This window comes from Ewingella sp. S1.OA.A_B6, assembly GCF_049889095.1.
GTDB lineage: Bacteria > Pseudomonadota > Gammaproteobacteria > Enterobacterales > Enterobacteriaceae > Ewingella.
The window spans coordinates 115,344-173,014 of record NZ_JBLJFK010000006.1 but is presented as its reverse complement, the minus strand read 5'-3'; the positions used below and the strand labels follow the sequence as shown (position 1 = coordinate 173,014).

Below are 57,671 nucleotides of genomic sequence, written 5' to 3'. Positions count from 1 at the left end.
TCTCGGCCTGATTTACAACGCCGGTGCGCCTGCGATTGAAGCCTACATCGAGAAAGTCAGCCGCCGCAGTAGCTTTGAATTTGGCCGTGCGCGGATGTTCGGCTGTGTTGGTTGGGCGCTATGTGCGTCAGTGGTTGGCATCATGTTTACCATCAATAACGAGTTTGTGTTCTGGCTCGGCTCGGGTTGTGCGGTGATCCTCGCCATTCTGTTGCTGATTGCCAAACCGGAAGTCACCTCCAGTGCGCGGGTGGCAAACGATCTGGGTGCTAATACCAAACCTTTCAGTCTGAAGATTGCTCTCGAACTGCTCAAAGACCGCAAACAGTGGTTCCTGGCGCTGTACGTGATCGGTGTCTCCTGCACCTATGACGTGTTCGATCAGCAGTTTGCCAACTTCTTCACTTCGTTCTTTGATTCCTCGTCTGAAGGTACGCGCGTATTCGGTTATGTCACCACCATGGGCGAGCTGCTGAACGCCTGTATCATGTTCTTCGCGCCATTGATAGTGAACCGCATCGGCGGGAAAAATGCGCTGCTGTTGGCGGGTGCGATCATGTCCGTTCGCATCATCGGCTCCTCCTTTGCGTCTAGTGTGCTGGAAGTCGTGGTGCTGAAAACGCTGCACATGTTTGAAGTGCCCTTCCTGATTGTCGGCTGCTTCAAATACATTACGTCGGTGTTTGAAGTGCGTTTTTCTGCAACGATATATCTGGTGACGTTCTGCTTTTTCAAGCAGTTGGCCATTATATTTATGTCAGTTTTCGCCGGGAATATGTATGACCGAATTGGTTTTCACAGCACGTATCTGATCCTCGGACTGGTGGCGCTGACCTTCACGGTGATCTCAGCCTTTACGCTGACCGGGCGCGGTCCTTTCCAGGCATTCAAAACGCCTGACAGACTAAAAAGTAGCCGCGTAAATTCCTAATTTACAGCGGTCTTAACGCCGAGGTTGGAACTTCATCGCATTGTTAGTTAACCTTAATACCACTTGCTGCCCGTATATCGGGCAGTTTTGGTTTCTTGCAACCCGTCAGGGTACTATTTTGGGATACTTAAATGGATGATTTGAACGTTGTGGGTAGCATTAACAATGCTGGCAACTGGCTGGTGCGAAATCAAGATCTACTGCTGCATTATGCGGTGAACGTCGTGGCCGCTATTGCCATTTTGATCATCGGTTTGATCATTGCACGCATACTTTCTGGCGCAGTCAGTCGGGTAATGACGCTGCGAGGTATTGATCCGACCGTTTCCAACTTCCTGGCTGCCATGGTGCGTTACGCGATTATCGCTTTTACCCTGATCGCGGTACTGGGACGTATTGGTGTACAAACTACGTCGGTGATTGCCGTTATCGGTGCCGCCGGTTTGGCTATTGGTCTGGCGTTGAAAGGGGCTCTGTCCAACTTTGCCGCAGGTGTGCTACTGGTGATTTTCCGTCCGTTCCGCGCCGGTGAATATGTCGATCTGGGCGGCGTGGCGGGTACTGTGACGCAGGTGCAGATTTTCTCTACCACGCTGCGTACCGTCGACGATAAAGTGATTGTGGTGCCGAACGGTAAGATCCTTGACGGCAATATCATCAATACCTCACGTGAACCGAACCGTCGCACCGAAATCATCGTCGGTGTGGGTTACGACTCTGATATCGACGTGGTGAAAAAGATCCTCGGTGACATTATTGCTGTCGACAAACGTATTCAGCATGAGAAGGGTGTCACCGTCCGGTTGAACGAAATGGCCGCATCAACGCTTAACTTCGTGGTGCGCGTCTGGACGACCAATGGCGATGCGATGGAGGTTAACTGGGATCTGCTCGAAGCCTTCAAACGCGCGCTGGATAAAAACAATATCAACATTCCTTATCCGCAGATGGACGTACATTTGTACCGCGTTGCCGCAGCCGCGACCAGCCAGCAGGAAGCGCAGCGTTCAATCGAACAGAAAGGCGTGGCGGAATAATATCGCCGTTTCTGCATGACCCCTGAAGCGCCTGCGGGCGCTTTTTTTGTGGCTGCATCAGGTGATAATCAAAATTAGAAATTCTAATGGCGGATTAGAATTATCAATTTCCGCTAATGCATGAGCTCACATACACTGCGCGTTATTCACCTTTATAACCGATTAAGGATAACCACGTGCTGGCAATATTCCTGCAGGGATTGGCGATGAGTGCTGCGATGATTTTACCCATTGGGCCGCAAAACGCATTTGTCATGAATCAGGGCATCCGCAAACAGTATCATCTGATGATTGCCACCCTATGTGCCATCAGCGACGCCGTGCTTATTTGTGCCGGAATATTTGGCGGTAGCGCCTTGCTGAGCCAATCGCCGGCACTGTTGGCCGTGGTCAGTTGGGGTGGTGTGGCTTTTTTACTGTGGTACGGCTGGGGCGCATTTCGCACCGCCTTGAGCAAAAAACCCGAACTGGCACAGGCTGAAGTGGTGAAGCAAAGCCGCTGGAAAATCATGATCAGTATGCTGGCTGTCACTTGGCTGAATCCGCATGTCTATCTCGATACCTTCGTGGTGCTGGGCAGCCTGGGCGGTAGCCTCAGCAGCGATGAGCGCTCATGGTTTGCGCTCGGCGCGGTTTCGGCGTCGATGCTGTGGTTCTTCGGTCTGGCGATCCTCGCGGCGATGCTTTCACCCTGGCTTAACACCGGGAAAGTGCAGCGCATTATCAATTTTGTCGTGGGGGCGATCATGTGGGGTATCGCCTTGCAACTTGCCCGGCAAACCGGCCTTTTTTAAGATTTTGTCACTAATCTTAGTTCCTGGTGCCATCGAATATGCTACGGTTTTGCAGTTAACAAACGTAATGCCATATCTGAAATGATTAAAGGAGGCACTGTGAAATTGAAAGCATTGGCTATGGTCGCAATGTTGGGATTAGGAACGTTACCTGCTGCACTTCAGGCTGCTGAAGTCCCTGCGGGTCCACATGTGGTCACTTCAGGGACCTCCAGTGTTGATGCAACGCCGGACATTGCGACGTTGGCGATTGAGGTCAGCGTTTCTGCCAAGGATGCCGCATCGGCCAAAAAACAGGCTGACCAGCGTGTGGCCGAATATTTTGCCTTCCTGCAAAAAAACGGCATTGAAAAGAAAGATATTAACGCCGCTAACTTGCGTACTCAGCCAGAATATAACTACCTGAAAGATGGCAGCAGTGAGCTGAAAGGCTACCGTGCCGTGCGCCAAGTCCAGGTTACGCTGCGTCAACTCGACAAACTGAATGATCTGTTGGACGGCGCATTAAGCTCCGGCCTGAATGAGATCCGCGCCGTTGAACTGGGTGTTGCAAACCCGGACAGCTTCCGCGATCAGGCGCGTCAGAAAGCCATCGATAACGCCACACAGCAGGCAAAATCATTGGCGGAAGGTTTCCACGCCAAACTCGGCCCGGTTTACAGCATCCGTTACCACGTAGCGAACTACCAGCCAATGCCGGTAGCGCGTATGTATAAAACGGCGGAAGCCGCAGGCCAGAGCGATGCCGCTCAGACCTACGAGCAGCAGAGCATTCACTTCGATGATCAGGTTGATGTGGTGTTCGAAATTCAGCGCTGATATCCGTCTGAATGTATGAAAAAACCGCTGCGGCGGTTTTTTTGTTTCCTGCGGACGTCAGTCCCGATCGACTGAAAACGTCACTTCTTTTTGCGCCTCCAGTACGCGTAGCCTTTCCGTCAGCGCCTGGCTGATCGACATGTAAGCCGAACTCCCCAACGCAAGACGGAAAGGGGGTTGCAATGTGTTGGCCGCGGTGATCATCGCATCGACCGTTTTTACCGCATCCCCCTTAATGGAAAAATCGCCGGATGAAAGGGCACGGCGGACATCCCCAGCGGGTGTTTCTTCGTAGCAAGCCATTGGCTGTGCATGGTCCAGCCCATCGGCAAAATTCGTTCCGGTCGGGCCTGGCTCGATAAGCAGGAAATCAATACCGAAAGGTGCAACCTCCTGAGCTATGGATTCCACAAAGCCTTCGATACCCCATTTGGTCGCATGATAAAGGCTGAAGTTTGGATAGGCGATCTGCCCACCCTCTGATGAAACCTGCACAATTCGCCCACCACCCTGCGCACGAAGATGGGGTAACGCGGCGCGAATAAGCTGAATCGACCCCACTAGGTTCGTCGCGATTTGCCTCTCAATTTGCTCGTCGCTGGCTTCTTCACCGGCGCCGAACAGGCCGTACCCTGCATTGTTTACCACAATATCAATGCGTTCCATGCGGGAGAAAGCTTTCGCTAAGGCCGTTCTGATTGCCTGAGTATCGGTCACGTCGAGCATGATGACATGCAAATGATCGCCGTATTTTCTAAGCAGCTGATCCAGCGCGCCTGGTTTGCGCAGCGTAGCTACCACCCGGTCACCATGTTCCAGTAATCGTTCGGTGAGAATGCGGCCAAGACCGGTGGATGTGCCCGTAATAAACCATGTTTTTGTCATGTTACCCATCATCAAATAAGTTAAATGTCCGGCATTGAGGATAGGTCAATGTTATTGTTGCGTTAATACCCAGTAAACTGCATGAATAGATGAAAATAAAACACCAATGAATAAACCTACCTTTGCTGAATTAAGAGCATTCATGGCCGTAGCCGAGCACCGAAGTTTTCGACGTGCGGCCGATCTGCTGGGAGTGACCCGATCCACGCTCAGCCACACGGTGCGTGGGCTTGAGGATCGCCTGAATGCGAGACTGCTTCACCGGACTACGCGTAGCGTGTCGCTCACCGAGGCAGGGGATCGTTTTCTGAAACGCCTTGCTCCTCTGATGGGTGATCTTGATGCGGTGATCGGAGATGTTGCCGGAGAGCAGGGACGACCGATGGGGGAATTACGCATCAACGGCAGCGAAGGGGCTATCCGTTTGCTGTTGCGTAATATCGTGCCCGAATTTATGGTGCGTTACCCCGACGTGTCACTTGATCTCGTGGCTGAAGGGCGGCTGGTGGATATCGTCGAACAGGGATTTGATGCGGGTATAAGGCTGGGGGAGGCAGTGCCGCAGGATATGATAGCGATCCGGATGAGCGCGGATATGCGGTTTCTCGCTGTGGCTTCCCCTGGCTATCTGGCGACTCACCCGGCACCTGAAACGCCTGACGAGCTGGCCACCCATCAGTGTTTAAGACAACGGCTGCCAAGTGGTAAACGCTACCGGTGGGAATTTCGCTATCATGGGCATGAAGTGGCTATCGATGTGCCGGGGATACTGACGCTGGATAATACCCAACTGATGTTGGAAGCGGCTTCAGACGGACTGGGTATTGCTTATTTGCCAGAAACTTATGTGCATACTGCGCTTAATGAAGGACGTCTGGTGGCGGTGCTTGAAGATTGGTGCCCCGTGATCCCGGGGCTGTTTCTTTATTTCTCCGGTAACCGACATGTGCCAGCGAGCCTGAGAGCCTTTATCGATCTGCTCCGTGAGAAGAGTCGGTGAAATGCTTCCATCCTGCCGGACGGTTATTGCGGTAAATCAGTCCTGACGCAACACCTTGTGGCCATGCGCCAGCAATGCGTCGGTCACTTTGCGCATCATGCGGCTTTCCGGCGCAAAGCGGTGCCAGAACAGCATCCGGCGCTGGAACAGGCCCGGCGTGAGGTCGATCAGTTCGCCGCTTTCCAGTTCTCTTTCAATTTGCAGATGAGGGATCATACAGCAGGTGGTGCCCTGACGAGCCAGCTGCACGAAGGCTTCTGACGAGCTAACGATATGGCACGGTACGCTGCCCGGTGACAGATCAAAGTTCTGTTGCAGGAAAGCCTGATGCATATCGTCGAGATGGTCAAAGGCGACTGCGGGCGCTTTCAGCAGCGCACTACGGGTGACACCATTAGGGAAATAGCGCTCGGCAAAGGGTTTCGAGCCGACGAATAAATAGTCCAGCGCGCCCAGTTGATCCACCAAGCAGCTCGGCAGAGGCTGGGGTTGAATACTCACCGCACCAACGACTTCACCACGGCGCAGGCGTTCTTGCGTGCGAGTTTCGTCTTCTACCTGCAAATTGAGGCGAATAGGGGAGTCAACCAATACGGATTTCAGCGCCGGCAGCAGCCAGGTTGCCAGGCTATCGGCATTGACCGCCAGCGACAGCAGCAGAGGCGTGTCATTGCTGTCGGTACCGCTGTCATTACCCAGCCACTCCTCTTCCAGCAGTTCTACCTGATGCAGCAGCGCCAGCAACTTCTGTCCCTGTTCCGTCGGACGGGGCGGCACCGTACGGACCAGCAATGGCTGGCCGAATAAATTTTCGAGCTGCTTAATGCGTTGAGATACCGCCGATTGAGTGATGCAAAGTTTCTGCGCCGCGCGCTCGAAACCGCGCTCGCGGATCACCGCGTCCAGTGCTTGCAGCGTTCTATAGTCTGGGCGTTTCATCGGAGTTCTGTCTCCTGGATTTGATTTATCCAAATACTATGCCATAGATTTGCCGCTTTAGTGGCGGACAAAATCTTCACGGTGATCGGATGAATGAGATGATAAGTGTGATCTGGCGCGGATCCGGATGACCCAATTTTAGAGGACTTGCATTATAATCACTGGCACTGTTACTTCCACGAAACCCTCCGATCACAGAGCAGAGAAGCCATGATGACTCAGGAAGAATTAAAGAAAGCTGTCGGTTGGGCCGCTTTGGATTATGTCACTCCCGGCACTATTGTTGGTGTTGGCACCGGCTCTACGGCAGCTCATTTTATTGATGCACTCGGCTCTATCAAACATCAGATTGAAGGCGCGGTATCAAGTTCAGATGCATCCACCGCCAAACTGAAAAGCCTCGGCATTCACGTTTTTGACAGCAATGAAGTGGACGAGCTCGAGGTGTATGTCGATGGCGCTGACGAAATCAACGGACAGATGCAGATGATAAAAGGCGGCGGTGCCGCGCTGACCCGCGAAAAAATCATTGCAGCCATTAGCAAGAAATTCATCTGTATTATCGACGCCTCCAAGCAGGTAGACGTGTTGGGTAAATTTCCGCTGCCGGTGGAAGTGATCCCGATGGCGCGCTCTTACGTGGCGCGTGAGTTGGTTAAGCTCGGTGGCCTGCCGGAGTATCGCCAGAATGTGCTGACCGACAACGGCAACATCATTCTGGATGTGCATAATCTGTCCATCCTCGACGCCATCGCACTGGAAAATAAGATTAACGGCATTGCCGGCGTGGTGACGGTGGGTCTTTTCGCCAATCGCGGCGCAGATGTCGCGCTGGTGGGCACTGCTGAAGGCGTAAAAACCGTCACTTTGAAATAATTGATGCCCAGGCGGTTTTTAGCCTGATACTTGATAAGCAGAAGATCTGGCTGCGTGGTTTCTGACGCAGCCAGTCTGTATGCGGTTATAACTCAATGTTATGAATATGATAATTTTCCGGTTGAATCATCTTTTCTTCAAAAGCCTAAATTTGGTGACTTATGTCACGTTTCTCTTTCATACCTCGGTATCATCCGGCCCCGTTTTTCTTACCCAGCATTAAATTCTAAAAAGCCCTGCGCTGGCTGTGCCTTCTGCTGGGCAACAGGCAATCGTTTGTATTGATGATGGCGAATTTTTTGTTATGTTGGCTGTGTTACAGCCTTAAGGTCGCCACGTCAGAAGTAATAAATCGTCGGTCGCAAACATCGTCAGTCAGAAAAATAGGGTCGGGAAATGGCAAAAGTATCACTCGAGAAAGACAAGATTAAATTTTTGTTAGTGGAAGGCGTCCACCAAAGTGCGGTTGATTCACTCCGCGCAGCGGGTTACACCAATATTGAATTTCACAAAGGTGCTTTGGATGTCGAATCGCTGAAAGAATCGATTCGTGATGCACACTTTGTTGGACTCCGATCGCGTACCCAGTTGACTGAAGATGTTTTTGCCGTGGCTGAAAAGTTGATTGCCGTGGGTTGTTTCTGTATCGGTACTAACCAGGTTGCTCTGGATTCCGCTACCCGCCGCGGGATCCCGGTATTCAATGCGCCGTTCTCCAATACCCGTTCCGTGGCCGAAATGGTGCTCGGCGAAATGTTGCTGATGATACGTGGCATTCCCTCAGCCAACGCCAAAGCCCACCGTGGCGTGTGGCATAAACTGGCGGTTGGCTCGTTCGAAGCACGTGGCAAACGTCTTGGGATCATTGGCTACGGCCATATCGGTACACAGCTCGGTATTCTGGCGGAAGGCCTGGGCATGCAGGTGTTCTACTACGACATTGAAAGCAAGTTGCCGCTCGGCAATGCGCAGCCGATTGCGAGTTTGAATGAACTGCTGAAAACCAGCGATGTGATCACGCTGCACGTACCTGAAACGGCAAATACCAAAGACATGATTGGCGCTGACCAGTTAGCGCAGATGAAGCCTGGCGCATTGCTGATTAACGCCTCGCGCGGCACGGTGATTGATATTCCTGCTCTGTGCGATGCGCTGCGCAGCAAGCATATTTCCGGCGCGGCTATCGACGTATTCCCTGAGGAACCGGCCACCAATAGCGACCCGTTCCTGTCGCCGTTGTGCGAGTTTGATAACGTGATCCTGACGCCGCATATCGGTGGTTCCACTATGGAAGCGCAGGAAGGGATCGGTCTGGAAGTGGCAGGCAAACTGGCGAAGTACTCTGACAACGGTTCAACATTGTCAGCGGTTAACTTCCCGGAAGCGTCGCTGCCAGCGCATGGCGCCAGCGCCAGCCGTCTGCTGCATATTCACGAAAACCGCCCAGGCGTGCTGACCAGCATCAACCAGATTTTCGCCGAGAAGGGCATCAATATCTCCGCCCAGTATCTGCAGACCAGCCCACAAATTGGTTATGTGGTCATCGACGCCGAGACAGACGTTGCTACACTGACCGACGCACTGCAATTGATGAAGGCAATACCGGGAACCATCCGCGCACGTCTTCTGTACTAATATGCTGGTCATACTTCGAGCTATAGCGGCGTTGGCTGCCACTCGAAGGATTTATAGAACATCAACATCGATAGATTTTTTCAAGGCGCCTGCGGGCGCCTTTTTGCTGGTCTTTATTCACCACTTCCACACTCTGCCAGGGGTAATAACCTCGGGCAGAGGCACGTCCCACTTCTCCACCGGTAAGTCACTGACCTGCTGACAATCATGCGCCAGTCCAATTGGATAGGGTCCGCCATGCTGCCAGTGCTCAAGCGTGCGGTCATAGAAGCCGCCGCCCATGCCCAAGCGTTGGCCATGCTGATCAAAAGCCACCAGCGGCGTCAGAATAATATCCAGTTGCGAAAGTGGGACGACCTGTGTGACGTCTAACTGCGGCTCGAGTATCTTCAGCCGGTTGCGGATGAGCCGCGTTTCTGGCGTGTAGCGGAGAAACAGTAGATTACCGGGGCTGAAAGGATGTAATACCGGCAGACAAAGCTGCTTGCCGTCCTGCCACAGACGTAAGGCCAGCGGTGCGGTATCGAGTTCGCCATCAAAAGAGAGAAACACTGCGATCGTTGAGGCTACATTAATGCGCGGGTGTGAGGCAACGCGTTGAGCGGCCTGATGCGAAAAATGGGATTGTTGTTCGGGGGTAAGACTTTTTCTGCGTTGGCGGATTTCAGTTCGAAGCGTTTGTCTGGTTAAAGCATGCTGAGGAGTGTGCGACATAGATACAAGAACCAAAAGGATTGTACCGGGAAGAAAGAGGGGATCTCCGAGATGCCGTCGCAGGCTGTAACCCTTGAACCCATGGTTCAAGGTGAACGCGCTGTCGCAGTCTTTAGGCTTCTCGGACGGGCCGAGCATGCGCACCGATTACGGATCATCACATTCTGTTGGTACTAATTATCGGCTCAGGGGACGGGCCCGCTGGCGAACATCTCAGAGAATTCTTTTACTCGTTGCTGACTGCCTGTGACAAGCGAATCAACCCCTTAAGTTATTCGTAAATTGCAGTTATTCGAAAGGTGCCCCTTCACGTTCAGAGATCTTACCTTGTTCGAGCAATGCCTGCTCTATGGTCTGTTGCAGCATCCGAATACGTTGTTCCATATTGGAGGCATAATCACGGGTTTTCAACCGTTCCTGAGCAAGTTCGTGACACACATTCAGTGCCGCGATAAAAACTAATTGCTCTGTATTGGTGACTCTAGTGCGAACTTTAAGATCTTGCAACCGCTGATTAAGATCTTCAGCAGCCATGTTCAATGCTTCTTGTTGTTCTGGCGGACAATTCACTCGTAACGAGCGGCCAAAAATTTGAATATCTACTGGTTGTGCAGACATGCCACCTTCCTGCCTTCTTTGAACGCCGCCCCAACCTGAGCACTGTGTCTCGACACAGGATGTTGGAAGCGACTTCACTATAACTATCTCAATACCAGGTTACAACCCTATAACGAACTAAGTGCTGGATATTTGTCCAGTGCATTTGCCGGCCAAAGTAAGGCTTAACAACTGCCGTTCGCTGGTCTGCTAATCTGGTACTACGACTGACCTTGGTGGTAGCATAACACGAACTTAACCGGCCAACGATGGCGAATACGCATGTCTATTGATAATACTTATCCTACTTATGATTCGTTGGAAAGCGCACTGAAACAACAATCAGTCGCCCTGACGGCAGCAGAAATGCACGGGCTGATCAGCGGCCTACTGTGCGGTGGCAACCGTGACGGCAGTTGGCTGACGCTGGTCCATGATCTGACCAATGAAGGTATGGCGTTCCCGCATACGCTGGCTGACTTACTGCAACAACTGCGAAAAATCACCGCAGATACGCTGGAAGATGACAGCTTTGAATTCAAAATGCTGATGCCTGATGACGAAAAACCAATCTTTGAACGCGCTGATGCGCTTGCCGGATGGGTTAACCATTACCTGCTCGGCTTAGGCATGATGCAACCGAAACTTGCCAAAGTGAAAGGCGAAGTCGGTGAAGCGATTGACGACCTGCGCAGCATCGCGCAGCTTGGCTATGAAGAAGATGAAGATCAGGAGCAACTGGCCGCGTCTCTCGAAGAGGTGGTCGAATACGTCCGCGTTGCCGCGATTCTGTGCTTTGGCGAATTCAGCCACAGCCATCCGCTGGCACCGGAAAGTCCACGCACATTGCATTAAGTTCTTCATGAATGGCTTTATAACCATGAACTAAAACGGTTTCAGGAGAAGGTGAGATGACTTTGCACGAATACCAGAATCGTCGTCAGGCGCTATTAGCCAAGATGGCGCCGGGCAGCGCCGCCATTATTTTCGCCGCGCTAGAAGCAACACGTAATGCCGATAGTGAATATCCTTTCCGTCAAAGCAGCGATTTCTGGTATCTGACGGGTTTTAACGAACCAGAAGCGGTGCTGATCCTGGTGAAGAGTGATGAAAACCATAATCACAGCGTCCTTTTCAATCGCGTACGCGATCTGACGGCGGAGATCTGGTTTGGTCGCCGTCTTGGTCAGGATGCGGCACCGGTAAAGCTGGGCGTCGATAAAGCCCTGCCGTTTGACGACATCAACGATCACTTGCACCTTCTGCTGAACGGCCTTGACGTGGTGTACCACGCACAAGGTTATTACGCCTATGCGGACGAGATAGTCAACCGCGCGCTGGACACCCTACGCAACGGTTTCCGTAAGAACCTGGCCGCGCCAGACACCGTCATTGACTGGCGTCCCATCGTGCATGAAATGCGGCTGTTCAAGTCGCCTGCCGAGATTGCCATCATGCGTCGCGCCGGTGAAATCACCGCCCAGGCCCATACCCGTGCGATGGAAAAATGCCGCGCAGGTCTGTTTGAATACCATCTTGAAGGCGAAATTCATCACGAATTCACCCGTCACGGCGCGCGTTATCCTTCCTATAACACCATCGTCGGCAGCGGTGAAAACGGCTGCATTTTGCATTACACCGAAAATGAATCTGAACTGCGCAGTGGCGACTTAGTACTGATTGATGCCGGTTGTGAATATAAGGGCTATGCCGGTGATATCACCCGCACTTTCCCGGTCAGTGGCAAATTCAGTAAAGAGCAGCGTGAAATCTATGACATTGTGCTGGCGTCTGAATATAAAGCGCTGGACGTTCTGCGTCCGGGGAGCAGTATTCAGGAAGCCACCGAAGCTGCGGTCCGCGTGATGATCGCAGGGCTGGTGAAGCTGGGGATCCTCTGCGGCGACGTCGAGACACTGTTCATCGAGCAGGCGCACCGCCCGTTCTTTATGCATGGTTTATCGCACTGGCTGGGGATGGATGTGCACGATGTTGGCCATTATGGCAGCGTCGATCGCAGCCGTACGCTGGAACCCGGCATGGTATTGACCGTTGAGCCGGGCCTGTATATCGCGCCAGATGCCGATGTACCAGAAGCCTATCGCGGCATTGGTATCCGCATCGAGGACGACATTCTGATCACCGCCACGGGCATTGAGATTTTCACTGGCGACGTCGTTAAAGAAGCCGATGACATTGAAGCGCTGATGGCGGCGGCACGGAAATAATATGAGCATCATTATTGTTGGCGGCGGAATGGCCGGTGCCACGTTGGCGCTGGCGGTTTCTGCTCTGACCGCAGGTCGTCTGCCGGTACATCTGATTGAAGCCTCGGCGCCTGCCAGCGGGACACATCCAGGTTTTGATGCCCGTTCGATAGCTCTGGCACAAGGCACCTGCCGACAGCTGGCGCGCATCGGGTTATGGTCCGCGCTGGCGGATATTGCCACGCCTATCAGCGACATTCATGTCAGCGATCGCGGCCACGCTGCTTTCGTCAATCTCAACGCCGCGCATTATGGCGTTGAGGCACTGGGGCAGGTGGTTGAACTGCATGACGTCGGCCAGCGCCTGTTTGCCCGGCTGAAAGAAGCGCCGGGCGTAACGGTGCATTGCCCAGCGAAAGTGGTTGAAGTCAGCCGTGCGCAAGATTCTGCGACGGTTACTCTGGACAACGGCCAACAGCTTATAGCGCAGGTACTGGTGGCGGCCGACGGTACTCATTCTCAACTGGCGAAAGCCTGTAATATTTCCTGGCAGCAGGAGGATTATGCTCAGGTGGCGGTGATCGCTAATATTGCCACCAGTGAACCGCACCGTGGTCGCGCGTTTGAGCGCTTTACGGCGCACGGCCCGCTGGCGCTATTGCCTATGTCCAAAGGGCGAAGCTCGCTGGTGTGGTGTCATCCGCGCGAAGCCAAAGCTGAGATCGACGGCTGGAGCGAAGCGCAGTTCCTCGCCGAACTACAGAAAGCCTTTGGCTGGCGGTTGGGGAAAATGCAGCAGGCCGGTGCGCGCTTTAGTTACCCGTTACAGTTAAAAACGGCTAACAATCACATTAGTCATCGTCTGGCTTTGGTCGGCAATGCCGCGCAAACGTTGCATCCCATTGCCGGGCAGGGTTTCAACCTTGGTTTACGCGACGTGATGACGCTGGCTGAAACGCTGGCTGACGCGCATCGTGCGGGACAGGACGTCGGCAGTTATCGCGTGCTGAGCGGTTATCAACAGCGCCGTCAGCCAGACCAGCAGGCTACGGTTGGCGTGACTGACGGTCTGATCCATCTTTTTGCCAACCGTTACGCGCCTTTGATGGTGGGCCGCAACCTTGGCCTGATGGCGATGGAGGGCATCGCGCCATTGCGTGATGCTTTTACCCGACGGACGCTCGGCTGGGTTAGCCGTTAAGACAGGCTTTGAGCCTCACAGGAAAAATTATGCAATCTTTTGATGTGGTTATTGCCGGTGGTGGCATGGTTGGCTTAGCGTTGGCCTGCGGATTACAAGGCAGCGGGCTGCGGGTTGCGGTGCTGGAGAGCCAGCAGCCGGATCTCAACTCGGCCTTACCTGAACAGCCTGGCCTGCGCGTATCGGCGATCAACGCCGCCAGCGAACGTTTGCTTAAGCACGTCGGCGCATGGGGAAATATCATGGCGCAACGTGCTAATGCTTATCAGGGCATGGAAGTCTGGGACCGCGACAGTTTCGGAAAAATCGCCTTCCGCAGCGAAGAGTATGGCTTCAGCCATCTCGGCCATATCATTGAAAATCAGGTGATTCATCGCGCTCTGTGGCAGAAAGCGGCGCAGTCGTCAGACATTACTTTGCTGGCTCCCGCGACGCTGAAAAACGTCGCCTGGGGCGAGAACGAGGCTTTTATCACGTTGACTGATGATCGCCAGCTTAGTGCCCGTTTGGTGGTGGGAGCGGATGGTGCTCAGTCATGGTTGCGTCAGCATGCCGACATCCCGCTAACCTTCTGGGATTACCGCCATCATGCGCTGGTAGCGACTATCCGCACCGCTGAGCCGCATCAATCGGTGGCGCGTCAGGTATTTCATGGCAAGGGTATTCTGGCGTTTCTGCCACTGGCCGATGCGCATCTGTCGTCTATCGTCTGGTCAGTCTCACCGGATGAAGCGCAGCGTCTGGCCGGGTTGCCGGATGAAGCGTTCAACAAAATACTCGCCGCCACTTTTGACCTGCGCCTCGGCGTTTGTCAGGTTGAGAGCGAGCGTCAGACTTTCCCACTGACGGGCCGCTATGCGCGCAGTTTTGCAGCCCAGCGTCTGGCGTTGGTGGGCGACGCCGCGCATACCGTGCATCCGCTGGCAGGTCAGGGCGTCAATCTTGGCTTTATGGATGCCGCCGAACTGGCTTCTGAAATCAAGCGCCTGCAACGCGAAGGCAAGGATTTCGGCCAGCATATGTATTTGCGCCGCTACGAGCGCCGCCGCAAACACAGCGCCGCGCTGATGTTGGCGGGTATGCAGGGCTTCCGTGAGCTATTCAATGGTGAGCATCCGGCCAAAAAATTGCTGCGCGATATCGGTCTGACGCTGGCCGATTCCCTGCCGGGCGTTAAGCCAAAACTGGTTCGTCAGGCGATGGGCCTGAATGATTTACCAGAATGGTTGCAGGAAGATTCGCTTCGATTGAAATAATCTAATTCCAGATACATTTTTGCATTACATTTTTTAATGCGAGGCCAGAGTTCTCATTCTGCAAATGGTGAGAAATCTTGCCTTCACGTTATATAACATCGATATTTTGGTGGTTCATTTGTAGGTTTTGCGCCACAAACCCCATTTTTCCAGTCAAAAACTCTGCACAATCCCCCTAAGACGTTCCTGACTTTTACTCACTCTGCATATTTTATCTTATGGTTAGCGGACGTCTTCAGTGATAAGTTCAGATAAAAGGTATCGTTTGCGCTTCCTGTCATCAGGCAGCCTTTTCGTCATGAGGGATAAGATGGTTAAGCAGACTCAGCTCTATGAACAACACGTTGCGTGCGGTGCGCGTATGGTCGATTTCCACGGCTGGATGATGCCGTTGCACTACGGTTCACAACTGGATGAGCATCATAATGTGCGTCAGGACGCCGGTATGTTTGACGTCTCGCACATGACCATCGTCGATTTGCACGGTGCCCGTACCCGTGAATTTCTGCGTTATCTGGTGGCCAACGATGTTGCCAAACTGACCGTTCCTGGCAAAGCGCTTTACACCGGCATGCTCAATGCCTCCGGTGGCGTGATTGATGACCTGATCATCTACTTCCTGACTGAAGACTATTTCCGCCTGGTAGTGAACTCCGCCACCCGCGAGAAAGATCTGGCATGGATTTCGCAACATGCCAAGACCTACCACATCGAATTGACCGTCCGTGACGATCTGGCGCTGATCGCCGTTCAGGGACCGCAGGCCAAAAAGAAAGCTGAAACCCTGTTTACCGACGCACAAAAAACGGCTGTTGCGGGTATGAAGCCGTTCTTCGGCGTGCAGGCGGGTGACTTATTTATCGCCACCACCGGTTATACCGGCGAAGCGGGCTACGAAATTGCCTTACCGCAGGAACAGGCGGCGGATTTCTGGCAAAAACTGCTGGCGGCGGGCGTGAAACCTGCCGGTCTGGGCGCACGCGACACGTTGCGTCTCGAAGCAGGCATGAACCTTTACGGTCAGGAGATGGACGAAAGCATTTCCCCACTGTCGGCCAATATGGGCTGGACCATCGCCTGGACACCGGAAGACCGTGATTTTATTGGCCGTGCTGCGTTGGAAAGACAGCGAGAGCAAGGCACAGAACAGCTGGTTGGCTTGATCATGACCGAAAAAGGCGTATTACGTAATGAGCTGCCGGTGCATTTCACTGATGCAGCAGGTAACGCGCAGGAAGGCATTATTACCAGCGGATCATTCTCGCCGACGCTGGGCTATAGCATTGCACTGGCCCGGGTTCCGGCCGGTATCGGCGAACACGCCGTGGTGCAAATCCGTAACCGTGAGATGCCGGTGAAAGTGACCAAACCCGGTTTTGTGCGTAACGGAAAACCGCTGGCACAATAACAAATTTGTCATCGTCAGTTAGCCAACAAACACTTATTTCAATACCCGGAGTCATTCGAACGAAGGATGAAGGGGATTTAGGAGAAAATTATGAGCAACGTTCCAGCAGAACTGAAATACGCCGCATCACACGAATGGGTACGTTCAGAAGGCAACGGCGTTTACACCGTTGGTATTACCGAACATGCACAAGAACTACTGGGCGACATGGTGTTTGTTGACCTGCCAGAAGTCGGCCGTGAAGTGACCGCCGGTGAAGATTGCGCCGTGGCTGAATCCGTCAAAGCGGCTTCTGACATTTACTCGCCAATCAGCGGTGAAATCATTGCCATTAACAGCGAGCTGGAAGGTTCCCCAGAGCTGGTAAACAGCGCGCCTTACGGCGACGGTTTCCTGTTCCAGATTAAAGCCTCCGACGAAACAGAGATCGCCAAACTGCTTGATGCAGGGGCGTATGCCGCTTCTGTAGACGAATAAGTAGAACCGCCCCGCAACCCGTTCGTGGGGCGTATTCAAGACCCGTAGCTTTTGTCAGTATCCCAAGACACCTCCAGCAGATTTCAGGAATGCGTAGCAAATGACTCAGACTCTCAGCCAACTCGAACACAGCGAAGCGTTTATCGGCCGTCACATCGGTCCGTCTTCCCAGCAGCAACAGCAAATGCTGGAGGCGGTCGGTGCAGACTCGTTAAATGCCCTGATCCAGCAAATTGTGCCGGTCGATATCCAGTTGCCGGGGCCACCCGCAGTGGGTGATGCGGTAACAGAACATCAGGCGCTGGCTGAGCTGAAAGCCATTGCCAGTCAGAACCAACGCTATAAATCCTATATCGGTATGGGATATACCGCCGTGTTGATGCCACCGGTTATCCAGCGCAATATGCTGGAAAATCCGGGCTGGTACACCGCATATACCCCGTATCAACCCGAAGTGTCACAGGGTCGTCTGGAATCTTTGCTGAACTTCCAGCAACTGACGCTCGACCTGACCGGCCTGGATCTGGCTTCTGCCTCTTTGCTCGACGAAGCGACTGCGGCTGCCGAAGCCATGGCACTGGCAAAACGCGCCAGTAAACTGAAGAATGCCAACCGCTTCTTCGTGGCTGACGACGTGCATCCGCAAACGCTGGACGTGGTGCGAACCCGCGCCGAGACTTTCGGTTTCGACATCATTGTTGATAAAGCAGAAAAGGTACTCGAGCTGGAAGGTGTGTTCGGCGTGCTATTGCAGCAGGTCGGTACCACCGGTGAAGTTCACGACTACCGCGCCCTGCTGGCGGAGCTGAAATCCCGCAAAATTATTACCAGCGTTGCTGCCGACATGATGGCATTAGTGCTGCTGGCCGCTCCCGGAACTCAGGGTGCTGACGTGGTGTTTGGTTCTGCACAACGTTTCGGCGTGCCGATGGGCTACGGCGGCCCGCACGCGGCCTTCTTCGCCTGCATTGACGAATTCAAACGCTCTATGCCGGGCCGTATCATTGGGGTTTCCCGTGATGCCGCCGGTAACACGGCCCTGCGCATGGCGATGCAGACCCGCGAACAGCATATCCGCCGCGAGAAAGCCAACTCCAACATCTGTACTTCTCAGGTACTGCTGGCTAATATTGCCAGCCTGTATGCGGTATTCCACGGTCCTGAAGGCCTGAAACGCATTGCATCACGCATTCACCGTCTGACCGACATTCTGGCCACTGGCCTGAAACAGGGCGGTTTGACCCTGCGTCACAGTACCTGGTTTGATACGCTGACCGTGGAAGTGAAAGACAAAGCCGCCGTGCTGGAACGCGCGCTGAGCTTCGGCCTGAATCTGCGGACTGACATTCACGGGGCAGTCGGTATCACGCTCGACGAAGCCACCTCGCGTGAAGACGTACAGGTTCTGTTTGCTGCTCTGCTGGGTGATGACAACGGTCTGGGCATCGACACGCTGGACAAAATCGCGTCGACTGACAGCAATGCCATTCCTGCGGCGATGCTGCGTATCGAGCCGATCCTCACCCATCCGGTGTTCAATCAATACCACAGTGAAACCGAGATGATGCGTTACATGCACCGTCTGGAAAAAAAGGATCTGGCGCTGAATCAGGCCATGATCCCGCTGGGTTCCTGCACCATGAAACTGAACGCTGCCGCCGAGATGATGCCAATCACCTGGCCAGAATTCGCTGACCTGCACCCGTTCTGCCCGACTGAACAGGCAGGCGGCTATCAGCAAATGATCGGCCAGCTGTCACAGTGGCTGGTGCAGCTGACCGGTTATGACGCCGTTTGTATGCAGCCGAACTCCGGCGCGCAGGGCGAATATGCGGGCCTGCTGGCGATCCGTCGTTACCACGAAAGCCGTAACGAAAGCAGTCGCCACATCTGCCTGATCCCAAGTTCTGCGCACGGTACCAACCCGGCATCTGCCCAGATGGCGAGCATGAGCGTGGTGGTGGTGGCCTGTGACAAACAGGGCAACATTGATCTGAACGATCTGCGTGAAAAAGCGGCACAGGCGGGAGATGAACTCTCTTGCATCATGGTGACCTACCCGTCAACGCACGGCGTTTACGAAGAAACCATCCGCGAAGTCTGCCAGATTGTTCATCAGTACGGCGGTCAGGTTTACCTTGATGGCGCGAACATGAATGCCCAGGTCGGCATTACTACGCCGGGCTACATCGGTGCGGACGTTTCGCACCTTAACTTGCATAAAACGTTCTGTATCCCACACGGCGGCGGCGGTCCGGGCATGGGCCCTATCGGCGTAAAAGCGCATCTGGCTCCGTTTGTTCCGGGCCACAGCGTAGTGCAGATTGACGGTGTGCTGACGCAAAATGGTGCAGTTTCTGCGGCACCGTTCGGCAGCGCATCGATTCTGCCCATCAGCTGGATGTACATTCGCATGATGGGGGCTGAAGGTCTGAAGCAGGCGAGCCAGGTGGCGATTCTGAATGCCAACTACATTGCGACTCGTTTGAAAGACGCTTTTCCGGTGCTGTACACCGGTCGCGATGGCCGCGTGGCGCATGAATGTATTCTGGACATCCGTCCGCTGAAAGAAGCCACCGGCATCACCGAAATGGACATCGCCAAACGCCTGATCGATTTCGGTTTCCACGCGCCAACCATGTCATTCCCGGTGGCGGGTACGCTGATGGTTGAACCGACAGAGTCTGAGAGCAAAGTAGAAATCGACCGCTTTGTCGATGCGTTGCTGGCAATCCGCGCTGAAATCGACCGCGTTGCCAAAGGTGAATGGCCACTGGAAGACAACCCGCTGGTCAACGCGCCACACGTACAGGCAGAACTGGTCAGCGAGTGGTCACACCCGTACAGTCGTGAACTGGCAGTATTCCCGGCTGGCAGTGATAACAAATACTGGCCGGCGGTGAAGCGTCTCGATGACGTTTACGGCGACAGAAACCTGTTCTGTTCATGTGTACCGATCGGGGATTACGAGTAAGACTCGTTGTTTAGCTGAGGCCGCAGCTAATGGCGGCTTTTGCTAATCACGTCACAACCAACGTCAAAACCGTGGGCGTCGGCCCACACCGACCAGAGACCCGCTATCGCGCGGGCCTCTGGACTCCGCGCTCTATTCACGGCGTGCTACCGCTTGCTGGCAATGTTTCAGCTACACCCGTTATTGCCGCGAAAGCTTGCCGCGGCGCGGTTCCCTCTCTCGGTCTTCGAGCCTCTGGTCTCGAAGCCGCTCCGTTCGGCAAGCTTTCTGAAAGCGGCCACTGGCTTTTAATTCCCAACCTCGCTATCTCTGATTAAAACAAACCAAAACACGCACTAAGAATTCAAAGGTAATCTGTTTCTGCTTTTCAAAAAGGTGAGATGGCGCGCTCAAAAATCTTGCTGAACGGAGCGGGCTGGAGACCCAAGGCTCCAGCACCGAGTGAAGGCACCGCGCAGCGGCAGGGTTTTGCGCCACCCGCCGGAGTACCAGAATACGTCCATCGTTCCAGCGGTAGCGCTTGTTTTAAAAAACGCGGGAGTCCAGAGGGAGAAGATTTATTCTCCCTCTGGTCGGTGTGGGCCGACGCCCACGACCTTGACCTTAAGGCCGGTTTGGGTGGCAACCCAAGGTCTTGATGTTGAATTTAAACTACAATTTGCTCACTTTCCCGAAAGGAGTCCCCTATGAAAATAGCACTCGTCACCGGCGCAAGCCGCGGCATCGGTCGTGCCACGGCGATATTACTCGCCGAACAAGGTTACGCCGTCGGTGTCAACTATGTCAGTAATCAAGCCGCCGCGCAGGCCGTTGTCGAAGAAATCACTGCCAATGGCGGCACCGCCATCGCTCTCCAGGCCGATATCGCCGATGAGGCGCAGGTGGTGGCGATGTTCAAACGCTTGGGCGAAGAACTCGGTCCGCTTACCGCGCTGGTCAATAATGCCGGGATCTTATTCCAGCAATCGACGATCGAAAATCTGACTGCCGATCGCATCAATAAAACGCTTTCCACTAATGTCACTGGCTATTTTCTGTGTTGCCGAGAAGCGGTGAAAATCATGTCGCATCGCCATGGCGGAAAGGGCGGAGCGATTGTGAATGTTTCCTCGGCGGCCTCCCGTCTGGGGGCGCCGGGTGAATATGTGGATTACGCGGCATCGAAAGGCGCGGTTGATACTCTTACCACCGGTCTGGCACTGGAAGTGGCGGCCTACGGTATACGTGTTAACTGCGTGCGCCCCGGTTTAATCTACACCGACATCCACGCCAGCGGCGGTGAGCCTGGGCGGGTGGATCGTCTGAAGGCCAATCTGCCGATGCAGCGCGGCGGCCAGCCAGAGGAAGTGGCGCAGGCCATTGCCTGGCTGCTGTCAGAGTCAGCCTCTTACGTCACCGGCAGTTTTATTGAGCTGGCGGGCGGCAAGTAAACTCCGTCTCCTTTCTTTTCAAAGCGCCTGCGGGCGCTTTTTTATGTCAAAACGGTCACATACACATAAACGGTCATTTTCGGGCAATCTTCGAATCGTGGATTTGTGACCGTTTGCTGAAATCCCACGGTGCGTTTGCACATCAAATGACGATTTAATGCCGTTCCCGCCACAGATCCAAACTTTAACATTTCATCTTCTCTCATATTTTCGTGACAACTATCACATGACCAGCGCAACGCCAAGAGTGCGCGGTCGCCTTTGAGGCACCCCGCATTCCGCTTGCTGCGGTCTGCGTATCCTATTGAATACCGGGAAGAGGAAAAATCATGCTGCCTGTAGAACGTCATCGCTATATCACCGAAGTCCTTGCTCAGAGAGGGCGCGTGCTGGTGCAGGAAGTGGCTGCTCTATGCAATATCTCTCTGGAAACGGCGCGGCGGGATTTAGCGCTGCTGGAAAAGCGCGGAATGTTATTACGCAGTCACGGCGGAGCGGTATTTGTTGAACATCAACTGGCCGAGAAGCACTACGTTCCCTCGCAAATTGAGCAGGGGGAATCTTTCCGCGATCGCAGCAACCAATCGCCGGACAGCAAAACCCGCATTGCTAAACGCGCTTTACAGCTGATCAACGCCGGAGATTGTCTGCTGCTCGACAGCAGTTCCAGCAGTTGGTTTCTGGCCCGACAGTTGCCAGATATTCCGCTGGTGGTGCTGACCAACTCGTTACACATCATCCAGACGCTTGCGGTGAAAGCCAACGTCAGGACCATCGGCCTCGGTGGGGAGTACTCGGCCAAGTACGAAGATTTTATCGGTATTTATGCCGAACAGATGTTGAAAGAGTTCGTCATCAACAAAGTGTTTTTTTCCTGTCACGGCATCAGCCACGAAGGGGGAATACGAGAAAGTAACGAGCATCATGCACGGCTGAAGCAACAAATGTTGCTCTCCTCAGAACATAAAATTTTGTTGGCGGATGCCAGCAAATTCGGACGCCGCTCCTTTGCGCGCATCTGCCACTACCGGGAAATAGACACACTGATCACTGACTATCTGGATGATGAGGAATTTAGGCAGGAACTGGCCTGGAGCAACGTCAACGTGATTGAAGTTGCCCCTTTACCCCTACAAAAGAAAACCAAAAACAGCCGCGGCGCAGCCTCATAACCGACCGCGAAAAAATTGAACATCTGTGGAGAAATACCATGAAAAAGTCTGTACTCGCCTGCTTGTTCGCTTCCGCTCTGTTATCCGTATCGGCGACGCATGCTGCTGACAAAATCCGCATGGGCGTGGTGGTGAAAGTGGGCGGCAACGCCTGGTTCAACGCCATGGAAGTCGGCATCAAAAACGAAGCAGCGAAACGCGGCATTGATGCCTGGCAGGTCGGCCCTACCAGTGCAGACCCGGCTTTGCAGGTTCGCGCTATTGAGGATTTGATCGCCCAGAAAGTGGACGTCATCGGCGTGGTGCCAAACGATGCACAAGTGCTGGAACCGGTGCTTAAGCGCGCCCGCGACGCGGGGATTAAAGTCATCGTGCATGAATCGCCGAATCAGAAATACGCCAACTGGGATTTCGAAATGGTCGACGCCACTCAGCTCGGTATCAACCACATGATTGCTCTGGCCAAATGTATGAAGGAGCAGGGGGGTTATGCCGTATATGTCGGCAGTCTGACGGTGCCTTTGCATCAGAAATGGGCTGACGCGGCGGTTAATTATCAGAAAGAACACTATCCGAATATGCATCAGGTGGGTGACAAATTTGGCGTGGGTGAATCTCTCGATGACACCATTCGTACGACCAATGACCTGATGTCAAAAGACCCGAACCTCAAAGGCATTCTGGCGATTGGTTCTCAAGGTCCGATCGGTGCCGGACGCGCGGTGCAGAACCGTGGCAAAAATGGCGAGATCTGCGTCTTCGGATCATTCAGTCCTGGCCAGGGCGCGTCGCTGGTGAAAAGCGGTGCCATTAACGGCGGCTACATCTGGAACCCGATGGTGGCTGGTGAAGTCTTCGTGCGAATCGCTGACATGATGGAAAAGGGCACACCGATCACCGATGGCATGGACATAGAAGGCATGGGCAAGGTGAAAGTTGACGACGCGACGCACACCATCCTTGGCAATAAAACCGAAAGTCTCGACAAGGCTAACCTGCCGAAACTGATCAAAATGGGGCTGTGATCATGGCGATCTCCGAGGTTATCCAGACCACCCACTCACCGCTGATTGATGTGCAAAACCTGTCGGTCACCTTTGGCGGCCAGCGTGCACTCAATGCTATCTCCCTGCGGCTGATGCCCGGGGAAGTTCATTGCCTGGCGGGGACCAACGGCTGCGGAAAAAGCACGTTGATCAAGGTGATCTCGGGGGTCTATCAGCCGGATAACGGCTGCCAGATCACGCTGGGCGGGCAGACTTTCAGTAAGCTCAGCCCGGATCAGGCGCGTCAGTTTGGCATTCAGGTGATCTATCAGGATCTGGCGTTGTTCCCCAACCTTAGCGTGGCTGAAAATATTGCCTTCGACCATAACCTGCACGGGCTGATGGGCTGGTATCGGCCATCACGCCTGCGCGACACCGCCGAACACATTCTCAACGAACTGAATTATCAACTGGATCTCGACGCCAAGGTGGCGTCGTTACCCATCGCTCAGCGTCAGCAGGTCGCGATTTGCCGCGCGCTGGTGGCCGATGCCCGTCTGGTCATCATGGATGAACCCACCGCCTCGCTCACTCGCACCGAAGTCAATCAGCTGCTGCGCACCGTGCATTATCTGAAAAATAAAGGCATCAGTGTGGTGTTCGTCAGCCACCGTCTGGATGAAGTCCTGGAGATTTCCGACAGGGTGACGGTTATCCGTGACGGCAAAAAAGTCGGTACTTTCCCAGCGGCTGAAATCAGCAGCGAACGCCTTACCGAACTGATGACGCGTCTGAAACTCGATTACCACCTCAAAGCCGCCAACATGAATGACGAACGCATCATGCTGGAGGCCGACAAGCTCAGCCGCGCCGGTCAGTACCAGGACGTCAGCTTCAAGCTGCACGCCGGTGAAGTGCTTGGCCTGTGCGGCCTTCTTGGCTCGGGTCGCACTGAACTGGCGCTAAGCCTGTTTGGCATGACCAAACCCGACAGCGGCAAAATTTACCTCGACAGCAAGCCGGTGCGCTTTCGCGGGCATGAAGATGCGATCAAATCCGGTATCGGTTATGTCTCGGAAGATCGCCTGACGCTGGGGCTTATCCAGCAGCAGTCGGTGGGTGACAACACGGTACTGGCGATCATGGATCAGCTGCGCAGCCGTTTTCATCTGATCGACGAATACCGTAAGAACAAGATCATCCAGCAGTGGATCGAAAAACTGGGCGTCAAAGTGGCTAACCCCGATCAGGCGATCTCCACACTTTCCGGCGGTAACCAGCAAAAGATCGTGCTGGCGAAATGGGTGCTGACTCAGCCGAAGATCCTGATCCTTGATTCGCCGACCGTTGGCGTAGATGTCGGCGCTAAAGCCAGTATTTATCAGTTGATCCACCAACTGGCTGAAGAGGGTATTTCGATCCTGCTAATCTCCGACGAAGTACCGGAAGTCTACTTCAACTGCGACCGCGTTTTACACTTCAGCGAAGGCACCGTTAAAGGTGAATACCTGCCCGCCAACATCACTCAACAACAACTTGCGGAGGCGGTGAATGCTTAATCTGAATGGGTTACGTCCGGCCAGCACCGAAGGTTACTTAGCCTGGGTTTTGGTGGTGGTGATCGTCACCTTTACGCTGCTCAGCGACCAGTTCCTGACCCTACAAAACCTACTGGACCTGTCAGAAAGTTACGCGGTCAGCGGCATCTTTGCGCTCGGTCTGTTCGTGGTGCTGGTCACCGGCGGCATTGATATCTCTTTTGCCGCCGTTGCGTCGGTAGTGCAATACGCCATCGCCACACTGGCCATCCAATACGGCCTCTCAAGCCCTGGCGGCACTATTTTGCTGGCCATCCTCATCGGTTCACTGTTCGGCGTGATCAACGCCATTCTGATCTACTGCCTGCGTATTGTGTCGATCATCGTCACCATCAGTATGCAGTCGTTGCTGTTCGGCATGCTGATGTGGCTGACCAACGGCACCAGCTTGTATGACCTGCCGGAGTGGCTGGTGACACCGTTGCAGGTACTGCCATTTAACGTCGGCACCCAGCACTATCAGATTGGTTTACCGCTGGTGGTGATGCTTGGGGTCGCCGGACTGACCTGGTTGCTTCTGAATAAAACCCATCTTGGCCGTCAGCTGTTTGCGGTAGGGGGTGATCAGGAATCAGCGCGGCGCATTGGGATACGCGTTGGCGTGTTGCATCTGTTTGCCTACGGTTATCTCGGTGCCATGGCGGCCATTGGCGGGTTGGTGCAGGTTTATCGCGTCGGTGAAGTGGTGCCTAACGCGCTGGTCGGCGGTGAGCTGGATGTATTGGCCGCCGCAGTGCTCGGCGGTGCCAGTCTGAACGGTGGCAAAGGCAGCGTTGGAGGCACACTGATGGGCGTATTTCTGATTGGCCTGCTCAAGAACGGCCTGAACCTGATTGGCGTTTCCAACTACTTCATGAACATCGTGATCGGCGTGGTGATCATGGTTGCTATCACCGTGACCCACTACAAAAAACGCAAAGAAACCGATGTCGGTTTCGCCTGAGGAACCTTGTCATGTTAACTAAAACCAAACGTCTGAAGACGAAACCGCTGACGATAAAGACCGATAGCAACGGCCTGCGTTTCACGTTTAGCAATATGAAAATCGACCGCACCACGCTGAGCTTAAGCCTGCTGCTGGTGGTGGTGATCGCCGGTTTCAGTCTGGCGATGCCGGGGCGTTTTTTCAGTCACTCTACTTTTATGAGCGTCGCTTTCCAACTGCCAGAACTTGGCCTCCTGACACTGGCGATGTTTATTCCGATCCTCAGCGGTGGGCTGAATCTGTGCATTATCGCCACCTCTAATCTGACCAGCCTGCTGATGGCTTGGGTATTTCTCACCTGGTTGCCGCCGGAGGCCAGTCTGGCGCTTCAGGCTGTGTGGCTGACGGTGGCACTGATCGGTGCAATGATCCTGGCGATCGCCATCGGTATGCTGACTGGTGCGCTGGTGGCCTATGTTGGTGCGCATCCGATTCTGGTGACGCTGGCGACCATGACCACGGTAAACGGCATCGGCATCTACCTGTCACGCGGTGCGGCTATCAGTGGGATGCCTGACATCGTGCGTTACATCGGCGCAGATACTCTGCTGGGCATTCCGGTACCGCTGATCGTTTTCCTTTTCACGGCAGTACTGATTGCGGTGTTTTTAGAGCGTACCCGCCTTGGGAAATACATCTACATGAGCGGCAGCAACATTAATGCCACCCATTTTAGCGGCGTGAATACCCATCGTGTGCTGATCGCCATCTATGTACTTTCAAGCATGCTGTGCGTCATTGCCGGACTGGTGATGATGGCACGCTTTAACTCGGCGCGAATGGGTTATGGCGACTCCTACCTGTTGTTGACCGTGTTGGCGATCATTTTAGGTGGCACCGACCCGTTCGGCGGCTTTGGGCGCGTAACTGGGGTGGTGCTGTCGCTGATTGTTTTACAGGTGATATCAACCGGCCTGAACCTGCTCAACGTCAGCCCGCACTTTAGCCTGGCGATGTGGGGCGCAGTGCTGATTTTGGTGCTGGCACTGAAGTTCTTCCGCAATCGCTTCATACAAAAACGGGCAGGGCGCATGAGCGCTGCCAAAGCGCGGGCCGCACAACCCTGAGCCTTATCTGGCTAAGCCAATTTCTCCTACTCTCTGAAACCCAGGAACAGATCATGGAATACAAAATTTCTCCGTCGCTGATGTGCATGAGCCTGATCGACATCAAACATCAACTGGCGGTGCTTAATCGCCGGGCTGACATGTTGCACATCGACATCATGGATGGTCACTACGTCAAAAATATCACTCTGTCACCGTTCTTCATCGAACAGATCCGGCCGCATACGCCGCTGGTGCTTGACGTGCATATGATGGTGGAAAACCCGACCGACTTTATCGAACCGATTGCCAAAGCGGGTGCCGACTACATCTGCCCTCACGCCGAAACCATCAACCGCGATGCATTCCGGGTGATCAATCTGATCCGCTCGCTCGGTAAGAAAGTCGGTGTGGTGTTGAACCCGGCAACGCCGGTGGAGTTCATCCAGCATTACATTCATCTGCTGGATAAAATCACCGTGATGACGGTCGATCCGGGCTACGCCGGGCAGCCGTTTATCCCGGAGATGCTGCATAAAATTGCTCAGTTGCGTGACCTCAAACAGCAGAAAGATTATCGCTACCTGATCGAGATCGACGGCTCCTGCAATATCAATACTTATCAGAATTTGGTGGAAGCAGGCGCAGAAGTGTTGATCGTCGGCAGTTCCGGTTTATTCAACCTGGATAAAGATTTGGACAGCGCCTGGGACAAAATGCTCGACCAGATGCGTCAGGCGCGTCAGGCAGCCTGAGGACAGGAGAAGCTATGCAGCATTTTCTCGGCGTGGACATCGGCGGTACCAATACGCGGCTGATACTGATGAATGACCAGCAGGAATTTCACTACTACCAGAAGGTGGCGACCGCATCATGGGCCCGACTGGACGATCCGTTGGGTGGTCTGGAACAGGTGATTGCTGCTTATTTGCAGGGAAGTGAGGTTGAAGTCGCGGGGGGGATGTTGGGGCTGCCGGGGATCCTTTCCCGCGACCGCAACACCGTGCTGTCGCTGCCGTTTATTCCGGCGCTGGACAATCAGCCGGTCACCCAGCAACTCTCCGCCAGACTTGGGTTGCCGGTGAACATGGATAAAGACGTTAACCATTTGATGTGGTGGGATTTAACTCGCCTCGACGTGCTGCCTGACGTGGCGGTCGGCGTTTACCTCGGCACCGGTTTTGGCAACAGTCTGTGGTTGAATAACGATTTTTACCACGGCGCGCACGGTGGTGCCGGAGAGATCGGCCATATTCCGCTCAAAGACAATCTGTTGCTTTGCCCCTGCGGTAAAACCGGCTGTGTGGAAACGCTGACATCCGGCAATTGGCTGACCGGTTGGGCAAAGCAGCATGTGCCGCAGACCGCGCTGGCCGACCTGTTCGTCAGCCATGTGACACATCCGGATCTGCTGGAGTTTGTCGAACGTCTGGCGCGAACCATCGCCAGTGAAATGAACATTCTTGACCCTCAATATCTGGTGCTGGGTGGCGGCGTACTGGCGATGCAGGGCTTTCCGTTGGCACAACTGGAGCGACTTATCCGCTCACATTTACGCAGTCCACATCCGGCTAATGGGCTGACTATTGTCATCAGCAGCATCTCTGATGAGACCGGTTGTCGCGGGGCCTGTTTGGCGGCGCAGCGATGTTTTCAACAGGATCCTTCGATGCAGCCACCATCAATACCAGCACGGCATTTATCTTTCAGGAGAAAGGCATGAACAAGGGCAAAGTGTGTGTGTTTGGATCGTTCAACCTGGATATTGTCGCCGGAATGAGCCGTTTCCCACAGCCGGGTGAATCGCTTATTGCCCGAAACAGCATGATGGGCGCGGGCGGCAAAGGGGCCAATCAGGCCGTTGCCGCTCTGCGTGCCGGAGCACGAGTGCATTACATCGGTAAAGTGGGCCGCGATGACTTCGGCATGTTCGCCCGCCGCCATCTTGACAGCGCCGGTTTTGACGCAGTGACGCTTTTTTCCACTGCCGAATACCCGACCGGCAACGCACTGATCTATGTCGCCGGTGCGGATGCTGAAAATATGATTGCTGTTGATCCGGGTGCCAATCTGACCGTGACCGATGATGAAGTCGAGCAGTGTCGGCCAGCGATTGCCGCGGCGGATATTCTGCTGACCCAGCTGGAAAATAATCTGCCAGCGATTGAAAAGCTGATTGGTATCGCCAAAGAGAATGGGACTTACATTATTCTCAATCCCGCGCCGTTCCAGCCGGTGTCTGACAGCCTGCTGGCGCAGGTTGATTTACTCACGCCGAATGCTACCGAGTGCACACTGCTGACCGGCATCCAGGTTAATGATGTCCCTTCGGCCCAACGGGCCGCCCACGCGCTGCATGCCAAAGGCATTCAGGCTTTGATCATCACACTCGGTACGCAGGGCGCATTACTTTCAGTAAAGGGTAAAACGCAGTTGATTGCCGTCTGTCCGGCGGTGCCAGTTGATACCACCGGCGCCGGCGATGCCTTCAACGGCGCACTGGCCGCTCAACTCGCCGCTGGTGTTACCCTCAGTGATGCAGCACAGTTTGCTTCAGCCTATGCCTCTGTTTGTGTAGAACGTGCGGGTGCCGCGGCGTCAATGCCGACCTACGAGGAGGCGAGGGAAAGGATGAAGGTGGCGGTGGCGTGAATCAATGTTGGGTTTGCTCCCTCCCCCTGGAAAGGGGAGGGAGCAAACCCAACTCACACTTTGTTCAGTAACATTCGCCTTGTTTTCATACAAAAAACATCACCGGACTGCCACCGAACTGACATAAAAAACGCTTAGGGTAAGCGACTGGTTTGACTGACCGGAAAGAAAAGATGCGCCGTTCGCTGTTCCCTTATTTTGTTCTGCTGCCCACCCTGATTTTTTTGTTTTTATTCACCTATTACCCACTATTTCAGTCGGCGATGGACAGTCTGTACGACAGCCGTCTGAACTCTGATGCGCCGCCGTTTGCCGGTTTACAGAATTATGTCCGGCTGCTGCAGGACAACGTATTCTGGCGCGCGCTGCTGAATAACCTCGCTTATATCCTGATGACGGTGATCCCCGGCATTGTGCTGGCGTTACTGCTGGCGGTGGCGCTGTGGGAAAACACCTCACTCAATCGCTGGCTGCGTACCGCGTTCTTCTTCCCGATGATTATCCCACTGGTCAGTGCTGCCACGCTGTGGCTGTTCATATTTATGCCGGGTATGGGCCTGCTGGATTATTACCTGGCGAAAATCTTCGGGCCGATGAACAACAACTATCTCGGGATGAGTGACAGCGCGCTGATTGCGCTGAGCGTGATTGGCGTGTGGAAATTCGCTGGTTATTACATGCTGTTTTTCCTCGCCGGATTACAGTCGATTCCTGCATCTGCGCGAGAAGCCGCCATCATGGAAGGCGCATCGCCCATGCAGACTTTTTTCTACGTCACGCTGTCGCTGCTGCGCCCGACCATCAGTTTTGTCGTCACCATCGCGCTGATTTACGCCATTACCCAAATTGACCACGTGCCGGTGATGACGCAAGGCGGACCTAACAATGCCACCACCGTGATGTTGTATTACATCCAGAGTCTCGCCAACGACACCCATGATTTAGGCAAAGCCTCGGCGGCAACCTTTCTGACGCTGGTGCTGCTGTTTGGGTTCTCGGTGATGAACCTGCGAGTGCTGGAAAGAGGGGCGCACTATGAGCGTTGAAACGTCGGAAAATCTGCGGGTAACGGCGGCAAAATCGCGCAGTCGTGCGCCCTCTTTGTTATTACGGGGCGCACGCCGCTCTACGCTGCCGGTATTGCTGATATGCGCCGCATTGCTGTGGATCGCCCCTTTTATCTGGATGATTTCAGCCGCCTTTAGTGCAAGCAGTTTTGGGCCGGGGATGGCCTCTGTATTGCCTCGTTTTCCGCTGACCTTGCAAAACTTCCGCGATGCCTGGGAGAGCGCCGACTGGCTGCGGCTTTACGCGAATACTATTTTCTTCTCTTTCGGCACCTTTCTGGTTCAGTTGGTGACTATCACGACTGCTGGCTATGTCTTCGCCTATCACGAATTTCGCGGCAAACAGACGTTGTTCTACCTGCTGCTGATCCAGCTCATGATCATGCCGGTCATCATGATGGTGCCGAACATGATGATCCTCAAACAGTTCGGCCTGCTCAATACCCTTACCGGCGTGATGATGCCTTACTTTGCCTCGGCGTTTGGCGTGTTTCTGATGCGTCAGGCGTTCCTCAGTATCCCACGTGAAATAGAAGAAGCCGCATTGATGGAGGGTTGCCGTTGGTGGCAGGTGGTGTTCCGCGTGTTAATTCCGATGTCGTGGCCGGCGATTCTGGCTTTCGCCACAGTCAGTATTACCTACCACTGGAACGAATATCTTTGGCCGCTGATGGTGCTTAACGACCCGGATAAACAGGTGCTGACCGTCGGGCTGGTGTCGTTTGCGATGGGTGCGGAGTCTGGCGGGCAGTGGGGACTTATCACCGCCGGTACATTAATGGTCTGTCTGCCGCTAATGCTGGCGTTCATTATTTTTCAGAAACAGTTTCTTAAAAGCTTCGGTTTTTCAGGCATTAAATAAACCGTCATTGAATAAAGAGGTTACCGATGTTTCTCGCACAAATTTCCGATATGCATTTTCGCAGTGAAGGCCGCAAGTTGTATGACTTTATCGACGTCAACGCCTGTAATGCGGAGGTGGTCAATCAGCTGAATGCGCTGGAAGAGCAACCTGATGCCGTGGTGATCACCGGTGACATCGTGAACTGCGGGTTGGCTCAGGAGTATCGGGTGGCGCGCCGCATTTTGCAGAACCTGCACTACCCGCTATACGTCATTCCCGGTAATCACGATAACAAGGCTCAGTTTCTGGAAGCGTTGTATCCATTGTGCCCACATCTCGGTAAGGACCCGAAAAATATGCACTATGCGGTGGATGATTTCGACATGCGATTGCTGTTTATCGACAGCAGTCTGGCGGGGGAATCGAAAGGGTTCCTGACACCTGAAACGCTTTCCTGGCTGGAAGCGCAGCTTGAGGAGGGCGGAGACAAACCGACGGCCGTATTTATGCATCATCCGCCGGTGAAGGTCGGTTCGGCGCAGATGGACGCGATCTCTTGCGAGAACGGTGACGAACTGCTGGCGCTGATTGACCGTTTCCCGGCGCTGTGCCGTGTTTTCTGTGGACATACCCATCGGCTGATTTTCACCCAATATAAGCAGGCGATCATCACGACCATTCCAGGGACTGTCCATCAGGTCCCTTACTATCATCACAATCCCGCACCGTTTTATAATCTTGAACCCGCTGCCTGCGTGATGCACCGGCTGGTGGAGAAAACCGGCCTGGTCAGTTATTTGCATCCGTTGTCACAATATCCCGGGCCGTATCTCTACGACGCCGCCATTAGCTGCCCGGTGGATGACTAACTATGTCGGCCATTCGTCTGGAAAATATCAGCAAGCAGTTTGAGGGCAGCACGGCGGTGAATAACCTGTCGCTGGAGATTGCTAATGGTGAGTTTTTGGTGCTGGTCGGGCCATCGGGCTGCGGAAAAAGTACCTTGCTGCGCCTGCTGGCGGGGCTGGAGCAGGTCAGCGATGGCAGAATTTTGCAGGATGGCGAAGATATCACCACGCTTGAGCCACGTGAGCGTAACTTCTCCATGATCTTTCAGAACTACGCGCTGTTCCCGCACATGACCGTCGAGCAGAACATCACCTTTGGCATGCGGATGCGGAATGAGCCGAAGGCGCTGCACCGTTCGCGGGTTGATCGGGTCGCGGGGTTGTTGCAACTGGAGCCGCTGCTGAACAGAAAACCGGGGAAACTCTCCGGCGGCCAGCGCCAGCGTGTGGCGATGGCGCGTGCCATCGTGCGTGACCCTAAGCTGTTCCTGATGGACGAACCGCTGTCAAATCTGGATGCGCGTCTGCGCACGGAAGTACGCGACGCTATCATGGCCCTGCATAAACAACTGAAAACCAGCACGGTTTACGTTACCCATGACCAGATGGAAGCCATGACTATGGCGGACAGGATTGCGGTGCTGGATCATGGGCATCTGCAACAGATTGGCGCGCCAGAAACGCTCTATGCCCACCCAGCGAATCTGTTTGTGGCCGGTTTTATTGGTACGCCGTCGATGAATCTCTTCAAACTACCTTGCGCGCAAGGCACTTTGGTATTGGAAAATCAACGGATTAACTTACCGGACAGTGACCACGCGCGTGACCTGAGCGATGTCTATTTGGGCATCAGACCTGAGCACCTTAGCGACCAGCCAGACCCGCAGCGCACGCTGAAAATCGACATCACGCTGACACACCGTGAGCTGCTCGGGGCAGAGTATCTGTGCCATGCCCAGAGCAGCATGGGCAACATCCGTTACATCAGGAAAAACCATTTACGTGAAAACAGCCAGGAGATCCCACAACCTGGCGATCGCGTCATCCTGTACTTCTCTTTGTACGACCTTCATCTCTTTTCAGGCCAAACCCGGCTGAATTTGAAACACAGTCACCAGGAGATCCACCATGCGTTCGACCCTGCATAAACTTCATGTATTAACACTGACACTCGGGCTGCTGTCCGCAGGCACGGCGGCGGCTAAACAGAATATCGATTTCATGTTCCCTGCGCCGGTTGACGGCAAACTGACCATGGAAATGACCCGGGTTATTAAAGAGTTCAATGAATCGCAAAGTGATATCGAAGTGCGCGGTATTTTTACCGGTAACTACGACACCACCAAAGTAAAAGCCGAAGCCGCCGCCAAATCGGGCGCGCCACCGGCGCTGGTGATCATGTCAGCTAACTTCACGACAGACCTGGCGATTAAGGATGAGATCCTGCCGATGGACGATCTGTTCAAATATGGCGACCAGAAAGCGACGCCATTTTTGACCGAAAACTTCTGGCCAGCCATGCGCCAGAATGCCCAACTTAATGGCGTGACTTACGCTATTCCATTCCATAATTCGACGCCAATTCTCTATTACAACAAAGACTTGTTTACCAAAGCGGGCATTTCAGCCCCGCCGAAAAACTGGGATGAACTGCAGGAAGATGCTAAAAAGCTGACCGACCAGGCTAAAGGGCAGTGGGGCATCATGCTGCCATCAACCAATGATGATTACGGTGCCTGGATTTTATCAGCGCTGACCCGCGCCAACGGTGGCCAGTATTCCAATGCCGACTATCCGGGCGAAGTGTATTACAACAAGGCATCAACGGTGGGTGCATTGCAGTTCTGGCAGAATTTGGTTTATCGCGACAAGGTGATGCCTGCCGGGGTGCTTAACTCCAAGCAGATCAGTGCCGCGTTCTTTTCTGGCAAACTAGGTATGACGATGCTCAGCACCGGCGCGCTGGGCTTTATGCGGGAAAATACCAAGGACTTTGAACTGGGCGTAGCGATGATGCCGCAAAAAATACGCAATGGCGTAAGCATCGGCGGCGCGAGTCTGGTGAGTTTTAAAGGTATCTCGGAAGATCAGAAAAAGGCGGCGTATACCTTCCTGCAATATCTGGTCAGCCCAAAAGTGAACGGAGCATGGAGCCGCTTTACCGGGTATTTTTCACCGCGTATGGCGTCTTATGACACGCCAGAAATGAAAGAGTATTTGGCAAAGGATCCGCGTGCCAGCATCGCGCTGGAACAGCTGAAATATGCCTATCCGTGGTATTCGACTTATGAAACCGTTGCAGTGCGTCAGGCGATGGAAAACCAGTTGGGTGCGCTGGTCAATGATCCTAAATTGACACCGCAAGATGCCGCCGCCGCTGCGCAGCAGAAAGCCGATGCCATCATGAAACCTTACGTTGACTCCACCGCATTGAGGGTAACGAAGTAAGCTAACAAACAGCCTGCAAAAAAGCCCCGGGCTAAAAGCTGCGGGGCTTTTTTTGGTATTTTGACGCTAAACGTCAGGCGTTACTTCAACCAGCCTTGTGCATGGGCGTTGTCCAGATGGCCGCGGATGTGCTGCCACAGCTCAGGGTTGATGTCGCCAATAAATGAATTGCGCGTCAGAACCTGCTCCAGACGAATATTATTTTCCACCCAGCTCTGGCCCTGATTATTCAGATTCATCACCACGGGCAGAATGCGATCAAGCACCAGCGCAAAGCGGGCCTCTGGCGTCACACCTTCTTCATACTCATTCCATAAATCCAGAAACTGTTGGTTCAGCGGAGCAGGTAGCATGCCAAACAAACGCCTGGCGGCCAGCACTTCCTGATCGTGTACGGCTGCGCGTGCAGCGAGGTCATACACCAGTACGTCGCCAGCGTCGATTTCCACGATGTCGTGGATTAAGGCGATGCGAATGACTTTCTGAATATCAACACCCACTGGCGCGAAAGGAGCCAGTGACATTGCTGCAACGGCAAAATGCCAGCTGTGTTCTGCCGAATTCTCCTGACGCTCAGTGCCTAATACCTTGGTGCGGCGTTGCACGCTTTTCAGTTTGTCGATTTCCATCAGAAATTGAAAAACTTCGGTCATCGTGCCGAAATCCAGCGGGGAAGAAACTTCAGACATATTCAAACCTCAATCATTGTTGACATCATTTTCGGATTATTGAGCTATACGATAATCCGATGATGCCCAAAAATCATGTTTATGCATGGCTGATTGAAAAATTGACGAATAAGCTATATATCGGATTTATCAATCAAGTGAACACTTATTAGTCAGTCAGTCAATGAATGTGAGGCCATTAAATGAATATCGAGGAAAGCGGTTGTTACATCCGTTAATACTAATTTTAGCGTACACGTGTACACTGGAATGATTCTCAGTTAACCTGCTTTGCAGGTATGTTTTTTGACCGTTTTAATCCTGTGTCTTTCTCCATCACTACCTCGGGAATTGTGAATTTATGAGTAAAACAGTGCGTCAGGATTATCCCTGGGCTGAAGAGATCGCTAACAGCCTGAGCCATGGCGTCGGGTTAGTGTTAGGTATCGTAGGATTAGTGTTGTTGCTGGTACAGGCAACGGACGAAAACGCCGGTATGATGGCGATAACCAGTTACAGCCTGTACGGCGGCAGTATGATTTTGCTGTTTCTTGCCTCAACGCTCTATCACGCGATCCCTCATGAGAAAGCCAAATACTGGTTAAAAAAACTCGACCACTGTGCCATTTATATTTTGATCGCCGGGACTTACACACCATTCTTGCTGGTCGGGCTGAACTCGCCGCTGGCGAAAGGGCTGATGGCCGTGATTTGGGGGCTGGCGCTGTTTGGGGTGATCTTCAAAATGGCCTTTGCTCATCGCTTTGAAGTGCTGTCACTGGTGACTTACCTGACCATGGGCTGGCTGTCGCTGATTGTTATTTATCAACTGGCGGTACGTTTGTCGGCGGGCGGCGTTACGTTACTGGCGGCAGGAGGGTTGCTCTATACTTTGGGGGTAATTTTCTACGCCTCGAAGCGAATTCCCTTCGGCCATGCTATCTGGCACGGGTTCGTACTGGGCGGATGTGCGTGCCACTTCTTTGCCGTGTATTTCTATCTGTAATAGGCGCGTCATCTTTCACGTCGCCTCTGACTGGACTGCTGTCACTACCCGGCCCGTTGATGAGCCAAACCCCGGTGACTTATTAATGCACGCTCCCGGGGTTTGGTAATGCGTTACTCGGCCTGAGTTAAAAATGGGTAACCTGGGATATCCATTCGCATATCACTTCTCTTCAACCAACGAATACGGCAACGGCTGAATGCTTAGCTGGCTGGTGGCATCATCACGCACGCGCAGTTTTGCGTCGGCGTCGAGATCGTTATTCAGTACAGCCTGCACCCATACACTGCCATCGTTAAGCTGACTTGCAGCCAGAATGGTGCCGGTGCGACGCCAATTCTCCCCCAGCTGTAACTCCAGATCATCACCGGCGGCAGGTACTTTGCTGGCATTACCGGCTAACCAGTAGAGCGCACGCTTATTAGCACCGCGGTATTTGGCACGGGCGACCATTTCCTGACCGGCGTAACAGCCCTTGGTGAAACTGATGCCGTCCAGTGCCTGGATATTGGTGGCCTGCGGAATAAACTGCACGCTGTTGACGGTGTCGATCACCGGATAACCGGCCTCAATCTCCAGCGCCAGCCATTGCTGGCTGTCATTGAGTTTGGCTTGATCGCCCAACTCTTCCACCATCTGTTGTGCTTTTTCGGGGCTGGTGACAATGAGGTAGCGTTCAGCGGGCAACGACAGATACAGAAGTGTGCTTTCATCTTGCTGCAAGACCGGTTGCTCTGCGCTTGGCAGCGTCGAGAACAGCTCGCTCAGCGCGGTACTGGCATTGAAACCGGCGACGCCCAGCAGCACCACGTCATCATCCTCAGTAAAGGTCACTTTTGAGAACACGGCGTACTTCTTCATTTCGGTCATCTGTTGGTTGCGCAGTTCACGGCGTTCTATAAATGCCATGCCGTCACCGCGTTTAAACAGACGCATGTTGCTCCACATTTTGCCTTTGGCATCACAGTGGGCGCAAAGAATATGCTGGTCTGGCGCGAGGGCATCGATATCAGCAGTCACCTGACCCTGTAAGTATTTCATCGTATCGGCGCCGGTCATGGAGACCATCGCCCAGTCTTCCAGTGAAATTAAGGTCAGCGGCAGATGGGAAGAGGCCGAAGGTTTTTGCGGTGGAAACGGAAACGTGTACGCCATGATGCGATCCTAGTCTGAGAGACATGAACAGTTAACCTCATGGTAAAAGAGCCCGTCCGCTTTGCAAACTCAATTTATGCCATTTACGGGATGCCTCGCAGCCAATCACTTTGATACATGAAAATACCCTGACATTTTGAGATACGTGATGGAGAAGTGAACATCGGGGCATGTAAAGGTTACGCGCAGGACTCGTGGGCTGCTAGAATCCTCCCCAACCGATAAAAAACATTATCAATGTACCTAAAAAAGAGTCAGTTTATGGAAAGCAAAACCCAACTGGACATTCATAACAGATCCCGTATTCACTGGGCATGCCGTCGCGGTATGCGTGAGCTGGATATCTCCATCATGCCGTTTTTCGAACACGAATATGACAGCCTTGATGACACTGACAAGGCACTGTTTGCGCGTCTGCTTACCTGCGACGATCCGGATTTATTTAACTGGTTGATGAATCACGGCGAACCTCAGGACGTCGAATTACAGCGCATGGTGGCTCTCATTCAGAAGCGAAATAAAGACCGTGGCCCTGTGGCAATGTGATTTACGGGTTTCATGGCGCAGTCAGCTCATATCGCTGGGTATTCACGGCGGAATAATGCTGACGATTCTGCTCGCGCCATGGCCCGCAGGCTATTGGCCAGTATGGATGACGCTGCTGCTGCTGGTTATATTCGAGTGCATCCGCAGCCAACGGCGGATCACCTCGCGGCACGGCGAGATAAGTCTGATCGACTGCAATAGACTGATTTGGCAGCAACAAGAGTGGGTGATCAAAAAGCCGGTCTGGATGATCGACAGCGGGATATTACTGTCTTTGCAACGCGAGAAGCGCAAAGGTGGACTACGTCAGGTGATGCGCAGCTCGCGAAAGAAGTTATGGCTGGCATCCGACAGTATGAATCAAGACGAGTGGCGGCGGTTGCGCCAGCTATTACTGAATGCGCAACCCGAGAAAGAGATCCACTGACGTCGTTTTAGCCCAGTAAAGCGTCCATCTCCAGCAGGATTTGGTCGCACCACGCTTGCAGGCGTTCTTCGCTGAGATCGTATTGGTTAACCTCATCGAGCGCGAGCCCGACAAAGTGTTTGCCATCCGGACTCAGTGGTTTAGGGCTGGTGAATTCGAAGCCTTCGATGGGCCAAAAACCGATGAACTGTACGCCAAGCGGCATTAATCGGTCATATAACATGCCAAGTGCATCGAGGAACCATTCACCGTAACCCAGTTGATCGCCCATGCCATACATGGCGATGATTTTATCGTGCAAATTCAGAGTCGGGAGCTTATCCCACACCGCTTCCCAATCTTCTTGAATTTCGCCGAAATCCCAGGTGGGAATGCCGAGGATCAGAATGTCATACTCTTCCATTTTGACCGGATCGACATCTTTTAAATTGTGTAAATCGACCAGCTCTTCACCGAGGATCTCGCGGATTTTTTCCGCTGCCATTTCGGTATAACAGGTGCTTGAGCCGTAAAAAAGACCAATTTTCATGCTTATTGCCGTAATGTCATAATAATGTGAATGGGGTGCATTCTATACCTAATGAAACAGCGTTTGAATGAAATAAGGAATCCACGTGCCTGATGCCGATGATGATAAAGCTCTCTGTGAGCAGTTTCTGGATACGCTATGGATCGAGCGTAACCTCGCCGAAAACACGCTGGCGTCCTACCGTCAGGATTTAAAATCGCTGCTGGGATGGCTGCACCATCATGAAACTGACTTGCTGCATGTCCAGGCCGATGGCCTGCAATCTTTCCTCGCAGAAAGAGTAGAAGGCGGTTACAAAGCCACCAGTTCAGCCCGTCTGCTCAGCGCGATGCGTCGTCTTTTTCAGTATATGAATCGTGAATCTTTGCGCCACGATGATCCGACCGCGTTGTTATCTTCACCGAAACTGCCGCAGCGTTTACCCAAAGATCTTAGTGAGGCGCAGGTCGATGCGCTTTTGGCGTCACCCAGCATAGATATCCCCCTTGAACTGCGCGACAAAGCGATGCTTGAGCTGCTGTATGCCACCGGATTGCGCGTATCTGAACTGGTCGGGCTGACGCTCAGCGATCTTAGCTTGCGCCAGGGTGTAGTGCGGGTTATCGGTAAAGGCGATAAAGAACGGCTGGTGCCGCTCGGCGAAGAAGCCGTGTATTGGATCGAGTATTATTTTGAGCACGGACGCCCATGGCTGCTTAACGGTGCGTCGCTGGATATCGTGTTTCCCAGCAGTCGCGTGCAGAAAATGACCCGGCAGACTTTCTGGCATCGCATCAAACACTATGCGATCCTTGCCAATATTGATGCTGAACGGCTGTCTCCCCACGTGTTACGCCACGCTTTTGCCACCCATTTACTGAACCATGGGGCAGACCTGCGTGTTGTACAAATGTTATTGGGTCACAGTGATTTATCGACCACTCAAATTTATACCCATGTAGCGACTGAAAGGCTCAGGCTGCTGCATCAACAACATCATCCCCGTGCCTAAGTGCGGAGAGATAAAGGACGCAATGATGAAAAAAGGTTTAATGCTGTTAACGTTACTGGCCGCGTGTATTAGCTCCACTGCTCAGGCTGACGATACGGCGCTCCAGGGAACCCTAGACAAGCTGGGCATGAAAAATGCCGAGGTTCATACGTCTCCCGTTGCTGGCCTCAAAGCGGTGACGACGGAGAGCGGTGTGGTTTACATCACCGACGATGGTAAACACGTGTTGCAAGGCCCGATGTATGACGTCAGCGGCGCGCAGCCAGTAAACGTGACGAATAAAACGTTGATCACTAAGCTTGATGCGCTAAAAAGCGAGATGATCATCTACAAAGCTAAAAACGAAAAGCACGTGATCACCGTGTTCACTGATATCACCTGCGGCTATTGCCACAAACTGCATCAACAGATGCAGGATTATAACGATCTCGGTATTACCGTGCGTTATCTGGCGTTCCCGCGTCAGGGTCTGAACTCTAAAACAGAAAAAGACATGCAGTCCATCTGGTGCACCGGCAACCGTAAGCAGTCTCTCGATGCCGCCATGCGTGGTGATGACATATCGCCTGCCAGCTGCAAAACCAATATTGCCAAACATTTTGAACTGGGCGTGCAATTTGGCGTGTCCGGGACCCCGGCTATCGTGCTGGAAAATGGCACGATGATACCGGGCTATCAGCCGCCGAAAGAGATGGCGGCGATGCTCGATGCTCAGGATGTTTCAAACAAAACCGGTGGTTGATTTTACGTGACTTTGCTGACTCAACTTCGCCGCCGTAAGGCTGCTGACGGCGCTTCCCTTCCGGCCGAACTCTCTCCTTTGTTGCGACGGTTATATGCCGCGCGTGGTGTGCAGGGCCCGCAAGAGCTGGAACGCAGCGTGCGTGGGCTGCTCGGTTATGAGCTGCTCGATGGTATGAATACTGCCGTGGACCTGCTGAAAAAAGCCCTGCGCGATCGTCTGCGTATTATCGTGGTAGGAGATTTCGATGCTGACGGCGCGACCAGTACCGCGCTGACTGTACTCTCCCTGCGTAGCATGGGGTGCAGCGAAGTTAATTACCTGGTGCCCAACCGTTTTGACGACGGTTATGGTCTCAGCCCGCAAGTCGTCGAACAGGCTGCTGCGCGGGGCGCTGAACTGATCCTGACGGTTGATAACGGCATTTCTTCGCACGCTGGTGTGGACCTCGCGCACGAGATGGGTATTCAGGTGCTGGTCACTGACCACCACTTACCGGGCGATACGCTGCCAGCCGCCGAAGCCATCATCAACCCTAACCTGCACGGCTGCCAGTTCCCTTCCAAGTCACTGGCGGGGGTCGGAGTGGCGTTCTACTTAATGCTGGCACTGCGTGCCGCGCTGCATAAAAGTGGCTGGTTCGAAGAGAAAGGACTGCCGATCCCCAACCTGGCCGAATGGCTAGATTTAGTGGCACTCGGCACCGTAGCTGACGTCGTGCCGCTCGATGCCAACAACCGTATTCTGGTCTATCAGGGATTGAACCGCATTCGTGCGGGAAAATGCCGTCCGGGTATTCGCGCATTGCTGGAAGTCGCCAACCGCGAGGCGCGCACACTTGGTGCCAGCGATTTAGGCTTTGCGCTTGGCCCGCGTTTGAATGCTGCCGGGCGTCTGGATGATATGTCGATCGGCGTGGCGCTGCTGCTCAGTGAGGACATCGCGCAGGCCCGCGCTCTGGCCAGCGATCTGGATGCGCTGAATCAGACCCGCCGTGAAATCGAGCAGGGAATGCAGGTTGAGGCGCTGGCTTTGTGTGACAAGCTGGAAAGCAGCAGTGACGAACTGCCTTACGGACTGGCGATGTATCACCCTGAGTGGCACCAGGGCGTGGTCGGTATTCTGGCCTCCCGCCTGAAAGAACGCTTCAACCGACCGGTGATTGCTTTTGCCCCAGCCGGTGAGGGTATTCTTAAGGGGTCGGGCCGTTCGATTGCTGGTTTACATATGCGCGACGCGCTGGAGCGTATCGATACGCTCAATCCTGGGTTGATGATGAAATTTGGCGGGCATGCCATGGCGGCGGGGTTGTCGCTTGAAGAGGCCAAATTTGATGAATTCCGCGCCCGCTTTGCTGAGCTGGTGGGCGAATGGCTGGATCCTTCGCATCTGGAGGGGATCGTCTGGTCTGACGGTGAACTGGCCGGTAAAGAGCTGACAGTAGAGACTGCAGAAATGCTGCGTGACGGTGGCCCTTGGGGGCAAGCTTTCCCTGAGCCGACCTTTGATGGCCGGTTTCGTATTCTGCAGCAGAAACTGCTCAAAGAACGTCATTTGAAGCTGATGATTGAACCTATTGATGGTGGGCCGCTGCTTGACGGTATTGCGTTTAACATCGATCCGACCTTCTGGCCGGACAGCAGCGTGCGTGAAGTTGAACTGGCTTACCGTTTGGATATTAACGAATATCGCGGTAACCGCAGCGTTCAGTTAATCATTCAGCATTTATGGCCGAAATAAGCCTCTTGATCTCTGGTGGCAAAGATAAATAAACGGCGCTAAAAAAACGGCAACTTGCTATAAACCCACCGCTAATTCCGTTAGAATTAGCGGTTCGAATGGCATTGGGCCAGCTCCGAATCAACGTAAGACGCGAAAAAATATGTTTGAAATTAATCCGGTAAAAAACCGCATTCAGGACCTGACCGAGCGGACTGACGTCCTCAGGGGGTATCTTTGACTATGATGCCAAGAAAGAACGTCTCGAAGAAGTAAACGCCGAGCTCGAACAGCCGGATGTCTGGAATGAACCTGAACGCGCACAGGCGCTGGGTAAAGAGCGTTCCACGCTGGAAGCTATCGTCGAAACCATCGACCAACTGACCCAGGGCCGCGATGATGTATCCGGTCTGCTGGAACTGGCGATTGAAGCTGACGACGAAGAGACTTTCAATGAAGCCCTTGAAGAACTCGATGTTCTGACGGCCAAACTTGAACAGCTTGAATTCCGCCGTATGTTCTCCGGCGAATATGACAGCGCCAGTTGCTATCTGGATATTCAGGCCGGTTCAGGCGGGACAGAAGCACAGGACTGGGCCAGCATGTTGCTGCGTATGTACCTGCGCTGGGCTGAAGCTAAAGGCTTCAAAACGGAAGTGATTGAAGAGTCTGACGGCGAAGTCGCAGGCCTGAAATCTGCCACTATCAAAATCATTGGTGACTATGCCTTCGGCTGGCTGCGTACGGAAACCGGCGTTCACCGTCTGGTGCGTAAGAGCCCGTTCGACTCCGGCGGTCGTCGCCATACTTCGTTCAGTTCCGCGTTTGTGTACCCTGAAGTGGACGACGACATTGCGATTGAAATCAACCCTGCCGATCTGCGAATCGACGTCTACCGCGCGTCAGGTGCGGGCGGTCAGCACGTCAACAAAACGGAATCTGCGGTGCGTATTACCCACCTTCCAACCAACATTGTGACCCAGTGCCAGAACGACCGCTCACAGCATAAGAACAAAGATCAGGCCATGAAGCAGATGAAAGCCAAGCTTTATGAGTATGAGATGCAAAAGAAAAATGCTGATAAGCAACAACTGGAAGACAATAAGTCTGATATCGGCTGGGGCAGTCAGATCCGTTCATACGTGCTCGATGATGCGCGTATTAAAGATCTGCGCACCGGTGTTGAGACACGAAATACGCAGGCCGTTTTGGATGGCGACCTGGATAAATTCATCGAAGCCAGTTTGAAAGCCGGGTTATAAGGAACCAAAATGTCTGAACAGCAACCAAAAGTGCAGGGCGCAGAACATGTGCCGGATCTTAACAACGAGCTGAAAGCCCGTCGTGAGAAGCTGGCCGCCTTGCGCGAAACCGGCAACGCTTTTCCTAATGATTTCCGTCGTGACAGTATTTCTGACGAAATTCATGCCAAATATGACAGCAAAGAGAACGAAGAGCTGGAAGATTTAGGCATTGAAGTCACCGTCGGTGGCCGAATGATGACCCGCCGTATCATGGGTAAAGCTTCTTTCGTGACCTTGCAGGACATGGGTGGACGTATCCAGCTTTACGTTTCCCGTGACGATCTGGCCGAAGGCGTTTACAACGAACAGTTCAAGAAGTGGGATCTGGGTGACATCCTGGGCGCACGCGGCAAATTGTTTAAAACCAAGACCGGCGAACTGTCGATCCACTGTTCTGAACTGCGTCTGCTGACCAAAGCGCTGCGTCCGTTGCCGGATAAGTTCCACGGCCTGGCCGATCAGGAAACCCGCTATCGCCAGCGTTATCTTGATCTGATCGCCAACGATGAATCACGCAAGACGTTCAAAATTCGTTCACAAATCATGGCCGGTATTCGCAGCTTCATGGTGGAAAACGGCTTCATGGAAGTCGAAACCCCAATGATGCAGGTGATCCCAGGCGGTGCTGCGGCGCGTCCGTTCATCACGCATCACAACGCGCTCGATATCGACATGTACTTGCGTATCGCGCCGGAACTGTATCTGAAGCGTCTGGTGGTGGGTGGTTTTGATCGCGTATTCGAGATCAACCGTAACTTCCGTAACGAAGGCGTTTCTCCGCGGCATAACCCAGAGTTCACGATGATGGAACTCTATATGGCGTATGCGGATTACAAAGACCTCATCGTACTGACCGAAACGCTGTTCCGCACGCTGACAGAAAACGTTCTGGGCAGCAGCATTGTGCAGTACGGCGAGCAGACGTTTGATTTCGGCAAACCGTTCGCCAAGTTAACGATGCGTGACGCGATTTGCAAATACCGTCCAGAAACTAACGTGGCCGATCTCGACGACCTGGCGAAAGCGACGGCGATTGCAGAATCCATCGGCATTAAAATCGAAAAGAGCTGGGGCCTGGGTCGTATCGTGACGGAGATCTTCGAAGAAACCGCCGAAGCGCAACTGATTCAGCCTACTTTCATCACCGAATACCCGGCAGAAGTTTCACCGCTGGCACGTCGTAATGATGAAAATCCAGAAATCACAGACCGCTTCGAGTTCTTCATCGGCGGCCGTGAAATCGGTAACGGTTTCTCCGAGCTGAACGACGCAGAAGATCAGGCACAGCGCTTTGCCGATCAGGTTTCTGCGAAAGATGCAGGCGACGACGAAGCGATGTTCTATGACGAAGACTACGTGACGGCGCTGGAACACGGCCTGCCACCGACCGCGGGTCTCGGTATTGGTATCGACCGTATGGTTATGCTGTTCACCAACAGCCACACCATCCGCGACGTTATCCTGTTCCCGGCGATGCGTCCGCAGACACAGAAATAAGCCTCAATAAAAATCATAAAAGGGCGCTTAGGCGCCCTTTTTCATGTTCAGGATCACGTCACATGCTAACTGCTTAAAACTCCAGCGCTTATCCACAATCACGCCTTGCTCAGCGGTCGTAACCCGTTATAATGCACCTCGCACACCGATGCGGGTGTAGTTCAATGGTAGAACGGCAGCTTCCCAAGCTGCATACGAGGGTTCGATTCCCTTCACCCGCTCCAAATGAGCCTGTCTCAAGTTCACCGACCCCTCCTAAAGCCTGATTCTACCAGCCTTACACGCTATTTCTCTTATCTCAAGCGCTACATGGTTCTGGTTAAATCTACACACTCAGCTGTATAGTAATGCGTATATCAAGGGGACATGGACACTTGGTTAAGCGCCTGATCGAGTACAAGCTGTGCAGCTTCGAGGCGAAACTCGGGGCTAAAATTGCGTCTGTTACGTCCGGTCATCATGTCACCTGTTTTGACTATGAGGCGATGATATCACCTCTATTCAGGTGGCCAAATTCAGTGTGCCACTTCGCATCAACCCGGCAGCAAAGGACGTTGCCAGATCGTTCTTAGACGGTTTTGCCTGAATGAATGGCTAAGCGATGAAACTTAGATCCACGCGATGGGAATGATCCGAGCATTAGACAAAATGATGCGGGCAGGTACGCGAGAAAGTATGCAGATTGCCTGATGAGGCGTATTTTTACAGCTGTCGATGTCGTCATGGTTAACTTCCGTAAATAAGCTGTACCGATCCCCATACGTGAATGATGCCTGATGCAGGAAATCCCTTGGCCTGTTAGACAAAGAATTAAGCGTCTATCGTGCCATTAGTGAGTCCAGAGGAATGTCTGAATTCAACATTAATGGTGCATTGCGGGCGCTGCCCGATGATTGATGCCGCAAGCGCAGCGTCGCTGATGGTTTTTCATTGAATAACAATTGATAATCGGTGGCGAACTGGCTTAAATGCCAGAATCCCCAGTACATGGCGGCATCCGTGACGTTGCGGCAGCGGGAAAAAGGGCTAATGAGTTCGCGATGTACTGCATTAAGGCGGATCATTTTCAACCAAGAGTTCGGGCCGACGCCTACCACCTCGCAAAAAGCGTTCTGTAAGGTCCGGCGACTGACGTACAGTTCCCGGCACAAATCAAGGACCGTCACCGGCTCTGAGGTTCGATCGAGCACGTATTCTCGAGCGCGAGTCACCAACCGTCGGTAGCTGATTTTTCTACCCGGAATTTGGGAAGGTAGCGGATGCGCATTTTCCAGCACTGCCAGCAGCGTCATCAGCAGGTTGTGTTTGATGAATTTGCCGGTGTTGCCGCACTGTATTCGTTTTGGATCGGCACTTCCATGCCAAAGTATTTGCTGCACCAAATGGCATAAGGCCGCTTTTTTGTGCGGCTCCACCATCAGTGCCGACTGCTGACTCAATAACTGGAGGATCTGCTCCTGATCCACCAGCATATCGGTATTCTGAAACAGGGTGTCATACGAAATCACCATACCCATGATCTCGTATTCGTCAGGCGTATTCAGTTCAAATTCTTCACCGCCGGCGCTTACGGCGAGACAGTTTTCGTCTATGGGCTCCGAACCGATAAACCCTATGGCGCGATGCGGGGCGGGAATACCTAACCAAAACGACTCTGGCTGCACCATACAAGACTGTCGTAACGCCAGGCTAGTGTATTCAGAGCATAACTGAACACCGTCGAAGAGGATCTCCGTTAATTCACCCTGAAAGTTTCCGGGATGAATTTGATCGTAAAGTTGTTGCCAAGCCGTAATGGCACAGGATTGTGCATAGACATCTTGAGTAAAATAGTGATGTATATTTTCATCTTCTTCGAGCAAAAACATTCGTTTTACCTCGCAGGGGGACGTTTTGGCTTGTCATTTATATAACTGTGCGGCGACAGCCCTGACGATAGACAACACCCGATTGTGGCCGAAGGGCGCAATACCCAGACTCTATATCATGTGACGGAAAATTGACGTGATTTCGATGATACTTATCATCAATACCACGTCGTCAGTGCCAGATCCCTCTACATAATATAGCGGTATTTTTTTCCCACCCCTATCAGGTGTCTGCCACGGTCAATGTGTCCAGTATCCCATTACACGATTCGGAACATACCGACCATGACACAGCGACGCAGGCGGACAAACGTACGTGCCGAGGTTACCCCTTCGCCTGTCGGCGTCGAGATGGTCATCGACGTCCAGCCTTCACCGCCTAGTCCAAGACCGGCGATACACGGACCATTTTTTACGAAGATGCTGGTATCAACGGCGTTTGCCATTTGATTCATGTTGTTGATATTAGTGGAGTGAAGCGCGGCGGTATGATGACGGCCGCCTTCTAGTTTCACCGCCAGCTCAATGGCCTTGTTCACGTCCTTGACCCGCACCACTGCTAATACGGGCATCATCATCTCGGTAACGGCAAATGGATGTGCCCCGTCGGTTTCAGCGAGTAATAAACGGGTATCGACGTCAACGTTGAGGCCTATGGTCGCTGCAATTTTCGCCGCATCGCGGCCAACCCAATTACGGCTGACATTACCTTTCCCATTAGCGTCAATATCCGACAATAACACTGGCAACAGTTGGCGCGTTTGCTCGTCGTTGAGTAAAACGGCGCCCGCGCGCTGCATTTCCGCTAACAGCTCATCTGCCACGCTATCAACCACAATCAACACCTTTTCATCGGCGCAGATGATGTTGTTATCAAAAGACGCGCCTTTCACGATGTCGCGCGCGGCACGCCAGATATCTGCCGTTTCATCCACGACTACCGGCGGATTACCTGAGCCTGCCGCGATGAGTCGCTTATCAGTGTGCTTACGCGCTGCTTCCACTACTGCTTCACCGCCGGTTACCACTAACAGACCGATACCGGGGTATTTAAACAGCCGCTGTGCCGTTTCAATGTCGGGATTTTCCACGGTTACCAACAGGTTCCTCGGTCCACCTATCGCCACAATGGCGGTATTTAGCAAACTGATAGTATGCAGAGACACTTTTTTGGCTGACGGGTGTGGCGCAAAAACTACGCTATTACCGGCGGCAATCATACTGATTGCATTATTGATAATGGTTGCCGCAGGATTAGTGGAAGGCGTTACTGATGCCACTACGCCCCAGGGGGCGTTCTCAATCAGAGTCAGTCCATTGTCACCGGTCAGCACTTCGGCCGACAGGCATTCCATGCCCGGTGTACCGCGCGCCTGCGACACATTCTTGGCGTATTTGTCGGCTACGCGCCCCATGCCTGTTTCGGCAACCGCCATCTCCGCAAGCACCTGCGCATACCGTTCTCCGGCCTGGCGGATAGCACCGATCACCTTTTGACGCATGGCTATGCTGCTCAGCATCTTTTGTGCTTGTTTCGCTCCAGAAACCGCATCGTCCAGCGAGGCGAACACGCCGGCTTGCGGCACCTGAACGACTTGTTCAGTTATTAGCTGTTCCATATTCACGAGCCCTCTTGTGGGATTATACAAACCTGACAAACCCCATTGCCTTCAAAGGCATGGTTTGTCGCTGGTTATTCTGAAAGGTGGAATGCTTTACAACGCGTTAACCAGGCCAGCCACTCTGCTTACCCAGAGAGGCTTTAAATAACCTGATCTATTGCCATTTCACCGCTTCTATCGTTTCGCAGACTATTCTGGCAATGAGTTGTAAAAGGAAATAACAATTTTCGGCAACGTAAATGAAAGAGTGAAATAGATCACTTAAATATGCTATTTAAATGTCAAACACTCATACATGAGTAAGTTAATGTTTTATAAATACAACCGTTAATTTAACTTAAATATGCATGAGGTTTTGTTGAATACATCGGCTTGAGATAATAATTTCCTTTAAGCACCTTCTTTAGGCAAGCCGCACGCTTTTTTACTTGCCTTAAAGTCGGAGGAAATCAAAAATATCTATTTTCCATAATAGCTTTGCTGATAAAGAGCTTTAATGCTCGCTACGTCGGGATGACCGGGATTCGTTAACGTACAAGGGTCTGCCCACGCGTTTTCACTCATTCTTTCCAGCACGGCATTGAATTTCCACTCCTCAATGAACACTTCCTCACATTCCTTTAAGATTGAGGGGATATTTAACCGCTTATTAAGGTCTTTTATTGTGTCCATCAGATCGTTGATTCTCAGGGTTTTTTCTAACAGGCAATATTTAGTGGTGAACTGGCGATTATATTGAATAACATAGGGCAACATAATCGCATTGGCCAATCCGTGGGTAATATCGAACTCACCGCCGATTTTATGCGCCATGGAATGGACCAGACCCAGTGAAGCATTGGTAAAGGCGATGCCAGCCAGGGCGGAGGCATTATGCATATGATAGCGGGCAACAATATTATCCGGTTGTAGATAGGCGGTTTCAAGATTTTCGAATACCAAACGAATTGCTTCAATGGCATAGGGATCGGTAAAAGATGTCGCGGCAGTGGAAACGTAGGCCTCGATGGCATGGGTGAGTACATCCATGCCGGTATTGGCTGTAATGCCCGGTGGCATTTTTGCTGGAATACGCGGGTCAAGAATAGCGATATCTGGCACCATATCCGCCGCGACGATGGGGTATTTAATATGGTTTTCCGTGTCGGTAATGACCGAAAAAGAGGTGATTTCAGAGCCGCTGCCGCTGGTGGAGGGAATTGCCACGAAGCGTGCCTTAGTACGCAACCGCGGCATTGAGCCTACGGGGATAATATCCTCGAAGCTCAAGTGTGGATGCTCATAAAAACACCACATCACTTTGGCGGCATCCAGTGCCGATCCCCCGCCAATAGCCACAATCCAGTCCGGTTGGAAGGCCAGCATCGCTTCGGCACCTTTGCGTACGGTTTCAACCGAGGGGTTCGGCTCGACATTATCAATAATGATGCATTCGAAATTTGCCTGTTTTAACAGGTCCTCGGCACGCTTTAAAAATCCCAGGCGCTTCATCGAACTTCCGCCGGTCACCAGTGCGGCTCTTTTACCGATTAATGTCGATAAATGATCCAACGCATTTTCCCCATAAATAATATTACGGGGCAGGGAAAAAGTTGAAATTGTCATGATAAATCCTTAACTTTTTAAGTAAATGAAAAAAGGTTATCTGTGTCCTCCCATCGACCAATATACTCAACCTGATAATATCCGCCGGTGGTTTTTTAGGCGAAAGCGGCTAATGCAGGTGCAAGGTATTAACCCAACCGGGTGGAGAGGGTTTTAATACATCCAGTCATCACAGAATAAATAAAATATTCAAATGTTATATTAGGTAATGGAGCGTATTAATTTACACTCTGGGTCCTATATGAATTTTGCGCTGCCTGGATCGCTGTCAGTGCAATAGTATAAACAATGTCGTCCACCAATGCCCCGCGCGATAAATCATTCACTGGCCGACGAATACCCTGCAGCATCGGCCCAATAGATACTAAATTGGCTGAGCGTTGCACGGCTTTATAGGTTGTATTGCCGGTATTTAAATCTGGAAAGATAAATACGGTAGCTTTACCGGCCACCGGTGAATTAGGTGCTTTCGACCGGGCCACATCGGCCATGATGGCGGCATCGTATTGCAACGGGCCGTCGACCAGCAAATCAGGCCGTTTTTCCTGAACCAGACGAGTGGCTTCGCGCACCTTATCCACATCGATGCCGATACCCGACGTGCCGGTAGAGTAGGAGAGCATCGCCAAACGGGGTTCAATGCCGAACGCTGCCGCCGAATCCGCGGATTGAATCGCAATTTCCGCCAACTGTTCGGCAGTCGGATCCGGATTGATGGCGCAGTCGCCATACACCAATACCTGATCCGGCAGCAGCATAAAAAACACCGATGAGATCAGGGAACACCCTGGCGCGGTCTTAATCAGTTGGAGTGCTGGGCGAAGAGTATTGGCCGTCGTATGTACGGCACCGGAGACCAGGCCGTCAACGGTTTCTTCCGCCAACATTAATGTTCCCAGCATCACATTGTCTTCCAACTGCTCCCGTGCCACGACATCAGTCATGCCTTTGTTCTTGCGCAATGCCACCAGTTGTGCCACGTATTTCTCACGTTCCAGCGCAGGATCGATAATGTCGATGCCGTTACCTAGTACCACGCCTTGTGCAGCGGCAATACGCTTGATCTCAATTGGATCACCCAGCAACACACATCGTGCAATACCGCGCTCAGCACAGATGGCCGCCGCTTTGATCGTACGTGGCTCCTCTCCTTCGGGCATCACGATACGTTTATTGGCCTGCCGGGCCCGTTCAGTCAACTGATAACGAAACGCCGGCGGAGACAGGCGGCGCGAATTCCCGGAACCGGTGGTCAATGAATCGATCCAGCGGGTACTGATATGACCGGCAATGTAGTCCTGTATTTGTTCCACCCGCTGATAATCGTCCACAGGGACTTCCAGACTGAAACGTTGCAGGGTAAGTGAAGTCTGCCAGGTCTGGGTGTCGACCATAAATAGCGGTAGCCCGGTTTGGAAGGCGCTCTTGCATAGTGCGGCAACGCTTGGGGTTATTTCCTTACCGCCGGTCAGCAAAATGGCACCGATCTCGACGCCACTCATCGCGGCTAAACAGACGGCAATCAACACTTCTGGGCGATCGGCCGAGGTGACCAGCAATGAACCGGGGAGAAAGTGTTTTAATAACTGCGGAAGATTCGCCGCGCAGAAAGTGATGGAAGTGATTCGGCGTGTTCGTATCTCACCTTCATTGATAATGCGAGCGTTCAGGTGTCGTGCCATATCGATAGCGCGCGTAGCAATAAGCCTAATGTTCCAGGGTATGCGTCCCAATATAGGCAGTGGGCTATCGAGGAATCCCGCATTACCATCGGCATTGGGTGTATCGTCCTTGCCAATGCGCTCAAACAGTTCAGACAAATCAGGACGGATACGACCCTGATCGTCAACCGGCGCGTTCAGCTTGTTAATAATGACACCGATGATATTTTTGTTCTTACTGCCACCAAAGCCGATGCGCGCCACCTCAATATGCTCTTTAAATCGCGCCGATAAATCGTCGCCCGGCGATAACACAAAAACAATTTCCGCATTCAGTGCTTTCGCTATTTGGTTGTTCAACGCATGGGTGAACTGATGGCGACCGGTTGATACGACACCTTCCACCAGTACCACTTGCGCATCTTGGGTCTGTGCATAAAAGCCAGCGACAATCTCTTCGAGTAGCCGATCTTGCTGATTGGTGCCTAGCAGTGTCTCGACATGCTGGACAGTGAGCGGTTTCGCGGTGAGAAGACCCGCATTGGCCTGAAGATCTTCTGGGACTCCATCGTCTCGCTGTTGGGCAATGGGTTTATACACGCTCAGACGCAGGCCTTTACGTTCGATGGCGTGAATTATTCCCAGACTGACACTGGTTAATCCGACACTTGGGCCGATAGGAACTAACATTATAATACGGGACATGATTAAACCCCTTTTATATCAATCTATTGCCTATCAGTGCTGTATAAGAGGAGATATATTTCGCCAGACGATGACAATCAATATCCAGCGCACATTTGTTTCTCCGGTTTAACTGGCGTAATAGTCCATATAAAAAATTAACAGCGCCTTATTACCGGTGATGCCGAAATCACCGGTAATGTTAACGGTATTTTAAAGGTGCTTGAGGATCGCCTCCACGCTGGCTTTGGCGTCACCGAACAGCATTTGCGTATTCTCTTTGAAGAACAGCGGGTTTTGCACGCCGGCATAACCGGTATTCATTGAGCGTTTGAAGGCAATTACGTTCTGGGCTTTCCAGACTTCCAGTACCGGCATGCCGGCAATCGGACTCTGCGGATCTTCCTGAGCAGCCGGGTTCACCGTATCATTTGCCCCGATGACCAGCACCGTATCGGTATCGGCGAAATCATCATTGATTTCATCCAATTCCAGGACGATATCGTAAGGAACCTTGGCTTCTGCCAGCAGCACGTTCATGTGCCCCGGTAAGCGTCCGGCGACCGGATGAATACCGAAGCGGACTTTGATGCCGCGTTCCCGTAATTTTTTGGTCATATCCGCTACCGGATATTGGGCCTGCGCCACCGCCATACCGTAGCCAGGAGTGATGATCACCGAAGCTGAGTTTTTCAGCAGTTCGGCCGTTTCCCCGGCGGTAATTTCACTGTATTCGCCGGTTTCCTCCTCCGAGTTGGACGCCACGCCGTCAGAACCGAATCCTCCGGCTATCACGCTGATAAACGAACGGTTCATGGCTTTACACATGATATAGGAGAGAATGGCACCAGATGAGCCTACCAACGCGCCGGTCACGATCAACAGATCGTTATTGAGCATAAAACCGGCCGCCGCCGCCGCCCAGCCCGAGTAGGAATTAAGCATGGATATCACCACCGGCATATCCGCCCCGCCGATGGACGCCACCAGATGCCAGCCGAACGCTAGCGCAATCAGAGTCATCACCAGCAACGCCAAAAACTGCGGCCCGATTGCCGTCACGACGCTCTCCGGCAGGTTAAGCATGTCCGGTTTGACAAATACCCCAAGTAGCAGCAAAGAAAACAGCAGCGCCAGCCCATTCAGCTTGTGTCGCTGCGGCAATTTCAGCGCTTTGGACGAAAAGATGCCGCGCAGTTTGCCGAAGGCAACGATCGAGCCCGTAAAGGTGATCGCGCCGATAAAGATGCCGAGAAACACTTCGGTTAAATGAATGTTGACCATGACTGCATCAACGCCGGCTTCATGGTGGAGATAGCTGTTATAACCCACTAATACCGCCGCCAGACCGACAAAGCTGTGCAACATCGCCACCAGTTCAGGCATGCCGGTCATCTCAACTTTTTTGGCCAGGTAAACGCCAATCGTCCCGCCGATCGCCATTGCCACCACGATCCGGGCCATCGTACCCGCGTCGGCACCCAATCCGGCCACCGTGGCCAACAAGGCTAGCGCCATGCCGGTAATGCCGAAAAAGTTTCCCCGCACGGATGTCTCGTGCTGCGACAGTCCAGCCAGGCTGAAGATAAACAGGATGGCCGCCACGATATAAGCCGCTGTGACTAATCCCTCCGAAATATGGACCATGATTTTCCCTTAGCCTTTACGGAACATTTTCAGCATGCGCTGAGTGACGGTGAATCCGCCGAAAATATTGATGCTGGCAATCAGCACCGCGATAAACGACAGCGTACCGACCCAACCGCCGGCCCCAATCTGCAGTAGTGCACCGACCACGATAATTCCTGAAATAGCGTTGGTGACTGACATTAAGGGGGTGTGCAGTGCGTGGCTGACGTTCCAAACCACGTAATTACCCACCACGCAGGCCAGCGCGAAAACGGTAAAATGCGATAGAAACGCCTGTGGCGCGACATTGGCTAACCGGCCAAATAGTGCCATTACCACCACCAGCAGCAGGTATTTCTTCCAGGGTGCGCTCGGTTTGGCTGGCAATTTAGGTAGGGAGACAACTGGAGCCTGCGCTGATACCTTGATAGGGGGAGCCGGCCAGGTCACTTCGCCGAGTTTTACCACCGTAACACCCCGAATCACCGCATCATCAAAATCGATCATGATGTCGCCGTTTTTCGTTTTACAGAGCAGTTTTAGCAAGTTAACCAGATTGGTACCGTAGAGCTGGGAAGACTGGGTCGGCAAACGGCTTGGCAAATCGGTATAGCCGATGATCCTTACGCCATTTTCGGTCACCGTTATCTGGTCTGCCACCGTCAGTTCGCAGTTACCGCCGTTCTGAGCTGCTAAGTCAACAATCACGCTGCCCGGCTTCATCGAGGCAACCATCGCTGCGGTGATCAAGCGTGGCGCCGGTTTGCCTGGGATCAACGCCGTGGTGACGATGATGTCCACCTCTTTTGCCTGGGCGGCAAACAGTGCCATCTCAGCCCTGATAAACGCGGCGGACATGACTTTGGCATAGCCATCCCCGCTGCCAGCCTTTTCTTCGAAATTCAGTTCGAGGAATTCAGCCCCCATGCTTTGTACCTGTTCTTTCACTTCCGGACGCGTGTCAAAAGCACGGACGATAGCCCCGAGGCTGCCGGCTGCACCAATGGCCGCCAGTCCTGCCACGCCAGCACCGATAATGACCACTTTCGCCGGGGGAACTTTTCCCGCTGCCGTGATTTGTCCCGTGAAAAAACGGCCGAATTCATGGGCCGCTTCGATAATGGCGCGATAACCTGCAATATTGGCCATTGAACTTAGCGCATCCATTGACTGAGCGCGTGAAATACGCGGCACCGAATCCATCGCCATTACGTTGACCTGACGAGCGGCCAGTTTTTTCAATAAGTCTGGATTTTGCGCTGGCCAGATAAAACAGATAAGCGTACTCCCAGCGCGCATCAGTGCTATCTCTTCGTCTCTTGGCGCATTGACGGCCAAGATCACATCCGCCAGCCAGATTTCCATACCATCAACTACCGTCGCGCCAACTGCCTGGTAGGCAGTATCATCAAAACTCGCTTTTTGTCCGGCACCCGATTCAATGTTCACGGAAAAACCCAGCGTTAACATCTGTTCTACTGTTTTAGGTGTCGCCGCAACGCGTGCCTCATTAGTTAATTGTTCTTTTGGTATCCCAATATTCATATGCACCCTCATCGCCCAAAAAATCGTTTTCCCTCAAAAATAATGTCCATGGCTATTAACCGCCTCGCTTAGCACGGGAAATAATAGACACCTGAAACAGACATCAATGAATAAATTGATGACTCAGAATCTAATCGGTTTAACTGTTAATTTTTCGTCTGAAAGTCTGTTTGATGTCATGACCAATGACACTCATGAGTAAAGGTTTTACAACGCGTCGGCCCTGACGGCGTTTGCCCGAATAAGTTGTAAATAATATGTTCTATTTCCATTTCACAGCCTTTCTCGTTTCGCAGGCTATTCTGACAACGGGTTGCGAAAGGGAATAACAAATTTCGGCAACATAAATGAAAGAGTGAAATAGATCACTTAAATGCGGAATTTAAACGGCAGGTATTCATGTATATATTATTACTTTTTTATAACAATAAAATCACAACTATTAATTTGATTTCAATATGTCCTGTAACTTTTTGAATAAATAAAATTTAGATGGAATATTTACTGCCAATCACTTTCTCCGGCAATCGGCATAATTTATCTTATGCCATAGAATCGCTGTACTAAAGTGCGAATACTCACGCTGCCACAGCAATATTGGAGCCGCCAACCTCACAACGGCAGCACGTCCAGCGGTTTGACTTCGCGCAGTACGAAGGTGGTTTGCATCTCTTTAATGCCAGGCAGGCGGCGGACTACTTCCATAGCAAACGTTGAAAAGCTGTCGAGATCCTCTGCGACCACCTGCAACATAAAATCGGCATCTCCGGCGACGGCGTAACAGGCGATCACTGGTTTTAATTCGCCGACCTGTTGCTCGAAGCGTTGTGCCTCCTCCTCGTTATGGCTGTCGATTTTCACCCGAATAAACGCCAGGATCCCCAGCCCAATTTTCTTGCGATCAATCCTGGCCTGATATCCGGTGATCACGCCACTCTCTTCCAGTTGTTTCACCCGGCGCCAGCAGGGCGAGGTGGCCATGCCGACTTTATCCGCCAGATCCTGATTGGTGATCCGTCCAGTGTGTTGAAGTTGACGCAAAATACGCAGGTCTGCCGATGTTAATTCAGTATTTGACATGATTTCCTCATTAATGGCTTATTTTAGAAATATATTACCAAAAATAACGCGAAATGTGTGTAGAAAGAAAGCACTTACCTGCTGTCTGTCGCTATGATCACAGGTACTTATTCGTCCCTGAAAGGATCTCCTCTTGAGCACTTCACTTCGCCTTGCGATTATCGTTAACCCTGAACTTCCTCTTGGCCTGATCGCCAATACTGCCAGCGCACTGGGCATCGGTCTGGCCGCTAAGTTTCCGCAACTCGCCGCCAGTCAGCTGTCTGATTCGCAGGGCAGAACGTTGGATGTGAGTTCAAAACTGCCTGTGCCGATCCTGCAAGCCAGCGCGGAGCAAATGCGCGAACTGCTACTCAAAGCGTTGGCGTCAGACGCTGAAAAAGCCGTGGTGCCGTTTCCGGCATTTGCCCGCTCAATGCACAGTTTTGAAGAGTATGAACAGGCTTTCCCGCAGCGGGATTTAGCCACGGAAACGTTGGATGGTTTGGCGCTGTGTGGCCAGGAGAAATGGGTGAAGTCGCTGACCGGTGCGTTGAAGTTATTGCGCTGAAAGAGGTGGAAAAACCG

At 52.8% G+C, this 57,671-nt stretch carries 51 protein-coding genes, 1 tRNA gene and 1 other RNA gene (1 of these 53 only partly in view); 38 read left to right on the top strand and 15 right to left on the bottom strand.

Annotated features, from left to right (window positions below; all coding sequences use genetic code 11):
- The 4 genes from ACMV8I_RS14140 to ACMV8I_RS14125 form a co-directional block, all read left to right on the top strand.
- Positions 1-931, top strand: partial view of an MFS transporter gene (locus ACMV8I_RS14140; protein WP_498865843.1) — the 3' portion only. It extends 338 nt beyond the left edge of the window; 931 of the gene's 1,269 nt are visible here — the last part of the coding sequence; its start codon lies off the left edge, out of view; the stop codon is at positions 929-931.
- Positions 932-1,062: 131 nt separating this feature from the next.
- Positions 1,063-1,968, top strand: coding sequence for a small-conductance mechanosensitive channel MscS (mscS, locus tag ACMV8I_RS14135; protein ID WP_498865842.1), 906 nt, complete (start codon positions 1,063-1,065; stop codon positions 1,966-1,968).
- Between the two features lie 176 nt (positions 1,969-2,144).
- Complete coding sequence (argO, locus tag ACMV8I_RS14130; protein ID WP_498865841.1) at positions 2,145-2,762, top strand: arginine exporter ArgO; 618 nt, start codon at positions 2,145-2,147, stop codon at positions 2,760-2,762.
- A 99-nt stretch (positions 2,763-2,861) separates the two neighbouring features.
- A complete protein-coding gene (locus ACMV8I_RS14125; protein ID WP_498865840.1) occupies positions 2,862-3,581 on the top strand; it encodes an oxidative stress defense protein in 720 nt (239 codons plus the stop codon).
- 57 nt (positions 3,582-3,638) lie between these two features.
- Here ACMV8I_RS14125 and ACMV8I_RS14120 read toward each other — a convergent pair whose 3' ends face one another.
- A complete protein-coding gene (locus tag ACMV8I_RS14120; RefSeq protein ID WP_498865839.1) occupies positions 3,639-4,466 on the bottom strand; it encodes an SDR family oxidoreductase in 828 nt (275 codons plus the stop codon).
- A 106-nt stretch (positions 4,467-4,572) separates the two neighbouring features.
- On the opposite strand from ACMV8I_RS14120, the gene ACMV8I_RS14115 reads away from it, so the two are divergent.
- Positions 4,573-5,466: a LysR family transcriptional regulator gene (locus tag ACMV8I_RS14115; protein ID WP_498865838.1), complete on the top strand. Its 894-nt coding sequence runs from the start codon at positions 4,573-4,575 to the stop codon at positions 5,464-5,466.
- Between the two features lie 36 nt (positions 5,467-5,502).
- On the opposite strand, the gene ACMV8I_RS14110 is transcribed toward ACMV8I_RS14115, so the two are convergent.
- The gene (locus ACMV8I_RS14110; protein WP_498865837.1) at positions 5,503-6,405 is read right to left on the bottom strand and encodes a LysR family transcriptional regulator ArgP; all 903 of its coding nucleotides are present in this window, start codon (positions 6,403-6,405) and stop codon (positions 5,503-5,505) included.
- A gap of 213 nt (positions 6,406-6,618) precedes the next feature.
- Here ACMV8I_RS14110 and rpiA point away from each other — a divergent pair, with 213 nt between their 5' ends.
- Positions 6,619-7,281 (top strand): ribose-5-phosphate isomerase RpiA, encoded by a 663-nt coding sequence (rpiA, locus tag ACMV8I_RS14105; protein WP_498865853.1) that lies wholly within the window; start codon positions 6,619-6,621, stop codon positions 7,279-7,281.
- Positions 7,282-7,677: 396 nt separating this feature from the next.
- The gene (gene serA, locus ACMV8I_RS14100; RefSeq protein WP_498865836.1) at positions 7,678-8,916 is read left to right on the top strand and encodes a phosphoglycerate dehydrogenase; all 1,239 of its coding nucleotides are present in this window, start codon (positions 7,678-7,680) and stop codon (positions 8,914-8,916) included.
- 117 nt (positions 8,917-9,033) lie between these two features.
- Here the strand turns inward: serA and ACMV8I_RS14095 are convergent, their stop codons facing one another.
- From ACMV8I_RS14095 to zapA, 3 genes are all read right to left on the bottom strand, one after another.
- Positions 9,034-9,630 carry a 5-formyltetrahydrofolate cyclo-ligase gene (locus ACMV8I_RS14095; protein ID WP_498865835.1) on the bottom strand — a complete coding sequence of 199 codons (597 nt, stop codon included), beginning with the start codon at positions 9,628-9,630 and terminating at the stop codon, positions 9,034-9,036.
- 39 nt (positions 9,631-9,669) lie between these two features.
- A non-coding RNA gene (ssrS, locus tag ACMV8I_RS14090) (6S RNA) lies at positions 9,670-9,853 on the bottom strand.
- 65 nt (positions 9,854-9,918) lie between these two features.
- The gene (zapA, locus tag ACMV8I_RS14085) at positions 9,919-10,248 is read right to left on the bottom strand and encodes a cell division protein ZapA (RefSeq protein WP_034793021.1); all 330 of its coding nucleotides are present in this window, start codon (positions 10,246-10,248) and stop codon (positions 9,919-9,921) included.
- A 261-nt stretch (positions 10,249-10,509) separates the two neighbouring features.
- Between zapA and ACMV8I_RS14080 the strand changes: the two genes are divergently transcribed.
- The 21 genes from ACMV8I_RS14080 to ACMV8I_RS13980 all read left to right on the top strand — a co-directional run bounded on the left by ACMV8I_RS14080 (position 10,510) and on the right by ACMV8I_RS13980 (position 34,826).
- Positions 10,510-11,082 carry a YecA/YgfB family protein gene (locus ACMV8I_RS14080; RefSeq protein ID WP_498865834.1) on the top strand — a complete coding sequence of 191 codons (573 nt, stop codon included), beginning with the start codon at positions 10,510-10,512 and terminating at the stop codon, positions 11,080-11,082.
- Positions 11,083-11,138: 56 nt separating this feature from the next.
- Positions 11,139-12,455 carry a Xaa-Pro aminopeptidase gene (gene pepP, locus ACMV8I_RS14075; RefSeq protein WP_498865833.1) on the top strand — a complete coding sequence of 439 codons (1,317 nt, stop codon included), beginning with the start codon at positions 11,139-11,141 and terminating at the stop codon, positions 12,453-12,455.
- A gap of 1 nt (position 12,456) precedes the next feature.
- Complete coding sequence (gene ubiH / locus ACMV8I_RS14070; RefSeq protein ID WP_498865832.1) at positions 12,457-13,635, top strand: 2-octaprenyl-6-methoxyphenyl hydroxylase; 1,179 nt, start codon at positions 12,457-12,459, stop codon at positions 13,633-13,635.
- 29 nt (positions 13,636-13,664) lie between these two features.
- Positions 13,665-14,891 (top strand): FAD-dependent 2-octaprenylphenol hydroxylase, encoded by a 1,227-nt coding sequence (gene ubiI / locus ACMV8I_RS14065; RefSeq protein WP_498865831.1) that lies wholly within the window; start codon positions 13,665-13,667, stop codon positions 14,889-14,891.
- Between the two features lie 310 nt (positions 14,892-15,201).
- A complete protein-coding gene (gene gcvT, locus ACMV8I_RS14060) occupies positions 15,202-16,299 on the top strand; it encodes a glycine cleavage system aminomethyltransferase GcvT (protein ID WP_498865830.1) in 1,098 nt (365 codons plus the stop codon).
- Positions 16,300-16,389: 90 nt separating this feature from the next.
- On the top strand, positions 16,390-16,776 hold the full coding sequence (gene gcvH, locus ACMV8I_RS14055) for a glycine cleavage system protein GcvH (protein WP_498865829.1): 387 nt from the start codon (positions 16,390-16,392) through the stop codon (positions 16,774-16,776).
- Positions 16,777-16,876: 100 nt separating this feature from the next.
- Positions 16,877-19,750: an aminomethyl-transferring glycine dehydrogenase gene (gene gcvP / locus ACMV8I_RS14050; protein ID WP_498865828.1), complete on the top strand. Its 2,874-nt coding sequence runs from the start codon at positions 16,877-16,879 to the stop codon at positions 19,748-19,750.
- A 686-nt stretch (positions 19,751-20,436) separates the two neighbouring features.
- The gene (locus tag ACMV8I_RS14045; RefSeq protein ID WP_498865827.1) at positions 20,437-21,180 is read left to right on the top strand and encodes an SDR family oxidoreductase; all 744 of its coding nucleotides are present in this window, start codon (positions 20,437-20,439) and stop codon (positions 21,178-21,180) included.
- Positions 21,181-21,509: 329 nt separating this feature from the next.
- Positions 21,510-22,352, top strand: coding sequence for a DeoR/GlpR family DNA-binding transcription regulator (locus ACMV8I_RS14040; protein ID WP_498865826.1), 843 nt, complete (start codon positions 21,510-21,512; stop codon positions 22,350-22,352).
- 38 nt (positions 22,353-22,390) lie between these two features.
- Entirely contained in the window at positions 22,391-23,377 is a 987-nt protein-coding gene (locus tag ACMV8I_RS14035) for a substrate-binding domain-containing protein (RefSeq protein WP_498865825.1), read from the top strand.
- A 2-nt stretch (positions 23,378-23,379) separates the two neighbouring features.
- A complete protein-coding gene (locus tag ACMV8I_RS14030; RefSeq protein WP_498865824.1) occupies positions 23,380-24,897 on the top strand; it encodes a sugar ABC transporter ATP-binding protein in 1,518 nt (505 codons plus the stop codon).
- A complete protein-coding gene (locus ACMV8I_RS14025) occupies positions 24,890-25,879 on the top strand; it encodes an ABC transporter permease (protein ID WP_498865823.1) in 990 nt (329 codons plus the stop codon). The genes ACMV8I_RS14030 and ACMV8I_RS14025 overlap by 8 nt, the downstream gene beginning before the upstream one ends.
- A 95-nt stretch (positions 25,880-25,974) precedes the next feature.
- The gene (locus ACMV8I_RS14020) at positions 25,975-26,988 is read left to right on the top strand and encodes an ABC transporter permease (protein ID WP_498865852.1); all 1,014 of its coding nucleotides are present in this window, start codon (positions 25,975-25,977) and stop codon (positions 26,986-26,988) included.
- Positions 26,989-27,041: 53 nt separating this feature from the next.
- Positions 27,042-27,722, top strand: coding sequence for a D-allulose 6-phosphate 3-epimerase (gene alsE / locus ACMV8I_RS14015; protein ID WP_498865822.1), 681 nt, complete (start codon positions 27,042-27,044; stop codon positions 27,720-27,722).
- 14 nt (positions 27,723-27,736) lie between these two features.
- Positions 27,737-28,690, top strand: a complete 954-nt coding sequence (alsK, locus tag ACMV8I_RS14010) for an allose kinase (protein WP_498865821.1) — start codon at positions 27,737-27,739, stop codon at positions 28,688-28,690.
- On the top strand, positions 28,687-29,619 hold the full coding sequence (gene rbsK / locus ACMV8I_RS14005) for a ribokinase (RefSeq protein WP_498865851.1): 933 nt from the start codon (positions 28,687-28,689) through the stop codon (positions 29,617-29,619). Before alsK ends, rbsK begins: the two co-directional genes overlap by 4 nt.
- A 173-nt stretch (positions 29,620-29,792) precedes the next feature.
- A complete protein-coding gene (locus tag ACMV8I_RS14000; RefSeq protein WP_498865820.1) occupies positions 29,793-30,665 on the top strand; it encodes a carbohydrate ABC transporter permease in 873 nt (290 codons plus the stop codon).
- The gene (locus ACMV8I_RS13995) at positions 30,655-31,548 is read left to right on the top strand and encodes a carbohydrate ABC transporter permease (protein ID WP_498865819.1); all 894 of its coding nucleotides are present in this window, start codon (positions 30,655-30,657) and stop codon (positions 31,546-31,548) included. The genes ACMV8I_RS14000 and ACMV8I_RS13995 overlap by 11 nt, the downstream gene beginning before the upstream one ends.
- Positions 31,549-31,574: 26 nt before the next feature.
- Positions 31,575-32,399 carry a phosphodiesterase gene (locus ACMV8I_RS13990; RefSeq protein WP_498865818.1) on the top strand — a complete coding sequence of 275 codons (825 nt, stop codon included), beginning with the start codon at positions 31,575-31,577 and terminating at the stop codon, positions 32,397-32,399.
- A gap of 2 nt (positions 32,400-32,401) precedes the next feature.
- The gene (locus tag ACMV8I_RS13985) at positions 32,402-33,526 is read left to right on the top strand and encodes an ABC transporter ATP-binding protein (RefSeq protein ID WP_498865817.1); all 1,125 of its coding nucleotides are present in this window, start codon (positions 32,402-32,404) and stop codon (positions 33,524-33,526) included.
- The gene (locus tag ACMV8I_RS13980) at positions 33,507-34,826 is read left to right on the top strand and encodes an ABC transporter substrate-binding protein (protein ID WP_498865816.1); all 1,320 of its coding nucleotides are present in this window, start codon (positions 33,507-33,509) and stop codon (positions 34,824-34,826) included. The genes ACMV8I_RS13985 and ACMV8I_RS13980 overlap by 20 nt, the downstream gene beginning before the upstream one ends.
- 80 nt (positions 34,827-34,906) lie before the next feature.
- Here the strand turns inward: ACMV8I_RS13980 and ACMV8I_RS13975 are convergent, their stop codons facing one another.
- A complete protein-coding gene (locus ACMV8I_RS13975; RefSeq protein WP_498865815.1) occupies positions 34,907-35,515 on the bottom strand; it encodes an HD domain-containing protein in 609 nt (202 codons plus the stop codon).
- A gap of 340 nt (positions 35,516-35,855) precedes the next feature.
- Between ACMV8I_RS13975 and trhA the strand changes: the two genes are divergently transcribed.
- Positions 35,856-36,500 carry a PAQR family membrane homeostasis protein TrhA gene (trhA, locus tag ACMV8I_RS13970; protein WP_498865814.1) on the top strand — a complete coding sequence of 215 codons (645 nt, stop codon included), beginning with the start codon at positions 35,856-35,858 and terminating at the stop codon, positions 36,498-36,500.
- Positions 36,501-36,662: 162 nt separating this feature from the next.
- Here the strand turns inward: trhA and ygfZ are convergent, their stop codons facing one another.
- On the bottom strand, positions 36,663-37,655 hold the full coding sequence (ygfZ, locus tag ACMV8I_RS13965) for a tRNA-modifying protein YgfZ (RefSeq protein ID WP_498865813.1): 993 nt from the start codon (positions 37,653-37,655) through the stop codon (positions 36,663-36,665).
- A 279-nt stretch (positions 37,656-37,934) separates the two neighbouring features.
- On the opposite strand from ygfZ, the gene sdhE reads away from it, so the two are divergent.
- Positions 37,935-38,201, top strand: coding sequence for an FAD assembly factor SdhE (sdhE, locus tag ACMV8I_RS13960; protein WP_498865850.1), 267 nt, complete (start codon positions 37,935-37,937; stop codon positions 38,199-38,201).
- On the top strand, positions 38,182-38,628 hold the full coding sequence (locus ACMV8I_RS13955) for a protein YgfX (protein WP_498865812.1): 447 nt from the start codon (positions 38,182-38,184) through the stop codon (positions 38,626-38,628). The genes sdhE and ACMV8I_RS13955 overlap by 20 nt, the downstream gene beginning before the upstream one ends.
- 7 nt (positions 38,629-38,635) lie before the next feature.
- Here ACMV8I_RS13955 and fldB read toward each other — a convergent pair whose 3' ends face one another.
- Positions 38,636-39,157, bottom strand: coding sequence for a flavodoxin FldB (gene fldB / locus ACMV8I_RS13950; RefSeq protein ID WP_498865811.1), 522 nt, complete (start codon positions 39,155-39,157; stop codon positions 38,636-38,638).
- 85 nt (positions 39,158-39,242) lie between these two features.
- Between fldB and xerD the strand changes: the two genes are divergently transcribed.
- The 6 genes from xerD to ACMV8I_RS13920 all read left to right on the top strand — a co-directional run bounded on the left by xerD (position 39,243) and on the right by ACMV8I_RS13920 (position 45,634).
- Positions 39,243-40,148 (top strand): site-specific tyrosine recombinase XerD, encoded by a 906-nt coding sequence (xerD, locus tag ACMV8I_RS13945; protein WP_498865810.1) that lies wholly within the window; start codon positions 39,243-39,245, stop codon positions 40,146-40,148.
- Between the two features lie 25 nt (positions 40,149-40,173).
- On the top strand, positions 40,174-40,890 hold the full coding sequence (gene dsbC, locus ACMV8I_RS13940) for a bifunctional protein-disulfide isomerase/oxidoreductase DsbC (RefSeq protein ID WP_498865809.1): 717 nt from the start codon (positions 40,174-40,176) through the stop codon (positions 40,888-40,890).
- 6 nt (positions 40,891-40,896) lie between these two features.
- A complete protein-coding gene (gene recJ / locus ACMV8I_RS13935) occupies positions 40,897-42,630 on the top strand; it encodes a single-stranded-DNA-specific exonuclease RecJ (RefSeq protein ID WP_498865808.1) in 1,734 nt (577 codons plus the stop codon).
- Between the two features lie 142 nt (positions 42,631-42,772).
- Positions 42,773-43,871, top strand: a protein-coding gene (gene prfB, locus ACMV8I_RS13930) for a peptide chain release factor 2 (protein ID WP_498865807.1) whose coding sequence is annotated in 2 segments (ribosomal slippage) — positions 42,773-42,847 and positions 42,849-43,871 — 1,098 coding nt in all. Because the reading frame shifts where the segments join, the coding sequence is not laid out codon by codon here.
- A 9-nt stretch (positions 43,872-43,880) separates the two neighbouring features.
- Positions 43,881-45,410, top strand: a complete 1,530-nt coding sequence (lysS, locus tag ACMV8I_RS13925) for a lysine--tRNA ligase (RefSeq protein WP_498865806.1) — start codon at positions 43,881-43,883, stop codon at positions 45,408-45,410.
- A 150-nt stretch (positions 45,411-45,560) separates the two neighbouring features.
- A tRNA-Gly gene (locus tag ACMV8I_RS13920) sits at positions 45,561-45,634 on the top strand.
- Between the two features lie 594 nt (positions 45,635-46,228).
- Here ACMV8I_RS13920 and eutR read toward each other — a convergent pair.
- The 7 genes from eutR to ACMV8I_RS13885 all read right to left on the bottom strand — a co-directional run bounded on the left by eutR (position 46,229) and on the right by ACMV8I_RS13885 (position 57,104).
- Complete coding sequence (eutR, locus tag ACMV8I_RS13915; protein WP_498865805.1) at positions 46,229-47,278, bottom strand: HTH-type transcriptional regulator EutR; 1,050 nt, start codon at positions 47,276-47,278, stop codon at positions 46,229-46,231.
- 260 nt (positions 47,279-47,538) lie between these two features.
- A complete protein-coding gene (locus ACMV8I_RS13910) occupies positions 47,539-48,897 on the bottom strand; it encodes an aldehyde dehydrogenase family protein (RefSeq protein ID WP_498865804.1) in 1,359 nt (452 codons plus the stop codon).
- Positions 48,898-49,359: 462 nt separating this feature from the next.
- Positions 49,360-50,505, bottom strand: a complete 1,146-nt coding sequence (locus tag ACMV8I_RS13905; RefSeq protein WP_498865803.1) for an iron-containing alcohol dehydrogenase — start codon at positions 50,503-50,505, stop codon at positions 49,360-49,362.
- Positions 50,506-50,723: 218 nt separating this feature from the next.
- A complete protein-coding gene (gene pta / locus ACMV8I_RS13900) occupies positions 50,724-52,871 on the bottom strand; it encodes a phosphate acetyltransferase (RefSeq protein ID WP_498865802.1) in 2,148 nt (715 codons plus the stop codon).
- A 192-nt stretch (positions 52,872-53,063) separates the two neighbouring features.
- Positions 53,064-54,488, bottom strand: a complete 1,425-nt coding sequence (gene pntB, locus ACMV8I_RS13895; protein WP_498865849.1) for a Re/Si-specific NAD(P)(+) transhydrogenase subunit beta — start codon at positions 54,486-54,488, stop codon at positions 53,064-53,066.
- Between the two features lie 18 nt (positions 54,489-54,506).
- Positions 54,507-56,024, bottom strand: coding sequence for a Re/Si-specific NAD(P)(+) transhydrogenase subunit alpha (gene pntA / locus ACMV8I_RS13890; RefSeq protein WP_498865801.1), 1,518 nt, complete (start codon positions 56,022-56,024; stop codon positions 54,507-54,509).
- Between the two features lie 612 nt (positions 56,025-56,636).
- A complete protein-coding gene (locus ACMV8I_RS13885) occupies positions 56,637-57,104 on the bottom strand; it encodes an Lrp/AsnC family transcriptional regulator (protein ID WP_498865800.1) in 468 nt (155 codons plus the stop codon).
- Positions 57,105-57,237: 133 nt separating this feature from the next.
- Here ACMV8I_RS13885 and ACMV8I_RS13880 point away from each other — a divergent pair, with 133 nt between their 5' ends.
- On the top strand, positions 57,238-57,654 hold the full coding sequence (locus tag ACMV8I_RS13880; protein ID WP_498865799.1) for a DUF2000 domain-containing protein: 417 nt from the start codon (positions 57,238-57,240) through the stop codon (positions 57,652-57,654).
- Positions 57,655-57,671: the final 17 nt, after the last annotated feature.

Bases quoted from the DNA above. Each gene is read 5' to 3' on its own strand.
- mscS (WP_498865842.1), top strand. From the start codon at position 1,063: ATGGATGATTTGAACGTTGTGGGTAGCATTAACAATGCTGGCAACTGG.
- ACMV8I_RS14120 (WP_498865839.1), bottom strand. From the start codon at position 4,466: ATGACAAAAACATGGTTTATTACGGGCACATCCACCGGTCTTGGCCGC.
- ACMV8I_RS14115 (WP_498865838.1), top strand. From the start codon at position 4,573: ATGAATAAACCTACCTTTGCTGAATTAAGAGCATTCATGGCCGTAGCC.
- ACMV8I_RS14110 (WP_498865837.1), bottom strand. From the start codon at position 6,405: ATGAAACGCCCAGACTATAGAACGCTGCAAGCACTGGACGCGGTGATC.
- rpiA (WP_498865853.1), top strand. From the start codon at position 6,619: ATGACTCAGGAAGAATTAAAGAAAGCTGTCGGTTGGGCCGCTTTGGAT.
- serA (WP_498865836.1), top strand. From the start codon at position 7,678: ATGGCAAAAGTATCACTCGAGAAAGACAAGATTAAATTTTTGTTAGTG.
- ACMV8I_RS14095 (WP_498865835.1), bottom strand. From the start codon at position 9,630: ATGTCGCACACTCCTCAGCATGCTTTAACCAGACAAACGCTTCGAACT.
- zapA (WP_034793021.1), bottom strand. From the start codon at position 10,248: ATGTCTGCACAACCAGTAGATATTCAAATTTTTGGCCGCTCGTTACGA.
- ACMV8I_RS14080 (WP_498865834.1), top strand. From the start codon at position 10,510: ATGTCTATTGATAATACTTATCCTACTTATGATTCGTTGGAAAGCGCA.
- pepP (WP_498865833.1), top strand. From the start codon at position 11,139: ATGACTTTGCACGAATACCAGAATCGTCGTCAGGCGCTATTAGCCAAG.
- ubiH (WP_498865832.1), top strand. From the start codon at position 12,457: ATGAGCATCATTATTGTTGGCGGCGGAATGGCCGGTGCCACGTTGGCG.
- ubiI (WP_498865831.1), top strand. From the start codon at position 13,665: ATGCAATCTTTTGATGTGGTTATTGCCGGTGGTGGCATGGTTGGCTTA.
- gcvT (WP_498865830.1), top strand. From the start codon at position 15,202: ATGGTTAAGCAGACTCAGCTCTATGAACAACACGTTGCGTGCGGTGCG.
- gcvH (WP_498865829.1), top strand. From the start codon at position 16,390: ATGAGCAACGTTCCAGCAGAACTGAAATACGCCGCATCACACGAATGG.
- gcvP (WP_498865828.1), top strand. From the start codon at position 16,877: ATGACTCAGACTCTCAGCCAACTCGAACACAGCGAAGCGTTTATCGGC.
- ACMV8I_RS14045 (WP_498865827.1), top strand. From the start codon at position 20,437: ATGAAAATAGCACTCGTCACCGGCGCAAGCCGCGGCATCGGTCGTGCC.
- ACMV8I_RS14040 (WP_498865826.1), top strand. From the start codon at position 21,510: ATGCTGCCTGTAGAACGTCATCGCTATATCACCGAAGTCCTTGCTCAG.
- ACMV8I_RS14035 (WP_498865825.1), top strand. From the start codon at position 22,391: ATGAAAAAGTCTGTACTCGCCTGCTTGTTCGCTTCCGCTCTGTTATCC.
- ACMV8I_RS14030 (WP_498865824.1), top strand. From the start codon at position 23,380: ATGGCGATCTCCGAGGTTATCCAGACCACCCACTCACCGCTGATTGAT.
- ACMV8I_RS14025 (WP_498865823.1), top strand. From the start codon at position 24,890: ATGCTTAATCTGAATGGGTTACGTCCGGCCAGCACCGAAGGTTACTTA.
- ACMV8I_RS14020 (WP_498865852.1), top strand. From the start codon at position 25,975: ATGAAAATCGACCGCACCACGCTGAGCTTAAGCCTGCTGCTGGTGGTG.
- alsE (WP_498865822.1), top strand. From the start codon at position 27,042: ATGGAATACAAAATTTCTCCGTCGCTGATGTGCATGAGCCTGATCGAC.
- alsK (WP_498865821.1), top strand. From the start codon at position 27,737: ATGCAGCATTTTCTCGGCGTGGACATCGGCGGTACCAATACGCGGCTG.
- rbsK (WP_498865851.1), top strand. From the start codon at position 28,687: ATGAACAAGGGCAAAGTGTGTGTGTTTGGATCGTTCAACCTGGATATT.
- ACMV8I_RS14000 (WP_498865820.1), top strand. From the start codon at position 29,793: ATGCGCCGTTCGCTGTTCCCTTATTTTGTTCTGCTGCCCACCCTGATT.
- ACMV8I_RS13995 (WP_498865819.1), top strand. From the start codon at position 30,655: ATGAGCGTTGAAACGTCGGAAAATCTGCGGGTAACGGCGGCAAAATCG.
- ACMV8I_RS13990 (WP_498865818.1), top strand. From the start codon at position 31,575: ATGTTTCTCGCACAAATTTCCGATATGCATTTTCGCAGTGAAGGCCGC.
- ACMV8I_RS13985 (WP_498865817.1), top strand. From the start codon at position 32,402: ATGTCGGCCATTCGTCTGGAAAATATCAGCAAGCAGTTTGAGGGCAGC.
- ACMV8I_RS13980 (WP_498865816.1), top strand. From the start codon at position 33,507: ATGCGTTCGACCCTGCATAAACTTCATGTATTAACACTGACACTCGGG.
- ACMV8I_RS13975 (WP_498865815.1), bottom strand. From the start codon at position 35,515: ATGTCTGAAGTTTCTTCCCCGCTGGATTTCGGCACGATGACCGAAGTT.
- trhA (WP_498865814.1), top strand. From the start codon at position 35,856: ATGAGTAAAACAGTGCGTCAGGATTATCCCTGGGCTGAAGAGATCGCT.
- ygfZ (WP_498865813.1), bottom strand. From the start codon at position 37,655: ATGGCGTACACGTTTCCGTTTCCACCGCAAAAACCTTCGGCCTCTTCC.
- fldB (WP_498865811.1), bottom strand. From the start codon at position 39,157: ATGAAAATTGGTCTTTTTTACGGCTCAAGCACCTGTTATACCGAAATG.
- dsbC (WP_498865809.1), top strand. From the start codon at position 40,174: ATGAAAAAAGGTTTAATGCTGTTAACGTTACTGGCCGCGTGTATTAGC.
- lysS (WP_498865806.1), top strand. From the start codon at position 43,881: ATGTCTGAACAGCAACCAAAAGTGCAGGGCGCAGAACATGTGCCGGAT.
- eutR (WP_498865805.1), bottom strand. From the start codon at position 47,278: ATGTTTTTGCTCGAAGAAGATGAAAATATACATCACTATTTTACTCAA.
- ACMV8I_RS13910 (WP_498865804.1), bottom strand. From the start codon at position 48,897: ATGGAACAGCTAATAACTGAACAAGTCGTTCAGGTGCCGCAAGCCGGC.
- ACMV8I_RS13905 (WP_498865803.1), bottom strand. From the start codon at position 50,505: ATGACAATTTCAACTTTTTCCCTGCCCCGTAATATTATTTATGGGGAA.
- pta (WP_498865802.1), bottom strand. From the start codon at position 52,871: ATGTCCCGTATTATAATGTTAGTTCCTATCGGCCCAAGTGTCGGATTA.
- pntA (WP_498865801.1), bottom strand. From the start codon at position 56,024: ATGAATATTGGGATACCAAAAGAACAATTAACTAATGAGGCACGCGTT.
- ACMV8I_RS13885 (WP_498865800.1), bottom strand. From the start codon at position 57,104: ATGTCAAATACTGAATTAACATCGGCAGACCTGCGTATTTTGCGTCAA.